Source organism: Streptomyces sp. NPDC059255 (assembly GCF_042752355.1).
GTDB lineage: Bacteria > Actinomycetota > Actinomycetes > Streptomycetales > Streptomycetaceae > Streptomyces.
Genome location: NZ_JBHYZP010000003.1, coordinates 1 through 52,460, shown reverse-complemented (window position 1 = coordinate 52,460; position 52,460 = coordinate 1). Strand labels below are relative to the sequence as shown.

General features: G+C 69.0%; 41 protein-coding genes, 2 tRNA genes and 1 pseudogene. 19 read left to right on the top strand and 25 right to left on the bottom strand.

Annotated features, from left to right (window positions below; genetic code table 11):
• Positions 1-97: 97 nt before the first annotated feature.
• On the bottom strand, positions 98-808 hold the full coding sequence (locus tag ACFXKG_RS05850) for a TetR/AcrR family transcriptional regulator (RefSeq protein WP_384832971.1): 711 nt from the start codon (positions 806-808) through the stop codon (positions 98-100).
• Between the two features lie 130 nt (positions 809-938).
• Here ACFXKG_RS05850 and ACFXKG_RS05845 point away from each other — a divergent pair, with 130 nt between their 5' ends.
• The gene (locus tag ACFXKG_RS05845; RefSeq protein ID WP_384832968.1) at positions 939-1,685 is read left to right on the top strand and encodes a glucose 1-dehydrogenase; all 747 of its coding nucleotides are present in this window, start codon (positions 939-941) and stop codon (positions 1,683-1,685) included.
• A gap of 264 nt (positions 1,686-1,949) precedes the next feature.
• On the opposite strand, the gene ACFXKG_RS05840 is transcribed toward ACFXKG_RS05845, so the two are convergent.
• Positions 1,950-2,546, bottom strand: coding sequence for a TetR/AcrR family transcriptional regulator (locus ACFXKG_RS05840; protein ID WP_384832965.1), 597 nt, complete (start codon positions 2,544-2,546; stop codon positions 1,950-1,952).
• 479 nt (positions 2,547-3,025) lie between these two features.
• On the opposite strand from ACFXKG_RS05840, the gene ACFXKG_RS05835 reads away from it, so the two are divergent.
• The 4 genes from ACFXKG_RS05835 (at position 3,026) to ACFXKG_RS05820 (ending at position 7,324) form a co-directional block, all read left to right on the top strand.
• On the top strand, positions 3,026-4,300 hold the full coding sequence (locus ACFXKG_RS05835; RefSeq protein ID WP_384832962.1) for an FAD-dependent oxidoreductase: 1,275 nt from the start codon (positions 3,026-3,028) through the stop codon (positions 4,298-4,300).
• Positions 4,301-4,311: 11 nt separating this feature from the next.
• Positions 4,312-5,850 (top strand): MFS transporter, encoded by a 1,539-nt coding sequence (locus tag ACFXKG_RS05830; RefSeq protein ID WP_384833693.1) that lies wholly within the window; start codon positions 4,312-4,314, stop codon positions 5,848-5,850.
• A 368-nt stretch (positions 5,851-6,218) separates the two neighbouring features.
• The gene (locus tag ACFXKG_RS05825; RefSeq protein WP_384832959.1) at positions 6,219-7,064 is read left to right on the top strand and encodes an NmrA family NAD(P)-binding protein; all 846 of its coding nucleotides are present in this window, start codon (positions 6,219-6,221) and stop codon (positions 7,062-7,064) included.
• On the top strand, positions 7,052-7,324 hold the full coding sequence (locus tag ACFXKG_RS05820; protein ID WP_384833690.1) for an SDR family oxidoreductase: 273 nt from the start codon (positions 7,052-7,054) through the stop codon (positions 7,322-7,324). The genes ACFXKG_RS05825 and ACFXKG_RS05820 overlap by 13 nt, the downstream gene beginning before the upstream one ends.
• 104 nt (positions 7,325-7,428) lie before the next feature.
• Here ACFXKG_RS05820 and ACFXKG_RS05815 read toward each other — a convergent pair.
• A pseudogene (locus ACFXKG_RS05815) lies at positions 7,429-7,758 on the bottom strand (hypothetical protein); the annotation flags it as partial.
• Between the two features lie 169 nt (positions 7,759-7,927).
• A tRNA-Ala gene (locus ACFXKG_RS05810) sits at positions 7,928-8,000 on the bottom strand.
• A gap of 185 nt (positions 8,001-8,185) precedes the next feature.
• On the opposite strand from ACFXKG_RS05810, the gene ACFXKG_RS05805 reads away from it, so the two are divergent.
• A complete protein-coding gene (locus tag ACFXKG_RS05805) occupies positions 8,186-8,734 on the top strand; it encodes a DNA-binding protein (protein WP_329822797.1) in 549 nt (182 codons plus the stop codon).
• 73 nt (positions 8,735-8,807) lie between these two features.
• On the top strand, positions 8,808-10,211 hold the full coding sequence (locus tag ACFXKG_RS05800; RefSeq protein ID WP_384832956.1) for a serine/threonine-protein kinase: 1,404 nt from the start codon (positions 8,808-8,810) through the stop codon (positions 10,209-10,211).
• Between the two features lie 22 nt (positions 10,212-10,233).
• Here ACFXKG_RS05800 and ACFXKG_RS05795 read toward each other — a convergent pair whose 3' ends face one another.
• The 11 genes from ACFXKG_RS05795 to dnaA form a co-directional block, all read right to left on the bottom strand.
• Entirely contained in the window at positions 10,234-11,559 is a 1,326-nt protein-coding gene (locus ACFXKG_RS05795) for a hypothetical protein (protein WP_384832953.1), read from the bottom strand.
• 215 nt (positions 11,560-11,774) lie between these two features.
• Positions 11,775-11,909 carry a DLW-39 family protein gene (locus ACFXKG_RS05790; protein WP_003958712.1) on the bottom strand — a complete coding sequence of 45 codons (135 nt, stop codon included), beginning with the start codon at positions 11,907-11,909 and terminating at the stop codon, positions 11,775-11,777.
• A gap of 229 nt (positions 11,910-12,138) precedes the next feature.
• Positions 12,139-12,212, bottom strand: a tRNA-Ile gene (locus tag ACFXKG_RS05785).
• 59 nt (positions 12,213-12,271) lie between these two features.
• Entirely contained in the window at positions 12,272-12,949 is a 678-nt protein-coding gene (locus ACFXKG_RS05780) for a DUF3566 domain-containing protein (RefSeq protein WP_384832950.1), read from the bottom strand.
• Positions 12,950-13,035: 86 nt separating this feature from the next.
• Positions 13,036-15,723 carry a DNA gyrase subunit A gene (gene gyrA / locus ACFXKG_RS05775; RefSeq protein WP_384832947.1) on the bottom strand — a complete coding sequence of 896 codons (2,688 nt, stop codon included), beginning with the start codon at positions 15,721-15,723 and terminating at the stop codon, positions 13,036-13,038.
• Between the two features lie 111 nt (positions 15,724-15,834).
• Entirely contained in the window at positions 15,835-17,916 is a 2,082-nt protein-coding gene (gyrB, locus tag ACFXKG_RS05770) for a DNA topoisomerase (ATP-hydrolyzing) subunit B (RefSeq protein ID WP_384832944.1), read from the bottom strand.
• 930 nt (positions 17,917-18,846) lie between these two features.
• Positions 18,847-19,467: a DUF721 domain-containing protein gene (locus ACFXKG_RS05765; protein ID WP_384832941.1), complete on the bottom strand. Its 621-nt coding sequence runs from the start codon at positions 19,465-19,467 to the stop codon at positions 18,847-18,849.
• Positions 19,464-20,648: a DNA replication/repair protein RecF gene (gene recF / locus ACFXKG_RS05760; protein ID WP_384832938.1), complete on the bottom strand. Its 1,185-nt coding sequence runs from the start codon at positions 20,646-20,648 to the stop codon at positions 19,464-19,466. Before recF ends, ACFXKG_RS05765 begins: the two co-directional genes overlap by 4 nt.
• 29 nt (positions 20,649-20,677) lie before the next feature.
• A complete protein-coding gene (gene gnd / locus ACFXKG_RS05755; protein WP_384832935.1) occupies positions 20,678-21,562 on the bottom strand; it encodes a phosphogluconate dehydrogenase (NAD(+)-dependent, decarboxylating) in 885 nt (294 codons plus the stop codon).
• A 77-nt stretch (positions 21,563-21,639) separates the two neighbouring features.
• A complete protein-coding gene (gene dnaN / locus ACFXKG_RS05750) occupies positions 21,640-22,770 on the bottom strand; it encodes a DNA polymerase III subunit beta (RefSeq protein WP_384832932.1) in 1,131 nt (376 codons plus the stop codon).
• Positions 22,771-23,749: 979 nt separating this feature from the next.
• Positions 23,750-25,537 (bottom strand): chromosomal replication initiator protein DnaA, encoded by a 1,788-nt coding sequence (gene dnaA, locus ACFXKG_RS05745; RefSeq protein ID WP_384832929.1) that lies wholly within the window; start codon positions 25,535-25,537, stop codon positions 23,750-23,752.
• Between the two features lie 399 nt (positions 25,538-25,936).
• Here dnaA and rpmH point away from each other — a divergent pair, with 399 nt between their 5' ends.
• From rpmH to ACFXKG_RS05700, 9 genes are all read left to right on the top strand, one after another.
• Complete coding sequence (gene rpmH, locus ACFXKG_RS05740) at positions 25,937-26,074, top strand: 50S ribosomal protein L34 (protein WP_003975051.1); 138 nt, start codon at positions 25,937-25,939, stop codon at positions 26,072-26,074.
• A gap of 22 nt (positions 26,075-26,096) precedes the next feature.
• A complete protein-coding gene (rnpA, locus tag ACFXKG_RS05735; protein ID WP_384832925.1) occupies positions 26,097-26,468 on the top strand; it encodes a ribonuclease P protein component in 372 nt (123 codons plus the stop codon).
• Positions 26,465-26,824, top strand: a complete 360-nt coding sequence (gene yidD, locus ACFXKG_RS05730) for a membrane protein insertion efficiency factor YidD (protein ID WP_382890307.1) — start codon at positions 26,465-26,467, stop codon at positions 26,822-26,824. The genes rnpA and yidD overlap by 4 nt, the downstream gene beginning before the upstream one ends.
• A 3-nt stretch (positions 26,825-26,827) precedes the next feature.
• Entirely contained in the window at positions 26,828-28,111 is a 1,284-nt protein-coding gene (gene yidC / locus ACFXKG_RS05725) for a membrane protein insertase YidC (RefSeq protein WP_384832921.1), read from the top strand.
• A gap of 14 nt (positions 28,112-28,125) precedes the next feature.
• A complete protein-coding gene (locus tag ACFXKG_RS05720; RefSeq protein ID WP_384832918.1) occupies positions 28,126-28,638 on the top strand; it encodes a protein jag in 513 nt (170 codons plus the stop codon).
• A 104-nt stretch (positions 28,639-28,742) separates the two neighbouring features.
• Positions 28,743-29,459, top strand: a complete 717-nt coding sequence (gene rsmG, locus ACFXKG_RS05715) for a 16S rRNA (guanine(527)-N(7))-methyltransferase RsmG (RefSeq protein WP_382890312.1) — start codon at positions 28,743-28,745, stop codon at positions 29,457-29,459.
• 264 nt (positions 29,460-29,723) lie between these two features.
• Positions 29,724-30,800, top strand: a complete 1,077-nt coding sequence (locus tag ACFXKG_RS05710; RefSeq protein ID WP_365807540.1) for a ParA family protein — start codon at positions 29,724-29,726, stop codon at positions 30,798-30,800.
• Positions 30,797-31,894, top strand: a complete 1,098-nt coding sequence (locus tag ACFXKG_RS05705; protein WP_384832914.1) for a ParB/RepB/Spo0J family partition protein — start codon at positions 30,797-30,799, stop codon at positions 31,892-31,894. Before ACFXKG_RS05710 ends, ACFXKG_RS05705 begins: the two co-directional genes overlap by 4 nt.
• 303 nt (positions 31,895-32,197) lie before the next feature.
• Positions 32,198-32,815, top strand: coding sequence for a GNAT family N-acetyltransferase (locus ACFXKG_RS05700; protein ID WP_384832911.1), 618 nt, complete (start codon positions 32,198-32,200; stop codon positions 32,813-32,815).
• A gap of 100 nt (positions 32,816-32,915) precedes the next feature.
• Here the strand turns inward: ACFXKG_RS05700 and trxA are convergent, their stop codons facing one another.
• The 7 genes from trxA to ACFXKG_RS05665 all read right to left on the bottom strand — a co-directional run bounded on the left by trxA (position 32,916) and on the right by ACFXKG_RS05665 (position 42,584).
• Complete coding sequence (gene trxA, locus ACFXKG_RS05695; protein ID WP_384832908.1) at positions 32,916-33,245, bottom strand: thioredoxin; 330 nt, start codon at positions 33,243-33,245, stop codon at positions 32,916-32,918.
• Between the two features lie 47 nt (positions 33,246-33,292).
• Positions 33,293-34,264 carry a thioredoxin-disulfide reductase gene (gene trxB / locus ACFXKG_RS05690; RefSeq protein ID WP_384832905.1) on the bottom strand — a complete coding sequence of 324 codons (972 nt, stop codon included), beginning with the start codon at positions 34,262-34,264 and terminating at the stop codon, positions 33,293-33,295.
• Positions 34,265-34,383: 119 nt separating this feature from the next.
• Positions 34,384-35,361, bottom strand: coding sequence for an anti-sigma factor family protein (locus ACFXKG_RS05685; RefSeq protein ID WP_384832902.1), 978 nt, complete (start codon positions 35,359-35,361; stop codon positions 34,384-34,386).
• Positions 35,358-36,062 carry an RNA polymerase sigma factor SigM gene (gene sigM, locus ACFXKG_RS05680; protein WP_365807531.1) on the bottom strand — a complete coding sequence of 235 codons (705 nt, stop codon included), beginning with the start codon at positions 36,060-36,062 and terminating at the stop codon, positions 35,358-35,360. The genes ACFXKG_RS05685 and sigM overlap by 4 nt, the downstream gene beginning before the upstream one ends.
• Positions 36,063-36,087: 25 nt before the next feature.
• Complete coding sequence (locus ACFXKG_RS05675) at positions 36,088-37,794, bottom strand: protein kinase family protein (protein ID WP_384832898.1); 1,707 nt, start codon at positions 37,792-37,794, stop codon at positions 36,088-36,090.
• Between the two features lie 119 nt (positions 37,795-37,913).
• A complete protein-coding gene (gene murJ, locus ACFXKG_RS05670; RefSeq protein WP_384832895.1) occupies positions 37,914-40,055 on the bottom strand; it encodes a murein biosynthesis integral membrane protein MurJ in 2,142 nt (713 codons plus the stop codon).
• Between the two features lie 45 nt (positions 40,056-40,100).
• Positions 40,101-42,584: a DUF6049 family protein gene (locus ACFXKG_RS05665; RefSeq protein WP_384832891.1), complete on the bottom strand. Its 2,484-nt coding sequence runs from the start codon at positions 42,582-42,584 to the stop codon at positions 40,101-40,103.
• A gap of 209 nt (positions 42,585-42,793) precedes the next feature.
• Between ACFXKG_RS05665 and ACFXKG_RS05660 the strand changes: the two genes are divergently transcribed.
• A complete protein-coding gene (locus ACFXKG_RS05660) occupies positions 42,794-44,260 on the top strand; it encodes a CCA tRNA nucleotidyltransferase (protein WP_384832888.1) in 1,467 nt (488 codons plus the stop codon).
• 61 nt (positions 44,261-44,321) lie between these two features.
• On the opposite strand, the gene ACFXKG_RS05655 is transcribed toward ACFXKG_RS05660, so the two are convergent.
• From ACFXKG_RS05655 to ACFXKG_RS05645, 3 genes are all read right to left on the bottom strand, one after another.
• Entirely contained in the window at positions 44,322-45,584 is a 1,263-nt protein-coding gene (locus ACFXKG_RS05655; protein WP_384832885.1) for an MFS transporter, read from the bottom strand.
• Positions 45,585-45,757: 173 nt separating this feature from the next.
• Positions 45,758-46,840, bottom strand: a complete 1,083-nt coding sequence (locus ACFXKG_RS05650; protein WP_384832882.1) for an inositol-3-phosphate synthase — start codon at positions 46,838-46,840, stop codon at positions 45,758-45,760.
• A 58-nt stretch (positions 46,841-46,898) separates the two neighbouring features.
• Entirely contained in the window at positions 46,899-47,615 is a 717-nt protein-coding gene (locus tag ACFXKG_RS05645) for a helix-turn-helix transcriptional regulator (protein WP_384832879.1), read from the bottom strand.
• Positions 47,616-47,995: 380 nt separating this feature from the next.
• Here ACFXKG_RS05645 and ACFXKG_RS05640 point away from each other — a divergent pair, with 380 nt between their 5' ends.
• Positions 47,996-50,647, top strand: coding sequence for a transglycosylase domain-containing protein (locus ACFXKG_RS05640; RefSeq protein ID WP_384832874.1), 2,652 nt, complete (start codon positions 47,996-47,998; stop codon positions 50,645-50,647).
• Positions 50,648-50,818: 171 nt separating this feature from the next.
• Positions 50,819-52,339, top strand: a complete 1,521-nt coding sequence (locus ACFXKG_RS05635) for a glycosyltransferase family 87 protein (RefSeq protein WP_384832871.1) — start codon at positions 50,819-50,821, stop codon at positions 52,337-52,339.
• Positions 52,340-52,460: the final 121 nt, after the last annotated feature.

Below are 52,460 nucleotides of genomic sequence, written 5' to 3'. Positions count from 1 at the left end.
CATGTTCCCCTCCCGGGCCCCGGCGCAGGAGCTGTTGGTGGGGCGGGCGCCCCGCGGCGGGCCCGACCTTCCGCGTTGTCAGGACGGGGCGCCGACGCTACGAAGGCAGGCCCAGTGATCTGACGAGCTGGACGAGTTCCTCCTGGAACAGCTTGTCCATGGTCTTGGCCCCGTTGCTCAGATGGCCGTGGATCTCCAGGGACACCAGCCCGTGCAACTGGCCCCAGATACGCAGGGCGAGCGCGAGCGCGGCCGGGGGGAGGCCGGGAAGATGGGGACGCAGCCAGTCCACCAGGGCGGGGTCGAAGTCGGACCAATCGAAGCCGCTGTCGGTGTAGAGGTACTGGGCGTGTGGCCAGGCGGCGACCGCCAGTTCGGTCAGACTCCCGCAGAACCGCAGCTCAGCCTCGGGTGCGGCGCCGTCCGGCGGCGGGACGTAGCCGGGTACGGCGTCGCCGTAGATGAGCCGGAAGCCCTCGGTGTTGGAGAAAACCCAGGTGCGGTAGGCATGCCCCCACGCCCGGATCCTGCGGCTGGGTTCGCCTGCAGGGATGGGGGCGATGGCGGCGTCGACGGTGTCCGCGAGCGAGGTGTAGACATCGTTGATCAGAGTGGTGACCAGGTCATCGCGGGTGGCGAAGTAGCCGTAGATCGCGTTGGGCGTCATGCCCATCTCCCGGGCGATGGCTCGCAGCGTGATCGCTCCGGGGCCGCCCGACGCCAAGAGCCGCAGCGCCGTGCTCTTGATCTCGGCTGTCGTCTCGATCCGCAGGCGCTCGCGCCGCGATGTGGTCCCAGTTGCTGCCATACACCCAGTCTACAGTCCCGCAGTTTCGGTTCGCCATATCTTAACTTCACGCTGTACATTCTTTGTACGCGACTCTGAAAGCTGGGGTTGGTCAGCGCATCTGTGCGCTCCGAGATGAGGAGAAACGGCCATGACTGGTCTGCAGGACAAGGTAGTGATCGTGACGGGCGGCGCCCGGGGGATCGGCGCGGCCACGGCCGCCCGCCTGGCGAAGGACGGCGCCAAGGTGGTGATCACCGACCTGCTCGACGAGCAGGGCACCAAGACCGCCGCCGAGCTCGGCGGCCTGTTCCTCCACCACGATGTGACCAGCGAGGACGACTGGCAGCGCGTGGTCGACGCGACTGTCGAGCACTTCGGCCGCCTGGACGGCCTGGTCAACAACGCCGGCATCGCCACCGGAGCGCCGGGCACGCCGATCGAGAACGAGACCGTGGAGTCCTTCGAGCGGTCGCTGAAGGTCAACCTGACCGGCGTGTTCATCGGCCTGAGGACGGTCGTCGGACCGATGAAGGCGGCCGGCGGCGGCTCGATCGTCAACATCGCCTCCGTCACTGGCCTGTCCGGCTTCCCCGGCGTCTCCGGGTACGGCGCGTCCAAGTGGGGCGTCCGCGGCCTCACCAAGATCGCGGCCGCCGAATTCGGCACCCACCGGATCCGGGTCAACGCCGTCAACCCCGGCGCAACCCTCACCCCGATGAACGAAGGCCAGGTACCCGTCGGAGAAGGCAACTTCCCCCCGGCCCCGCTCGCACGCATCGGCGCCCCCGAGGAAATCGCCGAAGCGGTCTCCTTCCTCATCTCCGACGCGGCCTCCTACACCACCGGTGCGGACATCACGGTCGACGGTGGCTGGACAGCCCGACCGGCCGGGTGACTCAGCCTCCGTAAGGCCGGACCGCAACCTTGAACCCTGCCACCGGTCAACACCCGGGCCCCGCTCAACTCGAGTGGGGCCCGGACATGTCTTCCGTATCCACCGGTGCATGGTGTGCGGCTGGGCCGACGCGGATCGAAACGACCTACGGGCGCCCCGTCGATCACAACTGTCGTCGGCAGCTCCGCTGGGGCGGACGCAGGAGTTTCTGCCCTCTCGGCGTCACACAGGCAGGGCTTGGCCGACGGGACCGCGTATCCAGGCTCAGGTGCGCTGATGCATCCGGATGACACCGTCCGTGACAGTGGTCATGACTGCCGTGCAGACCTCGTGCCGGGTCATCTCGCCATCCCGTTCCGCTTCCCAACCCACGTAGATCAGGCCCATCAGGACTCGCCTGACCCAAGAGCGGGACAGATGCGGGTGAAGCTGCTCGGTTGCCCCAACCAGAACGTCATCGAACATCTTTACGTTTTCATACATGTGCTGCATGAGGGGCGGATCATTGAGGATGGCCGGCTCGCTGGCCAGCCACAGCATCACGGGGCCGAACTCGAGGTAAGCCTCAACCACGCGCCGTAGCGCCTCCAAGGGTGTCCCGCCCGAGCCGACCTGCCGACTCGCGGTGGCGGTCTCCTCGATCGCAAGGCGCGCCACGGCCCGGATCACGTCGGCGCGCTCAGGGAAATAGCGGTGCAGCGTACTGCGGCCGACCCGTGCGGCGGCAGCCAGCTCCGTCATGGACGCATTTCGGTTCTCGCTGAACAGTTCGACGGCCGCCGCGAGGATCGCCGCCCGGGTCCGTGAACGCGCCGCGCTTTCGCGTGGCGACCCTGCCGTCGCGCCTGCTTCCCCTGTCATGTCACACAGAATAGACCCCTGGCTCAATCAGGACCACCAGTGAACCTTTGTGGGACACATGTGTTTCAATATGGGTGTGGTTGCAGGTCCTGGTGTCCCGCTCAATCCGACGGTGTTCGCGGTCTGGTGGAGGCCGACGTCGTCCTCCGGCAGATGGCCTCTCATTGGAGGGTTCGCCCGCGTTTGCACCCTTTGCCGTCGGCACGCGCGCCAGATGCCCAGCACTTTCGCTGCGCTCGGACCACGCAGGAGACCCCCTTGAGCAGCAACGAACAGCGAGCTGTACCGAGGACACGTCCAGGCCCTGCGGATCGACGAGGAAACCCCGCGCGTGGCCGACACAGGCTCATGACGGCATGCCGGCGTTCCTGCTCCCAAGCAGCCCACGACGCAGACGTGTTGCTGGGACAGCTTTCACGAACCCCATCGGGCCACACACCGATACAGCGCCCGATACCACAATGACGAAGGGACACATCATGGTGAGCACTGACCGCGTACTGGTCATCGGCGGTGGCGTCGCCGGACTGGCCACGGCCATCGGCCTGGACATGGCCGGCAGGGACAGCGTCGTCTTCGAGGCGGCCTCGCACTCACAGAGCCATTCCGGCGCCAGCCTGTTCCTGGGCCCCGCGGCACTGGGCGTTCTCGAGACGATGAAGCTAAGCGACGAGGTGCACGACAGGAGCATGCCGGGATCGATGCTGATTCCCGCCTCCGGCGCGGAGTTCGAGGACCCCCGGCTGCCGGAGGACTTCGACTTCGGCGCCGTGGGATTCCGCTGCATCGACCGCGCGGCGCTGCAGGAGATCCTGTCCGCCGAGGCTGCGCGCAGGGGGATTGAGATCCACTACGACAAGCGGCTCATCACCCTGAATGAGGGGGCCGCATCGGTCCTGGCGCACTTCCAGGACGGCACGACAGCCGAAGGCAGCCTCCTGGTGGGCGCGGACGGCCGGATGTCGCGCGTACGCTCCCTGCTCTTTCCCGGCACGCGGCTCACCTTCGCCAACAGTTGGTACGTGTACGGAACGTCCACCACCGACGGGCTCGACGAGGAACTGCGGGCGCGCCTGGAGCGCGGCGAGGGCTACCACCACGACGGCCCCGGCACCTTCCTGCTCGCCTACCGCGACGCCCCCGCCCGCCCCAGCAAGATCACGTTCCTGCTGACCGGCCAGTCCGAACGGAAGATCCCCGCCAAGCACTTCGAGCACCGAGACCGCGACGGACTCCGGGCCGAACTGGCGGACCTGGTGGGGACGTGGTCCGAGCCCGGAGCGCGCATCATCGAGCGCGCCACCCACGTCATCCCCACGCAGGTCTACCGTCCCCCGTCCCTGACCTCCTGGTACCACGGACGCACGGTCCTCGCCGGGGACGCCGTGCACGCGACCGACCCGCTGACCGGCCTCGGCTCCGCCTTTGCCTTCGAGGACGCCCTGTACCTCGCCAAGATGCTGCGCGACCACGACTACCGCGACGCCTTCTACTACTTCCAGGAAGACCGCCGCCCGCACACGTCCGTCGTACAGGAGGCGCTCGCCAACGGCGCTTTCGCCCTCAAAGACGGTACTTTCGCCCTCGAAGAGCCCCAGGCCGCCGACGGTGACGGCCCCCTGGAGTGGATCACCCGCACCTTCGACATCGACTGGGACCGGACCGACACCTCTCCTCTGGCTTCCCTGGCCGGCGCGACGACCACCCCGGAGCCGGCCATGCCCCAGGCAACGACGGACAGGGCACCGCAGTGACCGGGACGACACTGCTCAAAGTGAAGGACGCCGCCTCGCTGACCAAGCGGCAGCGGTGGGCGGCCCTGGCGATGCTGGCCGGAAGCCTGCTCGTCGTGATGATGGACATGACCATCCTCATCATGGCGCTCCCCGAGATGGTGGCAGAGCTCTCGCCCACCTCGTCGCAGCAGCTGTGGATCGTGGACATGTACTCCCTGGTGCTGGCCGGGCTGCTCATCCCGATGAGCGCCCTGGCCGACCGGTGGGGACGCAAACGCACCCTGCTGACCGGATTCGCGATCTTCGGCGTCGTCTCCCTGCTCGTGCTCGTCGCCACCAGCACGGGGGCGGTCATCGCGCTGCGCGCCGTCCTCGGCGCCGCCGGGGCCATGATCATGCCCACCACCTTGTCCATGATCCGCAGCATCTTCCACGACCCCGCCGAGCGTGCCCGGGCCCTGGCCGTCTGGTCGGTGATCCTCAGCATCGGCGGGATCATCGGGCCGCTGGTGGGCGGTTCGCTCCTGGAGTTCTTCACCTGGCACTCGGCATTCCTGATCAACGTGCCCTTCGTGGCGGTCGCGCTCGGCTTCGGCATCTTCCTGCTGCCCGAGTCGCGCAATCCCGATCCGCCCCGGTGGGACCTGCCGGCCGCGGCGCTGTCCATGGCGGGGATGGCCGGCCTGGTGTGGGGGATCAAGGAGATCGCCAAGAACGGCTGGGGCGACACGACGGCCTGGGGCGTGACCGCAGCCGCCGTGCTGGTCATGACGGTCTTCGTACGCCGCTGCCTGAACCGCCCGGACCCCCTGCTGGACGTACGCCTCTTCCGCAGCAAACCGTTCACCGCGGGCACCGTCGCGGCGCTGACCGCCAGCATCGCCATGGCCGGGGTCGTGCTCCTGATCGCCCAATGGCTGCAGAACATCGCGGGCTTCAAACCCGTCGTCGCGGGCCTGGCCATGATGCCCATGGCCCTCGGCTCCCTGGTCATGGGGCCTCTCGCCCCGAGACTCGCGGCGCGGATCGGAACCCGCAACGCCCTCGCCGGCGGCCTCGCCCTCACCGGCATCGGCCTGCTGTGGCTGTTCGCGGCCGGCGATCTGCATGCGTACTGGCAGCTGATCGGGCCGCTGGCACTCGTCGGCGCCGGCGTCGGCTCGCTGGCCATCGCCTCGGCGATCATCATGGGCAGCACCCCGCCGGAGAAGGCGGGCAACGCCGCCGCGATCGAGGAAGCGATGTACGACTTCGGCAGCGTCCTGGGCATCGCCGTCCTCGGCAGCATCGCCTCCGCCCTCTACCGAATACACCTCGGCATCCAGGACTTCGCCCCCCGAGGCATCACCGGGCAATTGGCCACACAGGCCGACGAGTCGGTGGTCGGAGCCCTGAACGCCGCACGGGAGACCGGACTTGCGGACCTGGCGGACACAGCGGCGCAAGCGTTCGGCAGCGCACTGTCCCAGACCTCCCTCATCGGCGGCATCGTCATGGTCGGGACAGCCCTCGCCGTACGGGCACTCGTGCCCAAGGAGTTCGACATCGCAGGGCACAACTCCAAGTAGCCGCGCCCGGGCCCTGCGACACCAGGCCCGTGGCCCGGAGCGGTGTGAGTGACGGCCCTGAGCCGGAGTCCACCTTGTCCCGTGCACCGGCCGTCGGGCCGGCCCTTCCGCCCCGGGCGGAGCAACGGAAACGCCACACCGAACAGTTGATGCACAAAGCAGGGAGACCATGCCGTCAACGTGTGCAGGCCAGGCCCAGATGCCCGTGCCCCAGGCTTCGAGGCCGTCCCGCCCCGGTCGGAGAAGTGCGCAGGTCGCAGTCGGCCCGCAGCGCACCAACTTCGAGTAGCGTATCTTTACTGCACATCGTAAAGTTTTATCATGGCGTCCATTTTGCGACGCCGCGACCACTGGAACTGAGGAAAGCCATGTCCACACCACCCCAAACCACCCAGGGCCTCACGCTCGTGACCGGTGGTACCGGCACGACCGGCCGCCGGGTCGTCGAACGGCTCACGAAGTCAGGGACGCCCGTACGTGTGGGTACGCGCAGCGGGCAGCCGCCCTTCTCCTGGGACGAACCCGCCACCTGGGACGCGGTGCTCGACGGCGTTGACCGCGCATACATCGTGCACCCGGTCCTGATGACTCCTGAAGCCGCCGAGCAGATCCGGGCGTTCTCTCACGCCGCCGCCGCGTCGGGCGCCACCCGACTGGTACTGCTCAGTGGATACGGCGCGGACGAGCAGGTCACTCCCGCGGAGGAGGCGGTCAAGACGGCGGGCGCCGCCTGGACGCTGGTGCGCCCGAGCTGGTTCAACCAGAACTTCGATGCCGGGAACGAATCCATGCTGGGCTTTCGGGATGACATCAGGTCCGGTGTCTTCACCCGCCCGGTCGGCCGCGCGCGCTTCGGATTCGTGGACGCCGACGACATCGCCGATGTCGTGGTGGCCGCGCTGACCCAGGACGGGCACGCGGGCAAGTCCTACGACCTGACCGGCCCCCGTCTGCTGAGCTTCGGCGATGTAATGGAGGAGATCTCCGAGGCCACGGGACGAACCATCACGTACGCGCCCATGAGCGCGCAGGAGTACCGCACACAGCTCATCGCCCAAGGCGTGCCCGAGGAGGAGGCCGAGTGGATGGCCGCGGAGCCGGACCACAAAGATGGAGACCTCGCGGACGGCGTACGGCAGGCCCTTGAGCGCACGCCCAAGGACTTCGCCGTCTACGCACGCGAGACCGCGGCAACCGGAATCTGGGACGCCTAGGCAGCCTGCAAGCAGGGCGTCCGCAGCCTCACGGTCACGGAGTTCGACACCCACCGGATCCGGATCAACGCGGTCAACCCCGGCGCGGCCCTCACTCCGATGAACGAGGGCCAGGTACCGGTCAGAGAAGGCAACTTCCCCCTCGGACCTGCTCGGCCGGAATCGGCACCCCTGAGGAGATCTCGGAGGCAGTGTCCTTCCTGATCCCTGACGCCGCCTCGTACATGACCGGCACGGACGTCACCGTGGACGACGGTTGAACAGCCCAGGTGACACAGCACCCGACATCACCAACGAGAACACTGCCTGACCTGGCATCAGGCCAGGCCATGGGCCCCGCTCGCTCAACACGGGCGGGGCCCTGTCATCTGATTCTCTGATGCCCTCTACGACCCCATCGGGGCACGTAAATGGACTGGGCGTCAGAGGCACCCCTCCCGCAGAGGGTGGGCAGGTCGACCAGGAGGCTGTCTTCACGGCGGCCGACCTGCTCGGTCAGGTCTGGGTAGAAGCCGTGCAGCCGAATACATGGCCGGCGGTGCTGGTGGTGTTGTACCGGTGCCGCAGCGGGCGGCGGTCGCTTGACCTCGCCCAGAAATGCGATCTCCTCGCGGGGTGCCTGTGGACGCTCGCCGGCAGCCAGGGCGATGACGTCGACCTCGTACTTGGTACGGGCCTGCGGGTCGGCGACCTGAATGCCACAGCAGCAGGGCCAAGGGGATCAGCCGATGGAGGACCCGATCGAGCAAACCGCCGAAATCATGGACCTCAGCCGCTCCCGAGTGGTCACCGATGTGCCCATCAATGGGCACAAAAAATGCCCCCAAAATCTCCGTTTCCGCAGGTCAGAGGGCATCTAATTGTGGAGCCTAGGGGAGTCGAACCCCTGACATCTGCCATGCAAAGACAGCGCTCTACCAACTGAGCTAAGGCCCCGCGACGAATGGGTACGCCGACCGGCAGAGACCGGCACTCCCATCACCGTGCACCAGAGTACCGGGTGCACCAGGTGATCCCGCAAAACGATTGGGGCTCCCCGTCCGCGACCACGCTCCGTAAGATGCCCCACGAGGTTCGCAGCAGTGAAGCTGCCGCATTGGGGAAGCGATGGGGAGACGCGTATGGATGCCGCACAGCAGGAATCGACTGCCAGAGCCAGAGAACTCCAGAGAAGCTGGTACGGGGAGCCGCTGGGGGCGCTCTTCCGTCGCCTCATCGACGACCTGGGGCTGAACCAGGCGCGGCTCGCGGCCGTGCTGGGGCTGTCCGCTCCGATGCTCTCGCAGTTGATGAGCGGCCAGCGCGCGAAGATCGGCAACCCCGCGGTGGTCCAGCGGGTGCAGGCGCTGCAGGATCTGGCGGGTCAGGTGGCGGACGGCAGCGTCAGCGCCGGGGAGGCCACGGACCGGATGGAGGAGATCAAGAAGTCCCAGGGGGGCTCCGTCCTGACCGGGACCAGCCAGACCACGAACAGCTCGGGCGCGCCCACCGTGCGCCGGGTCGTGCGGGAGATCCAGTCCCTGCTGCGGTCGGTCGCCGCGGCCGGCGACATCATAGACGCGGCGGACTCCCTCGCCCCGACCCAGCCCGAACTGGCAGAGTTCCTCCGGGTCTACGGTGCCGGGCGCACCGCGGACGCGGTCGCCCACTACGAGGCGCACCAGAGCTGACGCGGTACCGGCCACGGGCAAGGGCAAGGGCGGAAGTCCGCCGGACACGACGACGGGGAGCGAGCGCGGCACCATGGGTGAGGTCTTCGCGGGGCGGTACGAGCTGATCGACCCGATCGGCCGCGGCGGTGTGGGCGCGGTCTGGCGTGCCTGGGACCACCGGCGCCGCCGTTACGTGGCCGCGAAGGTCCTCCAGCAGAGCGACGCGCACACCCTGCTGCGGTTCGTCCGCGAGCAGGCGCTCAGGATCGATCATCCGCATGTCCTCGCCCCGGCGAGCTGGGCGGCGGACGACGACAAGGTGCTGTTCACCATGGACCTGGTGACCGGCGGGTCGCTGGCGCATGTCATCGGCGACTACGGCCCGCTGCCGCCGCGCTTCGTCTGCACCCTGCTCGATCAGCTCCTCGCCGGTCTGGCCGCGGTGCACGCGGAGGGGGTCGTGCACCGCGACATCAAACCGGCCAACATCCTGCTCGACGCCACCGGAACGGCGCGGCCGCACCTGCGCCTGTCCGACTTCGGCATCTCCATGCGCAAGGGGGAGCCGCGGCTGACGGAGACCAACTACGTGGTGGGGACACCCGGTTACTTCGCGCCCGAGCAGCTGATGGGCGCGGAGCCCGACTTCCCCGCCGATCTCTTCGCGGTCGGCCTGGTCGCGCTCTACCTGCTGCAGGGTCAGAAACCCGACGCCAAGGCGCTCGTCGAGCACTTCGAGGCACATGGCACCCCGGGCGCGCCGCAAGGCATCCCGGAGCCGCTGTGGCAGGTTCTGGCCGGGCTCGTCCAGCCGGACCCGCACGCCAGGTTCCGTACGGCCACGGGCGCGCGCAAGGCGCTGACGACGGCCGTGGATCTGCTGCCCGAGGCCGGGGAGGACGAGGAGCCGGTCGAGATCTTCGACCAGATCGGTCCGCTGCCGCCCGGGTTCGGTCCCTCCGGCCCCGTGAAGGAGCCGGAACCCGAGCCGCAGCCGCAGCAGCCCCCGCAGCCCGAGCCGACACCGGCGTCGGCGCCTGTTCCGACACCGACACCGGCGCCTGTTCCGGCCCCGCTCGCGACACCGGAACCGCCCGCCGAGCCGTCCGCCGCGTCCCCGCACACGCCCACGCCTCCGCCCCCCACCTCCATGTCGGAGACCGGCAGCTTCCATCTCCCCCCACCGCCGGCCCGCCACCAAGAGCCCCGGCCGCAGCCCCAGGCGGGGCCCCTCCCGCAGCCGTACGCGCAGCCCCAGCCCCAGCCGTACCCCTCGCCGGCCGAGCTGGCCCAGTCGCAGGCACCGACCTCGGCCGTACGGCAGGACCACAGCCTCACGCGCCCGTACACCGCCGAGACCCCGCAGGCGCCCCGTACTGTCGCCCACCACGCGCCCCGCAGGCGCCCGGGACCGCCCCCGAAGGTGACGGTCCCGGTCCTGCTGCTGGCGCTGGCCTGTTTCGCGGTCGGCTTCTGGGCGCTGACCCAGGTCTGACGCGGAAGCCGTCGCGTACGCCTCACGGCGCCGGTGCGGCCCCGCCCCGGCCCCCGTCGCCGCCGCGCCGCGCGAGCAGCGTCCACACGCCGAGGCCGAGCACCAGCACCGTGCCCGTGCCGATGCCGCCCGCCGCGACCAGCGCCATCGTGTCGCTCTTCGCCGCGTCCTCGACGTCCTGCCCGGACGCGGCGGCGGCCCGGTCGTCGTCGGTCACGGCGAACGGGCCCGCGGGCCCGTCGTAACCGGGTCCGGCCTTCGGCGTGCCCTTGACGTCGACCCGCAGCGTCAGCCCGTACGGCTTCCTCCCGTACGCCGCGGCCATCTCCGGGCTGAGGTCCACCCGTAGGTAGTACCAGCCCGCGAACCGCATGTCCTGGTCGCCGGAGCGGCTGCCGAAGCGGTTCTCGTAGGCCACCGGCGGCAGCGGATCGAGGGCCGTCGTCTTCTGCTTGCCGTCGTACGAGACCGCGTTGCTGCCGTCCACGAACCCGCGCGCCGGGTTGTACAGCGACACGGAGAACGCGCCGCCCACGAACTTCTGTCCGTCCGAGCTGCCGAGGTCCGCACTGGCGAAGAGCTGCTGCCCCCAGTCGACGGGTACGCGGTAGAACAGCGACTCCCCCGGCTCGATCCGCGTCGTCCACTCGCCCGTGTCCAGCCCCTTGGCGTCGGCGAAACCGCTGCCGCCGGCCCGCTCGCGCACGGTTCCCGCGACCGGCTCGGGGGAGGCGCTCGGCCACTGGGAAGGAGCCTCGGTCGGTCCGGTCTCCTTGAGCCCGGGTTCGGTGACGTGCCGGATCTCCAGCTCCCACGGCGCGGGGGAGGATTCGCTGTCACTGGTGCGCTCGACGACGACGTAGTACGTCCCCGACTCCTGGCAGGTGGACGCCCCCTCCTCGATCACGCGGTAGGCGTAGGCGGCGATCGGCCGGGCGTACACGCCCTGCGCACCGAAATTCGACCGGTTCGAACCGCAGTCGGTGCCTTCGCGGTTCTGCAGGGAGACCTCGATCTGGTCCCCGTAGGCGACCTTCGTACCGGACTCGGGCACCGCGACCGCCGAGACGTAGTCGCTCGTGTTCTTCGTCAGCTCCAGCCGGTAGAAGCGCTTCTCACCCGGCTCGATCGCGTCACGGTAGACCGCGCCCGTGTCGAGCGTCTTCGCCTCGCTCGTGGTCGTCGCGCCGGCGATCGGCCGCCCGCCGGGCTCGAAGGCGTACGGAGCCGGCCCGCCGGCCGCCCACACCTGCCCCGGCAGCGCCACCACCGCGCCCATGGCCGCTGCCAGGCACATCACCGACGTCGCGGCCGACGCCACCCGGCCCCTGCTGCGCTGCCCGTTCACGCGCTTCTCCCCCTGCCTGTGCCCACGTTCCGCCTGCGAGGTCCCATCCTGCCCCGGCAGCCGTGCCCGTGTCTGCCCGCCGTCCCTCCACGCCCGCGGAGCGGCCCGGAGCGACCGGGACAGGCCCGGAGCGGCCCGTCAGAACGGCGCGGTGCCCGGGCAGCACGAAGCCCCGGCCGCTCGGCGACCGGGGCTCGCATCAGGACTGCTGCGTCTCACACACCCGAACCTGCGGGCACGGAGTCGGTCGCCTCCGTCCACAGATCCTGCTCGGCGCGGTCCGCCTGGATCTGGCGGTACACGAGGAGCCCGCCGATGGCGGCCAGTGCGACCAAGAGAAGCTTCTTCACCGCGCGACCTCGTCTTTCCTTGACGTAGGGGACTTCTGGCGCCCGACTATACACACCGATCGATATCGATCGGTGACCTGTCCACACCCCAACTGCCGCCTTCGTCAGGGACGGACACCGACAGTAAAAGAACGGTCGCTCAGACGGTCGCTCAGCGGGACAGTCCGAAAAAGAACCGCACCATGCAATCGGCCCGTACGGAAATTTCCGTACGGGCCGACATTCGCGGTGGGGCTAACAGGATTTGAACCTGTGGCCTCATCCTTATCAGGGATGCGCTCTAACCAACTGAGCTATAGCCCCGCGCTGCCCCTGAAGATTAGCGCACTTCAGGGCCAGCCCCAAAATCGATGACCCGGACCTCACTCGTCCTCGGCGAGCGTCAGCTCGACGCCGCCCACGAAGCCCGCGGAAAGGTTGTAGATGAAGGCCCCGAGCGTGGCCAGAGCCGTCGCCAGCACCACGTCGATCACGGCGATGACGGACGTGAAGACGAGCACCCGCGGCAGCGACAGGAACGACTGGAGGTCGAACCCGTTGCTCTCGTTGGACCCCGTGGCCTCACTGATCGTCCCGCCGACGGTCGCGAAGACGCCCATCGCGTCCATGACCATCCACAGCACCGCCGCCGCCACGATCGTGCAGATACCGAGCGCGATGGAGAGCAGGAAACTGACCTTCATCACCGACCACGGGTCGGCCTTGGAGACCCGCAGCCGCGCCTTGCGCGTCCGGGGCGTGGTCCGCGCGCCCGTCCTCGGCAGACGCACCGCCGCCGTGGCGGCGGCGGAGCCCGCCGGCGGCGCGGCGGATCCGGTGGCACCGGTGGTCCCGGTGGTCCCGGTGGCGGAAGGGGCAGATGTCACGGAAGCTCCCTGTTGACCCTGGTGTGCCGTCGGCATGGGTCCCTGTCCGGCTTGAGTGGCTCCGCCGCCCGGAGAGGGATACGCCTGCGGCGGGTGGTACGGCTGAGCGGCCGGCTGCGGCTGCCCAGCGCCATAGGTGTCGTACGGGGGTTTGTTCCCCCTGGTATCGGTCACCGCACTCCCTTGGGAGTCCGTGGCAGAGCCACGGGCACCGTTCGCTCCGGAAGCGGCAGATCCGGCGCCCGTGGCTCCGCTCACGCTTACTCCTCGTGCTCCCCGGCCGGAGGCTTGCTGCCCCCGGCGACCTCGGCCGTACCGGACTCTTCGGCCGCCGGGTCATCGCTCCCGTCGACCTCTTCGGCCTCACGGCCAGCCTCGGCGTTGCGCGCGATACCCACGACGGCATCACGCTTGCCCAGGTTGATCAGTTGGACGCCCATGGTGTCACGGCCCGTCTCCCTGACTTCGTTGACTCGCGTGCGAATCACACCACCGCCGAGGGTGATGGCAAGGATCTCATCAGTCTCCTCGACCACCAACGCGCCGACGAGCGACCCGCGGTCCTCCACGATCTTGGCGGCCTTGATGCCGAGGCCGCCACGGCCCTGGACGCGGTACTCGTCGACGGCGGTCCGCTTCGCGTATCCGCCGTCCGTGGCAGTGAAGACGAAAGTACCGGGCCGGACGACATTCATCGAGAGGAGTTCGTCGCCCTCGCGGAAACTCATCCCCTTGACCCCGGACGTGGCACGGCCCATCGGCCGCAGCGCGTCGTCCGTCGCCGTGAACCGGATCGACTGCGCCTTCCTGCTGATGAGCAGCAGATCGTCCTCCGCCGACACCAGCTCGGCGCCGATCAGCTCGTCGTCCGCGCCCGTGTCGGTCTCCCGCAGGTTGATCGCGATGACACCGCCCGACCGCGGAGAGTCGTAATCCTTGAGCGGCGTCTTCTTGACCAGCCCCGCCTTTGTTGCGAGAACGAGATACGGCACGGCCTCGTAGTCCCGGATCGCGAGGATCTCGGCGATCTGCTCGTCCGGCTGGAAGGCGAGCAGATTGGCCACATGCTGACCCCGGGCGTCCCGGCCCACGTCCGGCAGCTCGTACGCCTTCGCCCGGTAGACCCGGCCCTTGTTCGTGAAGAACAGCAGCCAGTGGTGGGTCGTGGAGACGAAGAAGTGGTCGACGATGTCGTCTTCCTTGAGCTTCGTCCCGCGGACGCCCTTGCCGCCGCGCTTCTGCGAGCGGTAGTCGTCCGTCTTCGTACGCTTCACATAGCCGCCCCGCGTGATGGTGACGACGATGTCCTCCTCGGCGATCAAGTCCTCCATGGACATGTCACCGTCGAAGGGAACCAGCTTGGAACGCCGGTCGTCGCCGAACTTGTCGACGAGAACGGCCAGTTCCTCACGGACGATGGCGCGCTGCTTCTCCGGCGACGCCAGGATCCCGTTGTACTCGTTGATCTTCGCCTGGAGCTCGTCGTGCTCCGCGACGATCTTCTGCCGCTCCAGGGCCGCCAGCCGGCGGAGCTGCATCTCCAGGATCGCGTTCGCCTGGATCTCGTCGATCGTGAGCAGCCCCATCAGGCCCGTACGCGCGATCTCCACCGTGTCGCTGCGCCGGATCAGCGCGATGACCTCGTCGATCGCGTCGAGCGCCTTGAGCAGACCGCGCAGGATGTGCGCCCGCTCCTCCGCCTTGCGCAGCCGGAAGCGCGTACGCCGGACGATGACCTCGATCTGGTGCGCCACCCAGTGCCGGATGAACGCGTCCAGCGACAGCGTGCGCGGCACCCCGTCCACCAGCGCCAGCATGTTCGCGCTGAAGTTGGACTGCAGGTCGGTGTGCTTGTAGAGGTTGTTCAGCACGACCTTGGCGACCGCGTCCCGCTTCAGGACGACGACCAGGCGCTGCCCCGTACGGGAGGACGTCTCGTCGCGGACATCCGCGATGCCGCCGATCTTCCCGTCCTTGACCAGGTCGGCGATCTTCTGGGCCAGGTTGTCCGGGTTGGTCTGGTACGGCAGCTCCGTGACCACCAGGCACTGGCGGTTCTGGATCTCCTCGACCTCGACCACCGCGCGCATCGTGATCGAGCCGCGGCCCGTACGGTACGCCTCCTCGATGCCCTTCCGGCCCACCACCAGTGCCCCCGAGGGAAAGTCGGGGCCCTTGATCCGCTCGATCAGCGCGTCCAGCAGTTCCTCGTGCGAGGCGTCCGGGTGCTCCAGCGCCCACATCGCGCCGGCCGCGACCTCCCGCAGGTTGTGCGGCGGGATGTTGGTGGCCATCCCGACGGCGATCCCCGCCGAGCCGTTGATCAGGAGATTCGGGAACCGCGCCGGCAGGACCGTCGGCTCCTGGTTGCGGCCGTCGTAGTTGTCCGTGAAGTCGACGGTCTCCTCGTCGATGTCCCGGAGCATCTCCATCGACAGCGGCATCAGCTTGCACTCGGTGTACCGCATGGCGGCGGCCGGGTCGTTGCCCGGCGAGCCGAAGTTGCCGTTGGAGTCCACCAGCGGCATCCGCATCGACCACGGCTGCGCGAGGCGGACCAGCGCGTCGTAGATCGAGGAGTCGCCGTGCGGGTGGTACGTACCCATCACGTCACCGACGACGCGGGCGCACTTGTAGAAGCCCTTCTCGGGCCGGTACCCGCCGTCGTACATCGCGTACAGCACCCGGCGGTGCACGGGCTTGAGACCGTCCCGTACGTCCGGCAGCGCGCGCGACACGATGACGGACATCGCGTAGTCGAGGTACGAGCGCTGCATCTCCGTTTCGAGCCCGACGGGCTCTACGCGCATCGCCAGCCCCTCGACCGCCACGGCGGCCTCGGCGATCTCCTGAGCCACAGGAGTCCCGGGGGTACCGGGGGTACCGGCGGCGCCGGAGCTCCCGGAGTCGTCCGGAGCGGGGGTTTGGGGGGTGTTCTCGTCGGCCATCGCTGGTCAGTGTTCCTTTCGGCCTTGTCAATGCCTGTCGATGCTTGTCGACGCTTGTCGATGCTTGTCGACGCTCGTCGGCACCTTGTCGAATCCGTCAGCAGTGACCGACTAGATGTCGAGGAAGCGAACGTCCTTGGCATTGCGCTGGATGAAGGACCGCCGCGCCTCGACGTCCTCGCCCATCAGCACCGAGAACAGATCGTCGGCCTGGGCGGCGTCGTCCAGCGTGACCCGGCCGAGCACCCGGTGGTCGATGTCCATCGTGGTGATCCGCAGCTCTTCGGCGTTCATCTCGCCCAGCCCCTTGAAGCGCTGGATCGAGTCCTCCTTGATCCGCTTCCCGTTCTGCTTGCCCAGCTCGACCAGCGCGTCGCGCTCCCGGTCGGAGTAGGCGTACTCGAAGTCGTCCCGGCCCCACTTGATCTTGTAGAGCGGCGGGCGGGAGAGGTAGACGTGCCCGGCCTCGACCAGGGGACGCATGAAGCGGAACAGGAACGTCAGCAGCAGCGTGTTGATGTGCTGCCCGTCGACGTCGGCGTCCGCCATGAGGATGATCTTGTGATAGCGGAGCTTCTCGATGTCGAAGTCCTCGTGCACCCCCGTGCCGAACGCCGAGATCAGCGCCTGCACCTCGGTGTTCTGGAGGATCTTGTCGATCCGCGCCTTCTCGACGTTCAGGATCTTGCCGCGGATCGGCAGGATCGCCTGGTACATCGGGTTACGGCCCGACTTCGCCGAACCGCCGGCGGAGTCACCCTCGACGATGAAGATCTCGCACTTCGACGGGTCGTTCGACTGGCAGTCGCTCAGCTTGCCCGGCAGGGACGCGCTCTCCAGCAGCCCCTTACGACGGGTCAGATCCCGCGCCTTACGGGCCGCGACCCGGGCCGTGGCGGCCTGGATCGACTTGCGGATGATGTCCGCGGCCTCGTTCGGATTGCGGTCGAACCAGTCCGTCAGGTGCTCGTGCACGATCTTCTGGACGAAGGTCTTCGCCTCCGTGTTGCCCAGCTTCGTCTTCGTCTGGCCCTCGAACTGCGGCTCGCCCAGCTTCACCGAGATGATCGCGGTCAGACCCTCGCGGATGTCCTCGCCCGCGAGGTTGTCGTCCTTCTCCCGCAGGAACTTCTTCTCGCGCGCGTAGCGGTTGACCAGCCCGGTCATCGCCGCGCGGAAACCCTCCTCGTGCGTACCGCCCTCATGCGTGTGGATCGTGTTCGCGAACGAGTACACGCCCTCGCTGTACTGCGCGTTCCACTGCATCGCGATCTCGACCGAGAGCAGCCGCTCCTTGTCCTCGGCCTCGATGTCGATGACCGTCGGATGGATCAGCTCGCCCTTGCGCGAGTTGAGGTACTTCACGAAGTCGACGATGCCGCCCTCGTAGTAGTACGTCACCGTACGGGCCGGCGGCTCCTCGTCCTTGCTCTCCACCGCGTCCGTACCCGCGACGTCGGCGCCCACGACGGCCTTCGCCGACTCGCGCTCGTCCGTCAGGGTCAGGGTCAGGCCCTTGTTCAGGAAGGCCATCTCCTGGAAGCGCCGCGACAGCGTCTCGAAGGAGTAGTCCGTCGTCTCGAAGACGTCCGGGTCCGCCCAGAACGTCACCGTCGTACCGGATTCGGACGTCTCCTCGTTACGGGCGAGGGGCGCCGTCGGCACGCCGAGCTTGTAGTCCTGCGTCCAGCGGTAGCCGTCGGTCCTGACCTCGACCGAGACCTTCGTCGAGAGCGCGTTGACGACGGAGACGCCCACGCCGTGCAGACCGCCGGAGACGGCGTACCCGCCGCCGCCGAACTTGCCGCCCGCGTGCAGCACCGTCATGACGACCTCGACGGCCGGCTTGTTCTCGGACGGAACGATGCCCACCGGGATACCACGGCCGTTGTCGATCACCCGGACCCCGCCGTCGGCGAGGATCGTGACGTCGATGGTGTCCGCGTGGCCCGCCATCGCCTCGTCGACGGAGTTGTCGACGACCTCCTGCACGAGGTGGTGGAGCCCGCGCTCACCGGTCGAGCCGATGTACATGCCGGGCCGCTTGCGAACCGCGTCCAGGCCCTCGAGGACGGTGATGGCACTGGCGTCGTACGAGGCGGTCACCTCACCGTTCTCACCGGCAGCGGCGGACGGGATCTTCTCATTGGGGTTGCCGGAATCGGCCACGAAGCGCCCTTTCTGGCACAGCACAGGCCGTTTCTCCGAGCAAGCGGGGTCGGCTGCGTCGTTCGGCTTGTGTCAGCATCTGTTGACGGTTCCCCGCAAGCACGCGGGATTTTCCATCAGTCTACCGGTAGCGCCGACCCGAATGGGGGTTTGCCGGTACCTGAGTCCGCATGTGCCGCCCTGGATGAGCGGCCTCCGACTCCCCATATTCGGGAAGGGGCTCCAAGAGGCTCACACCGGCATTGAGCGCTTCGACCTGTCAACCTCCGGCTACGGTGAGGGACACCTCAATCCCCCCAGGCGCTCTCCCAGGTCACAGCGCCATCAGCGCGGGACGGAACGGGACGAGCCGTCCCGTGAGAAGGACGGCTCGCGAGGCCCTCCCGCGGTCACCCGCGCAGCGCGGAGGAACGTCGGGGGAACGGAGAAACGGACCGGGGGCGGCGGCCGCGGACGGCGCAGCGGGCCGCACGGCCGGAGGGCGCACGCGGGCCGCCGCGCGGGACATGCCCGGTCCTACGCGGGCACGTACCCCGGCGGCTGCGGCAACGGGACCGGTCCTGCACGGGCACCTGCCCGGGTGGCCGCGGGAACGGGCCCGCGCGTACCCGGGCACCTGCCTGGCCGGGGCGCCGCGGAAACGGGCCCGGACGTACGCGGGCACCTACCGGGGCGACTGCGGCAGCGGGCCCTTGCTTACGCGGCCACCGGCCCGGGATGTCAGCGGCAACAGGCCCGGGCGGCGCGGGCCCGAGCGTACGCGGCCACCGGCACGGGGCCGTCAGGGGCAACGGGCTCAGGCGCCTGAGCCCGGGCTCACGCGGCCACCGGCCCGGCCCGGGGCGTCAACGTCAACGTCAACGTCAACGGAGCCGGGTGCATGGCTCCGGGTTCACGCGCAGGCCCGGCTCAACCGTGCGGGCCCGGCCTCGGGCTCAGCCGCGCGGCTCGGGCTCAGCCGTACGTGTCCCCGGGTCCCGAGCTCCCCGGTGCCCGGAGCGGTCCGTACCGCTGCGCCGGGCCGCCCGGCCCCAGCACCTTGATCATCCGCACCGTGCCGTGCCCCAGGTCCTCGTTCAGCCGGGCCACCAGGCGCGGCGCCAGCAGCCGCAGCTGCGTCGCCCACACCGTCGAGTCGCACTGCACGGTCAGCACCCGCGCGTCCTCCGCGTCGTCGTACCGCTGCGGCACACAGTGCTTCGCCAGGTCCTCGCCGACGATCTGCGGCCAGCGGCCCATCACCCCGCCCACGGCGGCCGGCGTCTCCCAGCCCCGCTCCGTGATCAGCCGGTTGATCGCCGCGCCCAGCGGCAGTGGATCGCGCCCGTCGGCCCGGGCCCCCGACCGCAGCCCGCCGCCCCGCCTCGCCTGCTTCCGCTGCTGTACGGCGGTGCCCCGGGCGCGGGCCTGCTCCTTCGCCGCCCGCAGCGCGACCCGCGCCAGATCCACCCCGGACGCCTCCGGCACGGACGCCGACGCAGAAGACGACGCCGCCGACGGACCCGCTCCGGACCAGCCCTCGGACCCAGGTGTTCCCGGGATCCCCGGCATTCCAGGCATTCCAGGCAGACTCATACGCGCTCCACCGCACCCTCGGCCACCGCGAACCGCGCCCCGGCCAGCACACCCGGCACATCGTCGTCCACCGCGGCCGTCACCAGTACCTGCTCCCCCGGAGCCACCAGCTCCGCCAGCCGCTCCCGGCGCCGCGCGTCCAGCTCGGCGAAGACGTCGTCCAGCACCAGCACCGGTTCGTTCCCCTCGGCCCGCAGCAGGTCGTACGAGGCCAGCCGCAGCGCCAGGGCGTACGACCAGGACTCGCCGTGGCTCGCGTACCCCTTCGCCGGGAGCCGGCCCAGCTTCAGCACCAGATCGTCCCGGTGCGGCCCGACCAGCGTCACGCCCCGCTCGATCTCCTGCTTGCGCACCCCCGCCAGCGCCGCCAGCAGATGCGCGTACAGCTCGTCGCGCGAGGACCCGGCGCCCGGCTCACCCGGACCGCCCGTGGCCGGCTCGCCCGGACCGTCGGCCTCGTCACCGCCCGGGCCGCCGGCGGAGGAACGGTACTCCAGCGCCACCGGACCGCCGCCCGGTGCCAGCTGCTCGTACGCCTTGTCCGCCAACGGCTGCAGCGTCCCGATCAGATCGACCCGCTGCGCCAGCAGCTCCGCCCCGGCGCGCGCCAGATGCTGGTCCCACACGTCCAGCGTGGACAGGTCCATGCCACGACCGCCGTGCCGCCGGGCCATCGCCGCGGACTTCAGGAGCGTGTTCCGCTGACGGAGCACCCGGTCGTAGTCCGACCGCACCCCCGCCATCCGCGGCGAGCGCGCGGTGATCAGCTCGTCCAGGAACCGGCGGCGCTCGCCCGGATCGCCCTTCACCAGCGCCAGATCCTCCGGCGCGAACAGCACCGTCCGTACGATCCCGACCACATCACGCGGCTTGACCTGCGACGACCGGTTGATACGGGCCCGATTGGCGCGGCCCGGGTTCAGCTCCAGCTCCACGAGCTGCGAGCGCGCGCCCTGCGTGACCGCCGCCCGGATCACCGCGCGCTCGGCGCCCATCCGGACCAGCGGCGCGTCCGACGACACCCGGTGGCTGCCGAGCGTCGCCAGATAGCCGACCGCCTCGACCAGATTCGTCTTGCCCTGCCCGTTCGCCCCCACGAACGCGGTGACGCCCGGGTCGAGGGGCACCTCGACCCGGGCGTACGACCGGAAATCGGCCAGCGACAGATGCGTCACGTGCATGGCTGTGCGCGGACCTCCCCGGATGTCACTTACTTGTCGTCGGCCGACTCGACGGCATGGCCGCCGAACTGGTTGCGCAGCGCCGCGACCATCTTCATCTGCGGCGAGTCCTCCTGGCGCGACGCGAACCGCGCGAACAGGGACGCGGTGATCGCGGGCAGCGGCACCGCGTGGTTGATGGCCGCCTCGACCGTCCACCGGCCCTCGCCCGAGTCCTCCGCGTACCCACGCAGTTGGTCCAGGTGCTCGTCCTGGTCCAGCGCGTTGACCGCCAGGTCCAGCAGCCAGGAGCGGATGACCGTGCCCTCCTGCCAGGAGCGGAAGACCTCACGGACATCGGTGACGGAGTCGACCTTCTCCAGCAGCTCCCAGCCCTCGGCGTACGCCTGCATCATGGCGTACTCGATGCCGTTGTGGACCATCTTGGCGAAGTGGCCCGCGCCGACCTTGCCGGCGTGGACGGAGCCGAAGTTCCCCTCGGGCTTGAGCGCGTCGAAGATCGGCTCGACCTTCGCCACGTGCTCCGCGTCGCCGCCGTACATCAGCGCGTACCCGTTGTCGAGGCCCCAGACGCCGCCGGAGACACCGCAGTCGAGGAAGCCGATGCCCTTGATGCCCAGCTCGACCGCGTGCTTCTCGTCGTCGGTCCAGCGGGAGTTCCCGCCGTCCACCACGACATCCCCGGGGGACAGCAGCTCGGCCAGCTCGTCGATGGTCGCCTGGGTCGCGCCGCCCGCGGGGACCATCACCCACACGACGCGGGGGCCCTTGAGCTTGTCCACCAGTTCGTTCAGGCTGTGGACGTCCGCGAGGTCCGGATTGCGGTCGTATCCGATGACGGTGTGGCCGGCGCGGCGGATGCGCTCGCGCATGTTGCCGCCCATCTTGCCGAGACCCACAAGACCGAGCTCCATCAGGCGTTCCTTAAGCGTTGAGGCGATTCGTACCCGGGTCCGAGCCTACGCCCGGACCCGAGCACTCACCTGTGGGGTCAGCCGCTCAGGCGTACCGGCATGATCAGGTACTTGTACGCCTCGTCCGCCTCCGCGTCGACGGCCGGGCGGCCGCTGAGCAGCGCCGGCTTCGTGGACGTGGTGAAGGAGAGCTGGGCCACCGGGGAGTCGATCGCGCTCAGACCGTCCAGCAGGAAGGTCGGGTTGAAGGCGATCGAGATGTCGTCGCCCTCCAACTGCGCGTCGACGCGCTCCACAGCCTGTGCGTCGTCGCTGGAACCGGCCTCCAGGATGAGCACACCCTGCTCGAAGCTGAGCCGTACGGGGGTGTTCCGCTCGGCGACCAGGGCCACACGCTTGACGGCCTCGACGAACGGGGCGGTCTCGATCACCGCGACCGAGTTGAACTCGGTGGGGAAGAGCGTGCGGTACTTCGGCAGGTCGCCTTCGAGCAGCCGGGTCGTCGTACGCCGTCCCGCGCCCTCGAAACCGATCAGGCCCTCGCCCGCGCCGGACCCGGAGAGCGCCAGCGTGACCGTGTCGCCGTTCGTGAGCGCCTTGGCGGTGTCCAGCAGCGTCTTGGCGGGCACCAGGGCGACGGCGGAGATGTCGGGTGACTCGGGCTTCCACAGGAACTCACGGACCGCGAAGCGGTAGCGGTCGGTCGAGGCCAGGGTGACCGTGTCGCCCTCGATCTCGATCCGTACGCCGGTGAGCACGGGCAGCGTGTCGTCGCGGCCCGCGGCGATGGCGACCTGGGAGGCGGCGGAGGCGAAGACCTCACCGGGGACGGTGCCGGTGGCCGTCGGCATCTGCGGCAGCGCCGGGTACTCCTCCACAGGGAGTGTGTGGAGCGTGAACCGGGAGGAGCCGCAGACGACGGTCGCCCGTACACCGTCTGTGGAGATCTCCACCGGACGGTTGGGGAGGGCGCGGCAGATGTCGGCGAGCAGCCGGCCGGAGACGAGGACGGTGCCGTCCTCCTCCACCTCCGCGTCCACCGAGACCCGCGCCGACACCTCGTAGTCGAAGCTGGAGAAGCTGAGAGCACCGTCCTCGGCCTTCAGCAGTAGGCCCGCGAGCACCGGTGCCGGCGGACGGGCCGGAAGGCTACGGGCCACCCAGGCCACCGCCTCCGCGAGTACATCGCGCTCCACCCGGATCTTCACCGGAACCGCCTCCTGCTGTTGCTGGCTCGCCCTGCTGGCCTTCGTCGTCGGCTGTGACGCCGGGGACCAGTCTGACGTACGGCACCGACAGTCGGTGCTGTCGCGGGTCAAGTCGGGGCGAGACGTTCCGGGCCGCCGACCGCGAAGTTGTGCACAGGCCCTGCTTCGAAACGGACTCCTAGCTAACTCTCAGGGGTAGTAGTAGTAGGCCCTGTGGAAACCGTGGATAACGCCATATGCGCAGGTCAAGCCCGTTTTTTTATCCACCGGGCTTGTGGGCGGGACCGTGGAGAACTCGGCTCTTCTGTGGATGGCGGAAAGTTCTGCACACCCCATGCACAGGACACCGTGACTTCTCCCCAGCCGCGTCCCCAGCTTTACCCATGTTCCCCACAGCCCAACCGACCTCCTTGGTGTGACGCCTTTCACTCGACTCAGCGATCCCGGGTGTTTCGTTGCCGAACAGTGGACAGGGCTGTGGAGAAGCTGTGGGCGACGGCGGCCTGCCTGTGGGTCGCCGGTGGACAAGATCCGGGACACCCTGTGGACGAATTTTCCGTCCACAGCCTGTGGAGCGGCGTCAACCACAAATCCACACCCCTCTGAGCTGGAGCGATGTTCGGTCGGCCAGTTCCCCTGTGGACACGATCGGGACAACTCCCCGGTCCCCAGGCTGTGGACGGAAGATTCTGCCCGAATCTGTGGAGAAGGCGCCCGCGCCGCCGTGGATTCGAACAGCGAGGGCGGTCGGCGACACGCCGCGGAGGACGTCGCGCGCCCCCGGGGACGGCGCCGCGGGCCTTTCGAGACCGGTCCCGGGGCCTCCGGGACCGGTCTCAGGGGCTCCCCGGGACGGCTCTTCGTGACCTCCGAAGCGGCTCCTCGTGATCTCCGGGACGGCACCTTGAGACTCCAGGAGCGCGAAAAGGCGCCCGGGAACCGTTGCGGACGGGATACCCGGGCGCCCTCGTGAGCGCTGTCAGCCGTTCTTGATGCGGTTGGTGAGTTCGGTCACCTGGTTGTAGATGGAGCGGCGCTCGGCCATCAGCGCACGGATCTTCCGGTCCGCGTGCATGACGGTCGTGTGATCGCGCCCGCCGAACTGCGCGCCGATCTTCGGCAGCGAGAGATCGGTCAGCTCCCGGCAGAGGTACATCGCGATCTGGCGCGCCGTCACGAGCACCCGGCTCCGCGAGGAGCCGCAGAGGTCGTCCACCGTCAGCCCGAAGTAGTCGGCGGTCGCCGCCATGATGTTGGCCGCGGTGATCTCCGGGGCCGCGTCCTCGCTCCCGGGGATGAGGTCCTTCAGCACGATCTCGGTGAGCCCGAGGTCCACCGGCTGCCGGTTGAGCGAGGCGAACGCCGTGACCCGGATGAGGGCGCCCTCCAGCTCGCGGATGTTGCGCGAGATCCGCGAGGCGATGAACTCCAGCACCTCCGGCGGCGCGTTGAGCTGCTCCTGGACCGCCTTCTTGCGCAGGATCGCGATACGGGTCTCCAGCTCGGGCGGCTGGACGTCCGTGGTCAGTCCCCACTCGAAGCGGTTGCGCAGCCGGTCCTCCAGGGTGATCAGCTGCTTGGGCGGCCGGTCCGAGGAGAGCACGATCTGTTTGTTGGCGTTGTGGAGCGTGTTGAACGTGTGGAAGAACTCCTCCTGCGTCGACTCCTTGGACGCCAGGAACTGGATGTCGTCGACGAGGAGGATGTCGACATCGCGGTAGCGCTTGCGGAAGGTGTCGCCCTTGCCGTCCCGGATCGAGTTGATGAACTCGTTGGTGAACTCCTCGGAGCTGACGTACCGCACCCGCGTACCGGGGTAGAGGCTGCGCGCGTAGTGCCCGATGGCGTGGAGCAGGTGGGTCTTGCCGAGCCCGGACTCGCCGTAGATGAAGAGCGGGTTGTACGCCTTGGCCGGTGCCTCGGCGACGGCGACCGCCGCCGCGTGCGCGAAACGGTTGGACGCGCCGATGACGAAGGTGTCGAAGAGGTACTTGGGGTTGAGCCGGGCCTGCGGCTCACCGGGGCCCGGCGCCGGGGCGGGCTGGGCGCCCAGCGGTCCCGGCGCCCCGCCGCGCGCGCGGCCGACGCTCTGGCCGCCGCCGTGTCGGGGCGCCGGCGGCTCCTGGAGGTCGTGCCGGGCGTGCTGGTCGTGCCGGGCGTGCTGGTCGGTGGAGCGCTCGTACGGAGACCGGTCGGGGCCCTGCGGCCCCCGGTAGTCGTGCTGCGGGGGCCGGGTGGTGGCGTACGGGTCCCTTTCCTGGTAGCCGCCGGGGCGGTGCTGCCAGGAAAGGTCCTCCTGGGTGCGCGGCCAGGCACCGGGGTCGGGGCGCTGCTGCTGGTAGTCCGGGTAGGCGGGGCGCACGGACGGCATGCCGTCGTCGGAGGGGCGGTGCCCGTAGCCGTCGTACGCGTCGTCCTGCCGCGGTTCGTCGTGAAGGGGGCCCTGGTAGCGGTGCTGCTGGGGCACGGGCGGGGCCGGCGGGGTGGGCTCGCCGGCCGAGTCGTCGACGGTGATGGCGATCCGGATGGGCCGGCCGCACTCGTGGCTCAGCGTCTCGCTGATGAGGGGGGCCAGACGTCCTTCGAGAACGCGCTTGCCCCATTCGTTGGGGACGGCGAGCAGCGCGGTGTCGGCGACCAGGGCCAGCGGCTGGCAGCGTTCGATCCACTGCTTGTCCTTGGGCTCCACGCCCTGCTGGCCCTCCCTGAGGAGTTGCTCCAGCACTCGTGGCCACACTGCGGCAAGATCGGCAGGTACATCAGCCACAAGGCACGCTCTCTCGCTGGTCCCACGGATGTGTGCTTCCCGGGACGGGGTGGGAAGGCCGGCGGTCAGGGAAAGCCGGGGTGAAGACCGACCGGCATACAGGGGCGGCCTCCGCCAAGGTAGTCAGGCTGACCCGCGCGGTTCAAGTTGTTGTCCACAGCCTGTGCACAATGGGGACCGGCACGGAGCTGGTTTGACCGGATGGCGTAGCCGCGCGTACCGTGACCAGGTCGAGTTGTCGATGGCTGCTGCCGCCTGCCTCCGATGGGCAAAGATCACGATCTGTGGTTGTGAAGCGGTGCACTCGGGCGTGATCGCGAGCTTCTCAAGCTTCTCGTGGGCGCACGGTGACAGCCAGGCGATGTCCCGTCGTCCACACATCATTTTCTGGAGCCTCGAGTGAGCAAGCGCACCTTCCAGCCGAACAACCGCCGTCGCGCCAAGACCCACGGGTTCCGGCTGCGGATGCGTACCCGTGCCGGCCGCGCGATTCTCGCGACGCGTCGCAGCAAGGGTCGCGCCCGTCTGTCCGCCTGATCGCTGACAAACAGGTCATGACGTGCTGCCTACCGAGAATCGGCTGAGGCGGCGCGAGGACTTCGCGACCGCGGTACGGCGAGGACGCCGGGCTGGACGCCCACTCCTTGTCGTCCATCTGAACAGCGGTGCAACGGACCCGCACGCGCCTGGGGAGAGCGCCTCCCCGGTACGTGCGGGTTTCGTCGTAAGCAAATCAGTGGGCGGCGCGGTCGTACGGAACCGCGTGAAGCGGCGCCTGCGCCATCTCATACGCGACCGCTTGTCCGCGCTGCCCCCCGGTAGCCTGGTTGTCGTACGGGCGCTGCCCGGGTCGGGCGACGCCGATCATGCACTACTGGCCCGAGACCTGGACGCCGCCCTCCGGCGGCTGCTGGGAGGGGGCGCGCGATGAAGTACCCGCTGCTGGCTCTGATCAAGCTGTACCAGTGGACGATCAGCCCGCTCCTCGGGCCTGTCTGCCGGTACTACCCGTCGTGTTCGCACTACGGATATACGGCCATCGACCGGCATGGCGCGGTGAAGGGCACGGCTCTGACCGCTTGGCGGATTCTGCGGTGCAACCCGTGGTCGCCGGGAGGTGTGGACCATGTCCCGCCGCGCAAACGGCCTCGATGGCATGAACTGCTGCGCAATGCGTGGCGCGGCGGTAAGGGCGGGCGGCCCGCCGCTGGCGTGCCTTCCGGGGGATCGGCCCCCGACGCCTCCAGTCCGGCCGCAGAGACCTCGCCCAAAGCTCAAGGAGCCTGATTAGTGGACACGATTGCCAGTTTCTTCAGTTTTATCACCACACCTGTTTCCTGGGTCATCGTCCAGTTCCACTCGCTGTACGGGATGATGTTCGGCCCCGACACGGGCTGGGCCTGGGGACTGTCCATCGTGTCCCTGGTGGTACTGATCCGTATCTGTCTGATCCCGCTCTTCGTGAAGCAGATCAAGTCGACGCGGAACATGCAGGTGCTCCAGCCCAAGATGAAGGCGATCCAGGAGCGCTACAAGAACGACAAACAGCGTCAGTCCGAAGAGATGATGAAGCTGTACAAGGAGACGGGTACCAACCCGCTCTCCTCGTGTCTTCCCATCCTGGCGCAGTCCCCGTTCTTCTTCGCGCTGTACCACGTGCTCTCCAGCATCGCGAGCGGCAAGACCATCGGCGTGATCGATCAGGGGCTGCTGGACAGCGCGCGGCAGGCGCACATCTTCGGCGCCCCGCTGGCCGCCAAGTTCCTGGACAGCAGTGAGAAGGTCGCGTCGCTCAACGCCTCGCTGACCGATGTGCGGATCGTCACCGCGATCATGATCATCCTGATGTCGGCGTCGCAGTTCTACACGCAGCGCCAGCTCATGACGAAGAACGTCGACCTGACGGTCAAGACGCCGTACATGCAGCAGCAGAAGATGCTGATGTACATCTTCCCCGTGATCTTCGCCGTCACCGGTGTGAACTTCCCGGTCGGTGTGCTCGTCTACTGGCTGACCACCAACGTGTGGACCATGGGCCAGCAGATGTACGTGATCAACCAGAACCCGACCCCGGGCAGCAAGGCGCAGGACCAGTACCTGCAGCGTCTGCTGAAGGCCATCACCACGCGCGGCGAGGTGCGGTCCCGCCGCAAGCGTTCCGTCGTGCAGGCGATCGTGGCCAAGGGCCCGGACCGCAACGACAACGAGCGCAAGTTCGTCGTGGGCCTGGCCAAGTCGGGTCTGGCGGCGCAGCCCGACGGCACGGTGATCAAGAGCGACACCGCCGCCGCCGAGGCCGAGGCGAGTGCGTCCGCCAAGCGTCAGCAGCCCAAGCGTCAGACCAAGGCACAGCGGCAGGCCGGCGGCGCCCAGACGGCCGGGGCGGACAAGCCGGCGCCGGGTGACTCCGAGCCGGCAGCCCCGCAGGCGAAGACCTCGTTGGAGAAGAAGGACGAGCCGCAGGACACCACGTCCAAGCCGTCGGGCAAGCCCGCCGCCGGTGCCACACGCCAGAAGGCCAAGTCGGGACAGCGCAAGGGCCAGCAGCGGCCCAAGCACCCGTCCAAGAAGTAAGAAGGAGTCCATCCGTGACGGAAGGCACCATCTCCGCCGCTCCTGAGGGGGGCGACACCCTGACCCGCCTGGAGCAGGAAGGGGAGATCGCGGCCGACTACCTTGAGGGCCTGCTCGACATCGCCGATCTCGACGGCGACATCGACATGGACGTCGAGGCAGACCGGGCCGCGGTCTCGATCATCAGCGACGCGGCCGGCGGGGATCTCCAGAAGCTGGTCGGGCGGGACGGTGAGGTCCTGGAGGCGCTCCAGGAGCTGACGCGGCTCGCTGTTCACCGGGAGACCGGGGACCGCAGTCGGCTCATGCTGGACATCGGGGGTTTCCGGGCCAGGAAGCGCACCGAGCTGGCCGAGCTCGGCGCCAAGGCGGCGGACGAGGTGAAGAGCACCGGTGAGCCGGTGAAGCTGAACCCGATGACGCCGTTCGAGCGGAAGGTCGTGCACGACGCGGTCGCCGCCGCGGGTCTGCGCAGCGAGTCCGAGGGCGAGGAGCCCGAGCGCTTCGTCGTGGTGCTCCCTGCCTGAGCGGTTCAACTTCTTCGGCCCCGCCTGTCGCGCAGGCGGGGCCGATCTTTGTCAGCCTGATAGTCAGCCACCGGTCGGTGGTTCGGTATGGAAGGACGGTTCCCGTGACGGAGGCAGCAGAGCTTCCCCCCGCACCGGACGAGGCGCGCACTGTTTTCGGTGAGTTCTTTCCGGAGGCTGTCCGCTACGCGGAGCTGCTGGCGGACGCGGGTGTCAAGCGCGGTCTGATCGGTCCCCGCGAGGTGCCGCGCCTGTGGGAGCGGCACATGTTGAACTGCGCGGTGCTCTCCGAGGTCGTGCCCGAGGGGGTGATGGTCTGCGACGTCGGCTCGGGCGCGGGGCTTCCCGGGATCCCGCTGGCACTGGTCCGGCCGGACCTGAAGATCACGCTGCTGGAGCCGCTGCTGCGCCGGACGAACTTCCTCCAGGAAGTGGTCGAGCTGCTGGGCCTGGATCATGTGACGGTGGTACGCGGCAGGGCCGAGGAGGTCCTCGGCACGCTTCAGCCGGTCCATGTGGTGACGGCGCGGGCGGTGGCGCCGCTGGACCGGCTGGCGGGCTGGGGAGTGCCGCTGCTGCGTCCCTACGGCGAGATGCTGGCCCTGAAGGGCGACACGGCCGAGGAAGAGATCAACGGGGCCCGGGCGGCGCTGAGCAAGCTCGGCGTGGTGGAGGCCTCGGTGCTCCAGGTCGGACAGGGCATCGTCGATCCGCTCGCCACAGTGGTGCGGGTGGAGGTCGGGGAGAGCCCCGGAGGGGTGAGATTCGCGGCGAAGCGGGCCAAGGCCGCGAGGGCCGGCCGTGCGCGCCGCCGCCGTTGAGCCGTACAGTCCTCACTGGCTATCAGTGATGGTCCATACAAGCTGCCATACCTAGCAATGCGGAGTGTCGTGATGGTCTAGCTCTGCGGCGCGTGCATCGTGTTTCACGTGAAACGTCGTTCACTGCTGCAGGGCATCATCACCCGAGGCCGCGCGTCCGCCACACCGCGCGGCCGAAAACCCCTCGTACGGGGGGCGGGGTTGTCCACAGACGCGGATTCATCCACAGATCCACGGGCCTCGCTGGTTCACGACCCCGAAAGCATGGCAGGCTCTGTCCATTGCGAGTCTGAAGTCGAGGAGAGTGAATCCTTGCGGTCCGACGCCAACATCGCGGGACCGATGGCCGATCCGGTCCCCGGTCCCCGTACCGAGTCGCCGGGGGAGGATGTTTCACGTGAAACACCGCCCCCGATGGACGACACCCCCATCGGCCGTGCTGCCCAACTGGCGGTGGAGGCACTGGGCCGGGCCGGCGAGGGTCTGCCCCGCCCCGAGCAGACACGCGTCATCGTCGTCGCCAATCAGAAGGGCGGCGTGGGTAAGACCACCACCACGGTCAACCTCGCCGCGTCGCTCGCGCTCCACGGTGCGCGGGTGCTGGTGGTCGACCTCGATCCGCAGGGCAACGCCTCCACGGCGCTGGGGATCGACCATCATGCCGAAGTTCCCTCGATCTATGACGTCCTGGTGGAGAGTAAGCCGCTCTCCGATGTGGTCCAGCCGGTCCCGGACGTCGAAGGTCTCTTCTGTGCCCCGGCCACCATCGATCTCGCCGGTGCGGAGATCGAATTGGTGTCGCTGGTGGCACGGGAGAGCCGACTGCAACGGGCGATCGAAGCGTATGAGCAGCCGCTGGACTACATCCTCATCGACTGCCCGCCCTCGCTCGGCCTGCTGACCGTCAATGCGATGGTCGCGGGAGCAGAGGTCCTGATCCCCATTCAGTGCGAGTACTACGCGTTGGAAGGGCTGGGCCAGTTGCTGCGGAACGTCGATCTGGTGCGGGGGCATCTCAACCCGACGCTGCATGTCTCGACGATCCTGCTCACCATGTACGACGGCCGGACGCGTCTTGCCTCGCAGGTGGCGGACGAGGTCCGCAGCCACTTCGGCAACGAGGTGCTGCGGACGAGCATTCCCCGGTCCGTCCGTATCTCGGAGGCACCGAGCTATGGCCAGACGGTGCTGACTTATGATCCGGGTTCCAGTGGATCCCTCTCGTATCTCGAAGCCGCCCGTGAGATCGCCCTGCGGGGGGTGGGGGTGCACTATGACGCCCAGCAGGCCCATGTGGGTATCCAGAACAGCCAGCAGAGCATGTCGGAGGGGATCCAGTGAGCGAGCGACGTAGAGGATTGGGGCGTGGGCTCGGTGCACTGATCCCTGCCGCTCCGCAGGAGCAGCAGGTGGCCGCCTCCGGGGCGACCACCGTCTCTCCGGGCACTGCCCCGGTGCTGACGGCGGATCGAGGCGTGGCCGCCGCGAAGGTGACCTCGCTGCCGACGGCCACCGTCTCCCCGGAGTCGGAGGCTGTCGCACCGGAGCCGGAGGCAGCGCCCGCACTCGCGGTGGCGGGGGCCCACTTCGCCGAAGTACCGATCGACTCGATCACGCCGAATCCCCGGCAGCCCCGTGAGGTGTTCGACGAGGACGCACTCGCCGAGCTGATCACTTCCATCAAGGAAGTGGGGCTCCTCCAGCCCGTCGTCGTACGGCAGGTGGGGGCGGAGCGCTACGAGCTCATCATGGGTGAGCGGCGTTGGCGGGCCTGCCGGGAAGCCGGCCTGGAGCGCATCCCGGCGATCGTCCGCGCCACGGACGACGACAAGCTGCTGTTGGACGCTCTGCTGGAGAACCTGCACCGGGCCCAGCTGAACCCGCTGGAAGAGGCCATGGCCTACGACCAGTTGCTCAAGGATTTCAACTGCACACATGACCAGCTCGCAGACCGGATCGGGCGCTCACGTCCGCAGGTGTCCAACACCCTGAGGCTGCTGCGTCTCTCCCCTCCGGTGCAGCGCAGGGTCGCGGCGGGAGTGCTGTCCGCAGGGCACGCCAGGGCGCTGCTGTCGGTGGACGACTCCGAGGAGCAGGACCGGCTTGCGCACCGCATCGTGGCCGAGGGCCTCTCCGTACGGGCCGTCGAGGAGATCGTGACCCTGATGGGGTCGCGTCCTCAGAGCACCGCCAAGTCCAAGGGGCCGAGGGCCGGAGCCCGGCTGTCGCCGGCGCTGACCGATCTGGCGTCGCGGCTCTCCGACCGCTTCGAGACCCGGGTGAAGGTCGACCTGGGACAGAAGAAGGGGAAGATCGTCGTCGAGTTCGCCTCGATAGACGATCTGGACCGGATCCTCGGCACCCTCGCCCCCGGTGAGGGGCGCGTCCTGGACCAGGGACTCACCGAGGACGCAGGGGACGAAGAGGAGAGCTGAGGCTCCACCGCACTCTTGGGGCGGGCCGTGTTCCCTGCTGACGGGAACACGGCCCGCCCTTTGCGATCCCGCGGTGTCCCGGGCATCTCTGGGTGGATACGATGCGTTCTGGTAGGGCGCATCCACCTTGATCCACCTCAGAGGGAGAGCGAGGGCCATGCGATCGGTGAGCCGCGGCCAACTGGTGTCGGCCGGACTGGGACTCGGCGTGCTCGGTGGCTTTGTCGGGGGCCTGCTCCGGGAAAGGACCGCGCTGACAGCCGCCCGTGGCGCGGCAGGGGAAAGAAGTGAGGAACAGCCTCCATGGGGCGTCGGCTCGTACCGCTCACGCTGGACAACGTTTCGGACCTCCCCCGTCGCTGCCGTACGTGTGTCTTCTGGGAACTTGATCCGGTCAGCGGTGAAGCCGCGGTAGCAGCGGGCCGGTCGGGTGCGGAGAAGGAAGCGTGGATCTCGGCCGTTCTCCTGGAGTGGGGATCCTGCGGCCGTATCGTCTACATCGATGATCTGCCGGTCGGCTTCGTCCTGTACGCGCCTCCCGCGTATGTGCCGCGCTCCCTGGCCTTCCCCACCAGTCCGGTCTCCTCGGACGCTGTCCAGTTGATGACCGCCTGGATCATGCCCGGCTATCAAGGGCAAGGACTGGGCCGGGTGATGGCACAGACCGTGGCCAAGGATCTGCTGCGGCGGGACTTCAAGGCCATCGAGGCGTTCGGTGACACCCGCTGGAAAGAGCCGGCCTGTGTGCTGCCTGCCGACCATCTCACCGCGGTGGGCTTCAAGACCGTACGCCCGCACACGCGGTATCCCCGGCTGCGGCTGGAACTGCGCACCACACTCTCCTGGAAGGAAGACGTGGAGCTGGCGCTCGACCGGCTTCTGGGCGCGGTGAAGAAGGAGCCGGCGCTACGACCGCTCTGAGGCGGGCCCTGGGATCAGAACGTGAAACGGGTCCGTCCCCGAGTGGGGGCGGACCCGTTTCACGTGAAACATCGTGCGTCTGACGATGCCTGTCGCTGCGTCAGCTGATGTACTCGTCGAGGTCGCGGACGAGGGCGGCCTTGGGCTTGGCGCCGACGATGGTCTTGACGACCTCTCCACCCTGGTAGACGTTCAGGGTCGGGATGGACATGACTCCGTACTTGGCAGCGGTGCCCGGGTTCTCGTCGATGTTGAGCTTGACGATCTCGATCTTGTCGCCGTGCTCGGCGGCGATGGCTTCCAGCGAGGGGGCGATCTGGCGGCACGGTCCGCACCAGGCGGCCCAGAAGTCCACCAGAACGGGCTTGTCGCTCTTGAGGACATCCTCGTCGAAGGAATCGTCGGTCACATGCTTCAGGTCGCCGGCCACGGCGGCCTCCTTACGGGGTTGAGGGGTGTGGATGGGGGGGGGGCTGGTCAGACGGTGGCGGTCTTTTCCGGCTCGGCGTTCTCGCCGTCGCTCAGCGCGGCAAGGAAGCGCTCGGCGTCGAGGGCGGCGGAGCAGCCGGTGCCCGCGGCGGTGATCGCCTGGCGGTAGGTGTGGTCCACGACATCGCCGGCGCCGAAGACTCCCGAGAGGTTCGTCCGCGTCGACGGAGCGTCCACGGTCAGGTAGCCCTCTCCGTCCAGATCGAGCTGACCCTTGAACAGTTCGGTCCGCGGGTCGTGACCCACCGCGATGAACAGGCCGGTCACCGCGAGCGGGGAGGTCTCGCCGGTCTTCGTGTTGCGCAGGGTCAGGCCGGAGAGCTTCTGCTCGCCGTGGATCTCGGCGACCTCGCTCTCCCAGGCGAACTTGATCTTCGGGTCGGCGAAGGCGCGGTCCTGCATGGCCTTGGAGGCGCGCAGGGTGTCCCGGCGATGGACGATCGTGACGGACTTGGCGAAGCGCGAAAGGAAGGTGGCTTCCTCCATCGCGGTGTCGCCGCCACCGATCACGGCGATGTCCTGGTCCTTGAAGAAGAAGCCGTCACAGGTGGCACACCACGAGACGCCACGTCCGGAGAGAGCGTCCTCGTTGGGCAGGCCGAGCTTGCGGTGCTGGGAGCCCGTCGTGACGATCACGGCCTTGGCCCGGTGCACGGTGCCCGCGGTGTCCGTGACCGTCTTGATGTCGCCGGTGAGGTCGACCGAGACGACATCGTCCGGGACCAGCTCGGCACCGAAGCGCTCGGCCTGGGCCCGCATGTTGTCCATCAGGTCCGGTCCCATGATGCCGTCGCGGAAACCGGGAAAGTTCTCCACGTCGGTGGTGTTCATCAGGGCACCACCGGCGGTGACGGCGCCCTCGAAGACCAGCGGCTTCAGCGATGCGCGCGCGGTGTACAGCGCGGCCGTATAGCCGGCGGGCCCGGAGCCGATGATGATCACATTACGGACGTCGCTCACGGGATTCTTCCTCGTCTCTGCAGACTGCACTACTGGGGCCGGATCAACGACTTTCACCCCATCCAACGGATCCTACGGGTCCCGCATTCCCGCAGTCGCCCGGCTCGACGCGAGGGGCGTCAGCGCCGGAGGTAGGAGTGCGTCAGCAGAACGGTTCCGTCGGTCGTGGGAGCCTTCGTCACACAGGCCGCGTCGACCACATAGGCCTCGACCCGGGTGCTGTCTCCCGAGTCCGGCAGGACGACGAGATACGCGTCGCTTCCCTGGTACGTACCCCGCTCCGCGGCGAGCGCCGAGAGGCTGCTGCCGATGCCCCGCTGGATACAGGCAGGGACGTCGGGTGCGGGCGTGAGCAGGGGGGAGTTCGATGTGCTTCGGTCGCCACCCTCCATGGAGCGTGGCTGTCCCGGGGTGGTCCCGCTCTCCTTCGAGGCCCCCGCGCCTGCGGCCAGCAGGGTGTCCACGCGGTCCTGAAGACGCGTCTCGGAGAACAGCTCGCCGTCACCCACGGCGGAGCTGGCCGGAGCGGAGGCCTGCTTGGAGGCCACGTCGGAGTCCGAGGCTTGGAGTGACGGAAGTAGCAGTGCGCCGATTCCCACGAAAGCCGCTCCGAAGGCGGTACCCAGGACAGCGGTACGGTGACGCCGCCAGCGCGACGGCCCACCGCGGCCGGGCCCGGTCGCGGCCTTCGGACGGCCGGCGGGGCGGTCGGCCCGTACGGCCCCCGCCGCGACGGCTGGTGTGGCCGCAGGGGACGACGGTTCCGGCGCGGGTGATGTTTCACGTGAAACATCGGCGGCAGCTGCCGACTCCTCCGGAGCCGAGGCATCACCGGGTGCGGTCGCGTCGAGGAGAGCTTCCGCGGCGAGCGCGGCGTCGATACGCCCCGCGACATCGGCGGGCATCCGGGGCGGCCCCGGCAGGGTGCCCAGCAGGCTCCTGATCTCCTCAAGGGAGTCATGAACATCGGCACAGAGCTCGCAGCCGTCGAGGTGCTGCCGCAGATCGGTGCTGCGGGCCGGGGACAGCAGTCCCTCGGCGAGGTCGGAGATCTCCGAGACATCCGGGTGCTGAGCGGTGTCGGTCGTAGATGTCACGCGCGCCCACCTCCGCCCTTCACTCCAGCAGGATCGCTCGATCCTGAATCCTTGGGTCCCGATGCCGGTGGGACGGATGCCCGCGGCGTCCGGTTCCTTCCCCGCTCGGAACCGCTGTTATCCCTGGTGTCCCCGCGTAGATGGGTGAGCAGCGGGAGAAGTCTGGCCCGGCCGCGTGCGCAGCGGCTCTTCACCGTGCCGACGGGCACACCCAGTACGGCGGCGGCCTCCGCCACGGGGTAGCCCTGCATGTCGACGAGGATCAGGGCTGCCCGCTGGTCGACGGGGAGCGTGGCGAGAGCTGCCAGCAGCTCCCGGTGCAGATCCTGCCGCTCGGCGGGCGCCTCGGCCGACTCGTGGGGTTCGAGGAGCTGCTCCAGCCGTTCGGTGTCGTCCACGGGGGAGGTCCTGCGGGAGGCCGCTTTGCGCGCCCGGTCGAGGCAGGCGTTGACGGTGATGCGGTGCAGCCAGGTGGTGACGGCCGACTGTCCGCGGAAGGTGTGGGCGGCCCGGAAGGCGGACACCAGGGCGTCCTGCACGGCGTCGGCCGCCTCCTCGCGGTCCCCGAGCGTGCGCAGCGCGACGGCCCAGAGCCGGTCCCGGTGGCGCCGTACCAGCTCACCGAAGGCCCGAGGATGGCCCGCTACATGAGCGCTCAGCAGGTCCTGGTCGCTCGAGTCGCCCAGTGCGGCGTCGTCCAACGGTGGGCCCCTCCCCTGTCTCCGGTCAGCCGGTGATCTGGATCTCCGAGATGCCCCCGCGGAAGCGGTTGGCGGATCCGTCCTGCGGCAGCTCGGTGATGTGGATCAATACGTACCGGGTCCGCACAGGCTTGTCGAGGGTGGTCTTGAGACTGGAGCCCACCGTCTCCAGCTTGGTGAGCCGCTGGGAGAAGTCCGCGAGCGACGTCGGATCCGAGGCCTCCGAGTCGGCGGCCAGCACTTCGGCCTTCTGACCGGACCGGTACATGCGGATGTCGAGACCGGACACGTCCTTCACACTGCCGAGGTCGACGACGATTCCACTGCCCTGCTTGAGGAGGTTGCCGAAATTCGGGTAGTTCCAATACTGCTTGGTGATCCAGGCCGTACCGCTGTCGCCGTCGGTGGCTTTCGCCGCCAGCTCCGGCCTTATCCCTGATCCCTCGGGCATGAACTCCGTCGCGCCGTCGATCTTGAGAGGCTTGGCGGGCTTCACGGCCTTGTCGCTGTCATCGGTGGTGGTCTGCGTGGGGGTCGTCTCGGGTGTGCCGCGGTCATCGAGGAGACGGTCGGCGACCTGCCAGCTCCCCAACCCCAGGGCGGCGATGAGGAGCGCCGCGACGGTCCACTTGAGGGCCTTGCCGGTAGGGCTCTGGAGCGGAGGCGGCGGAGGGGGCACCGGTGTGGGGGCCGTCACGCCGATGCCCGGCTGGGTCCGCCCGTAGGTGCCCTGCTGGTAGGTGGTGCGCTGGTACTCCGGCGGGGCGGTGAACGTGGGCTCCGGCGGCCGGATACGCGGCATCTCCGCGACCGCCGCGGACAGCTCGTCCGGTGTGGTGCACGGGGGGTCCTGCCGGGATGCCGTGGCGCCGTCGTTGACCAGGGCCCGCATGGCGAGTTCCGAGAGACCGCGGTGGATACCGGCGCGTACCTGGTCGGGGGCGATCAGCCCGACACCCTTGGGGAGGCCGGAGAGGCCGTGGGCATCGCTCTCGTAAGGCCAGCGCTGGGTGAGCGCGGCGTACAGGAGCGCGCCGATCGCCTCGGTGTCGGTGCGCTGGGGGCGGTCGGCGCGGATGCCGCGCAGCGCGGCGTTCACGGCGAGGCCGCGGATCCGGTACTGGCCGGTGGATGTCCGCAGTACGGCACCGGGTGTGAGCCGCAGATGGGCCAGGCCCTCGCGGTGCGCGGCGGCCATGGCCTGGGAGACCTGGCTGACGAGCTGGTACGCCTCATGGGCCTCCAGGGGGCCCGCGGCGAGGAGCGTGGTGAGTTCGACGGCGTCCGGCAGCCACTCGTGGACGACGTAGACGAAGTCGCCCTCCTCGACGGCGTCCAGGACCTGGACGAAGCGGGGATCGCCGAGCAGAGCGGCGGAGCGCGCGGCAGCCAGCACGGAACGGGCTCGCGGATGGTCGGCGGGCAGGAGGTGTACCCCGACGGCACGGCGCAGTTTCTCGTCGACCGCACGCCAACTGCTGAAACCGTCCAGACGGGTGACGCACTCCTCCAGACGGTAGCGTCTGGCGAGTCTGTGGCCGCTGTGGAGTTCGGGAGCCGTGCTGCCCGGCTCGGAGTCCCGCCGCTCACTGCCCGTGTCGGCGGCCGACTGCTCCGCCGTGTCCTGGGCTTCCGCCAACCCGTCGGTCGTGGCCTTGTCCGCCTTGGCGGTCAGCGGCTCATCGCCGCTGTTGCCGGCCACGTCGACGGCAGCCGTGCTACGTTCCGCCACCGTCGCTCCTGCCTCCCCATCCATTGCGCCCTGTCCAACAGCCAAACCAATTGTGCCCACAGCCGGACGCTATGCACGACACGCGGCAGCCGACGATGGTTGTACCCGGCCGGGCCGGGTCACCGTCCGAGGCGGCCTCGGACCATGCCGACCATGGCGTTCATCTCCTCGATCCGCATCTTCTTCGCCGCGACGAAGAAGAGCCCCAGCAGGACGATGCCGCCGCCGATCAGCGCGACGACCGAGGCGAGGGCAGTGCTGCCCAGGCCTTCCAGTACGAAGTAGGCGACCGCACCGGCCGCGAGGGCGCCGGGGACGGACGCGAGGCAGAGCCGGGCGTATGTCCGCAGGACGCGTCCGCCGTCCAGATCGCCGCCCAGCCGCTTCTTCAGCCGGCGCCAGGCCACGCCGACACCGACGGCGTAGGCCAGGCCGTACGCCGCCGCCATGCCGACCACGGCCCAGCGCGGGGGCAGCAGGACGTAGGCGACGGCGGAGGCCGCGGCGTTGACCGCGGCGACGATGACCGTGTTGTAGAAGGGCGTCCGGGTGTCCTCGTAGGCGTAGAAGCCGCGCAGAACGACGTACTGCACGGAGTACGGGATGAGACCGAGGGCGAACGCCATCAGGATGAAGCCCATGGAGCGCGCCGATTCCAGGCCGCTGGACGAGAACATCAGGACGGAGAGCGGGACACCGAGGGCGAGGAACCCGAAGGCGATCGGGACGATCGCGACCGCGGAGTTGCGCAGCCCCTGGGAGATGTCGTCGCGGACCGCGCCCGGGTCGTCGTCGCTGGCGGCGCGGGAGATCCGGGGCAGCAGGGCGGCCATGACCGAGACGGTGATGATGGCCTGCGGCATGCCCCAGATGAGCTGGGCGTTGCTGTAGGCGAGGATGCCGGCGCCGTCCGTGCCGGACTCCTTGCCCGCGGCGGTCGCGAGCTGGGTGACGACCAGGACGCCCGCCTGGTTGGCGAGGACGAACAGGACGGTCCACTTGGCGAGCTTGACCGTCTTGCCGAGGCCGTGGCCCTTCCAGTCGAAGCGGGGGCGGAACCGGAACCCGGTCTCCCTGAGGTAGGGGATCATCGCGAGCGCCTGGACGATGAGTCCGAGGAGCGTGCCGATGCCGAGCAGCCGCACGCCGTCCGGCGGGATCGTCTGCACGGTCATGCCGGAGTCGGCCGCTGTGCCGTACACCCAGATGAACAGGCCGAACGTGGTGATCATGACGATGTTGTTGAGGACCGGGGTCCACATCATCGCGCCGAACTTCCCGCGCGCGTTGAGGATCTGCCCCATGACGACGTGCACACCCATGAAGAAGATTGTGGGCAGGCAGTAGCGGGCGAACGTGACGGCGACGTTGTTGGCGGCGGCGTCACTCGCGATCGGGTCCGACATCGCCTGGACCAGCACGGGCGCCGCGAACACCGCCAGCGCGACGATCGCGCCGAGCGCGACCATGACGAGGGTCAGCAGCCGGTTGGCGTAGGCGACGCCACCGTCGTCGTCGTTCTTCATCGCCCGCACGAGCTGCGGTACGAAGACGGAGTTGAGGCCGCCGCCGACGGTGAGGATGTAGATCATCGTCGGCAGGGTGTACGCGACGGTGAACGAGTCGCCGAGGAGGGCCGCACCCAGCGCGGCCGTGATCACCAGGCTCCGTACGAAGCCGGTGAGCCGGGACACCAGGGTGCCGGCGGCCATCAGCGCGCTGGACTTGAGCAGACCGGCGGCCTTGCCGCCCGACTTCTTGGCGGGCGCCGGCGCGGGCGCCGCCTCGGGCTCCGGTGCTGCCACGGCCTGCGCCGTGGCCTGCTGGTCCCGGTAGAGGTGGGCGAAGGCGTCGGGTGCCGGGATCTCGTCACCGGCCCGGGTGACCAGCTCGTCGACGCCGGTGAACTGGGTGGTCCGGGCGTCGTCCCCGTACGGCAGGAGGCGGGAGGGGCCCGAGGGCTCGGGCGGCGGGGTCCCCGCCCAGATCCGCGGATCCGGCGCGGGCTGCTGGGCGCGCGGCTGCCGGTACAGGTCCTGGTGGTCCGGGTAGGTGCCCGGAGGCGGCGGCGGGTGCGAGGCGCGGTCGTACAGCGCCTCGGTCACCGGGTCCTGCGCGGACAGGTCCTGCGCCCAGTAGGGGTCCTGTGCATAGGCGTCCTGGACATACGGGTCCTGGGCGGATGGCGGAGGCGGCGGGACCTGGCCTGCCGGATCGCCGCCCGTGCCCGGCCCACGGTCACCGTCGTACGGCGCGTTCATGGTTACCCCACCTCATCGTCCCCGGCCGACCGGCCACGACATCGCTCAACGGTCCACTTTCTCACCCGCGCCCGACGCGTCCGCGCTTTCCGGACCGGTGTCCGGTGTCGGGTCACTCGGCTGCCCGGGATCTGTGTCCTCGACGGCCTTGGTACCGGCCGTGTTCTTCGTGCCGTGCGTGTCCCCGGTGGCGTCCGGCGCGGCCGGGCCGGACGGCCCGGGAGGAACGGGCCCGGTGGTGTCCCGGCCGGTGGTGCTCCGGTCGTCCCGGCCGTCCTGGTCACCGTCGCCGTTGCCGCCCTGCGGGCCCTCGCCGTCGCCGCCGCTCTCGCCGTCGCCGTCCGCGGGCCCGGCACCCGCCTTGCGCGCCACGGCCCGCTTGCGCTGGCTGTACATCTTCACCCCGGCGAGCACCAGCAGCAGCACACCGCCCGCGATGACGAGCATCACGGTGGGGGTGATCTCGGAGACCTTCACCTGGAAAGTCATCGGACCGCCGTACAGCTTGCCGTCCACCGTGTAGAGCTGGGCGGTCACCTGGACCGGGCCGTTGGCGTTGCCCGCGCCGGTGAACTTCACCGACTGGCTGTGCCCGCCGTCGATCTTGATCGGCCGCTCCGCGACCGCCAGATCGCCGTCGAGCTTCAGCCGGGTCGGGTTGTCCGACTTCAGGCGCAGCACCAGGTTCTGGACGCCTTGGAGCAGCTGGTTCTGGACGGTCACCGGAATCGTCGCGCTGCGTCCGGACAGGGTGAGCACGGACTTGGGGATGAGCCGTACCTCGTCGGTGAGGCTCTGCAGATACGTGTCGACCGTTTCCCGGTACTGCTCGGCGCCGCCCGGGTCGCCGCGCCAGGACGTCGACATCGCCCGGCTGATCGCGTTGCCGAAGGGGGCGGCGACCCGGTCCGGCGCGGTGAGGATGGCCTGGAACTTGTCGAAGCGGTCCTGCGTGTTCTTGATGTCGAGGAACGTGCGGGTCGGGAGTTCCTGGGCACGCAGCTTCTTCGGGTAGCGGGCCGCGCTCGGCACCTTCGTGGTGGCGTCCTCGTCCGGGCCGACCGCCGCCGCCGCGATCAGGTCCGTCGGCTCCGTCCAGCGCTCGGGCTCCAGGGCGCGCAGCGCGCGTGCCATCGACTGAGCCTGGGCCGCCGTCGGTGTCCGCTGCGGGGCGACCACGACGTTGCGCTCGTTCCCGGGCTCCTGGAGCGTCACGGCCAGCGACTGGGCGAGGAACTTCTGGACGGCGAGGGTGGAGCCGCTCGACGCCGACATGTCGCCCTGGAAGGCGGTCGAGAGCCGGTAGTCCGAGACGACGGCCGTCGTGCCGCCGCCGATCGGCCGGGCGGCGTTCGGGGTGTACGAGAGGTTGTCCTGGAGGCTGTCACTGCGGGTGATGACCTTGTCGGCACCCGCCGAGGTCGCCACATCGACGATCGACGGGTCGATCGCGCCGTCCACCGGCCAGGCGAAGTCCACGGACGGCTTGACGTGGAGGATGGTCTCCACGGTGTCGTCGGCCACATCGGTGGCCGGCTGGAGGTGGCTGAGCGCCCCGGAGACGCTCTTGCCGCGGTGCGCGAGCGATGCCAGGTCCGGGTCGGCGAAGGGCAGCGCGACGACCTTGCTGTCCTTGACCGCCTTCTCCAGCGAGTCGAGCCACTTGACCGCCACGGCCTGGTTCCGGCCCGGCACCGTCGTGTCACCGCTTCTGACGCGGTAGTTCCTGGTCATCGCGTCGGCGGTGGCGATCAGATCCGGATCGATCACCCAGGTCACCGGGAGCTGACTACCGAGGGAGACCATCTGCTCCAGCCGGCCACCGGACGCCAGCTCCTCCGCCAGGTCGTCGTTCTCGAAGACAGGGGTCTGCTGATCGTCCCGCCCGGTCTCGGCGGAGAGGTGCGTGGCGGAGATCAGCGGCCACACCGCGGTGAGCTGGGTCTTCTTGTCCGTGCCGTCCGGCTGCCAGGGGAGGAAGGTGCGCTGGATGCCCAGCACATGGTCGTACTGGGCGGACGAGGTCCTTCCCGTCACCGAGACGCCGAGCTGGTAGACACCGTCCTCGTCGAGCCCCAGCTTGCTGACGGGTACGGACAGGGCGAAGTCCTGCGGGATGCCGACCGGGAGCCGGGGGATGACCACCTTGTACGGCCCGCCGATCGGGGCCACGTCCCCCGAGACGCCGGAGCGCGCCGCGGCGTCGTCGATGGCGGTCCGGCCGGCCATCCGCGGCCCGACCCGCAGATCCACCTGCGCACCGGTGACGGGACTCTTGCCTTCGTTGGTCACCGTTCCGGAAATGGTGAGCGTGTCACCCTTCACCGGGGCGCTGGGCGCCAGTGTGTCGAGCGCCACACGGACCGTCCGGCCCCCGGTGGCCTGTGTCGCGGCCTGAGCCGCGGGAGCCGTCGTACCGGCCAGCAGACTCGCCATGAGCGGTACCCCGGCGAGAAGGGAGGCTGTGCGCCGCAGCCATCGACGGGCAGGGGAATGACCCGTCCCCTGGAAGTCTGCCGCCTCGGCCACGCGCTCGCCCGTCCCTCGTCATCGTCTGCTGCCGTCGGTGGTTGTCGGTTCCTGCGTCCACGCATGGTAACGATGTGCGCTGTGGCGAAGTGCTGGGGACTGCTCCACATGATCGGAAGAATCTCATGCGCTGCCGGAAACCCGTGAATCGGAGGGGGTGCCCGAAACGGGGACGACCGGATGAGTCATGGCACGTACCCTTTTCTGTTGTGCCGAAAGCCAATGAAGACAACCCCAGTGCACTCAGCCAGGTGCAGCGCCGCGCGGTCAGCGAACTGCTGCGGGTGTCCCCCGTCGCCGACGATCTCGCGCGCCGCTTCCAGGAAGCCGGATTCGGTCTCGCCCTGGTCGGAGGCTCGGTCAGGGACGCCCTGCTGGGCAGGCTCGGCAACGACCTGGACTTCACGACCGACGCCCGCCCCGAGGACATGCTGAAGATCGTGCGGCCCTGGGCGGACGCGGTGTGGGAGGTCGGGATCGCCTTCGGGACGGTCGGCTGCCAGAAGGATGCCCGCGTCGGAGACGTGGACCAGCGCTTCCAGATCGAGGTCACCACATACCGCTCGGAGGCCTACGACCGTACGTCACGCAAACCCGAGGTGTCCTACGGCGACTCCATCGAGGAGGACCTCGTACGCCGGGACTTCACGGTCAACGCCATGGCCGTGGCTCTCCCCCAGAAGGAGTTCATCGATCCGCACGGCGGGCTGGAGGACCTCGCCGCCCAGGTGCTGCGCACGCCCGGTACGCCACAGGAGTCCTTCTCCGACGATCCGCTGCGCATGCTGCGGGCGGCGCGCTTCGCCGCGCAGCTGGGCTTCGAGGTGGCCCCGGATGTCGTCGCGGCCATGAAGGACATGTCCGGACGTATCGAGATCGTCTCCGCCGAGCGGGTCCGGGACGAGCTGAACAAGCTGATCCTCGCGCCGCGCCCGCGCCAGGGGCTGGCGCTGCTCGTCGAGACGGGGCTCGCCGACCGGATTCTGCCCGAGCTGCCGGCGCTGCGGCTGGAGAGCGACGAGCACCACCGTCACAAGGACGTCTACGAGCACTCGCTGACGGTCCTGGAGCAGGCCATCGACCTGGAGGAGAACGGTCCGGACCTGGTCCTGCGGCTGGCCGCGCTCCTGCACGACATCGGCAAGCCCCGTACCCGCCGCTTCGAGAAGGATGGACGGGTCTCCTTCCACCATCACGAGATGGTGGGCGCGAAGATGACCAAGAAGCGGATGACGGCGCTCAAGTACTCCAACGAGTTGGTGAAGGACGTCTCGCGTCTGGTCGAGCTGCATCTGCGCTTCCACGGCTACGGCACGGGCGAATGGACCGACTCGGCGGTCCGGCGATATGTGCGCGACGCGGGCCCGCTGCTGGACCGGCTCCACAAGCTGACCCGCTCCGACTGCACGACCCGCAACAAGCGCAAGGCGAACGCGCTCTCGCGTGCCTACGACGGGCTGGAGGAGCGCATCGCCCAGCTTCAGGAGCAGGAACAGCTCGACGCGATCAGGCCGGACCTGGACGGCAACCAGATCATGGAGATCCTCGGCGTCGGCCCGGGGCCGGTGATCGGCAGGGCCTACGGCTTCCTGCTGGAGCTGCGGCTGGAGAACGGTCCGATGGAGCAGGACGCCGCCGTCGCCGCCCTCAAGGAGTGGTGGGCGACGCAGAGCTAATGAGGCGCGGGCGATGTTTCACGTGAAACATGACGCGCGCGATCCCTCCGGAGGCGGTGTTTCACGTGAAACACCGCCTCCCGCGTATCAGCCCCACGGCCACGGCCGAGTAGAGAAGGGCGACCATCACCACCAGGGGCGCGGACCGGCCGTCCGGCGGCAGCATCAGCGCCGCCACCGCGGCGGCCCCGACGAAGGCGACGTTGAACAGGACGTCGTAGAGGGAGAAGACCCGGCCACGGAAAGCGTCGTCCACCGCCGTCTGCACCACGGTGTCGGTGGCGATCTTCGCGCCCTGGGTGATCAGGCCGAGGAAGAACGCGGCGATCATCAATGGAATGGGTGCGAAGGGCAGCCCGAGGGCCGGTTCGAGCACCGCCGCCGCGGCCGCGCAGAGAGCCATCCACCCGGTCGCCCCGAGCCGCCCCACCGTCCATGGGGTGACGAGCGCCGCCGCGAAGAACCCGGCTCCGGAGATTGCCAGGGCGAGCCCGAGCAGCGCCAGTCCGTCGGACTCCCGGTCCGTCCAGGCGTAGCGGCAGAGCATCAGCACCATCACCGTCAGCGATCCGTAGCAGAAGCGCATCACTGTCATGGCGGCCAGCGCGACCGCCGCCGGGCGCCGCTCGGAGAGATGGCGCACTCCGTCGGCGAGCCCGCGCGCGGTCGAGGCGAGCGCGGCCCCCAGCCGGGGTGGTACGGCCGCCCGCTCGGGGCCGAGCAGCCCGCGCGCCAGCAGCAGCGAGGTGAGCGCCGAGCAGATGTAGAGGACAGCGCCCAGCAGCATCACCGCGGCATCCGAGTCGGACGCGGTCAGCCGTACGACGAGGGCGAGACCGCCGCCCGCGGTCGCGGCGAGGGTGCCGGCGGTGGGGGAGAGTGAATTCGCCAGGACGAGGCGCTCGTCGTCGACGACCCGGGGCAGGGCGGCCGAGAGCCCGGCGAGCACGAACCGGTTGACGGCGGTCACCGAGAGCGCCGAGGCGTAGAAGAGCCAGTCGGGCACCGACGCCAGGATCAGCAGGGCGGTGCACCCGGCCAGCAGGGCGCGCAGCAGGTTCCCGTACAGGAAGACCTGGCGGCGCTGCCAGCGGTCGAGGAACACCCCGGCGAACGGGCCGACCAGCGAGTAGGGCAGCAGCAGGACGGCCATCGCGGAGGCGATCGCGGCGGGCGAGGTCTGTTTCTCGGGGGAGAAGACGACGTACGCGGCGAGCGCGACCTGGAAGACACCGTCGGCCGCCTGGGAGAGCAGCCGGACGGCGAGCAGCCGGCGGAAGTCCCCGAGACGCAGGAGTACGCGCAGATCCCGTACGACAGGCATGTGGGCCAGCGTCACATACGACCCTGCGGCACATGCGAGAGGGGCACCGGACCCATCGGTCCGGTGCCCCTTCTCGTACGGTCCTCGCGGGGGCCGTACTTGCCGCGGTCGCTCCGCGCGCCGAGACCGGTGCGGGTGTCAGCGCTCGACGACCGGCGTGGGTGGCGCGGTTGTCAGCGCTCCACCTCGCCCGCGATGAACTTCTCGACGTTCACCCGCGCCTCGTCGTCGAAGTACTGCACCGGCGGGGACTTCATGAAGTACGACGAAGCCGAGAGGATCGGGCCGCCGATGCCGCGGTCCTTGGCGATCTTCGCGGCGCGCACCGCGTCGATGATGACGCCCGCGGAGTTCGGGGAGTCCCAGACCTCCAGCTTGTACTCCAGGTTCAGCGGGACGTCGCCGAAGGCGCGGCCTTCGAGACGGACGTAGGCCCACTTGCGGTCGTCGAGCCAGGCCACGTAGTCCGACGGGCCGATGTGCACGTTGTCGGCGCCGAGATCGCGGTCGGGGATCTGAGAGGTGACGGCCTGCGTCTTGGAGATCTTCTTGGACTCCAGGCGCTCACGCTCCAGCATGTTCTTGAAGTCCATGTTGCCGCCGACGTTGAGCTGCATCGTGCGGTCCAGGACGACGCCCCGGTCTTCGAAGAGCTTCGCCATGACGCGGTGCGTGATCGTGGCGCCGACCTGGGACTTGATGTCGTCACCGACGATCGGGACACCGGCCTCGGTGAACTTGTCCGCCCACTCCTTCGTGCCGGCGATGAAGACCGGGAGGGCATTGACGAAGGCGACCTTGGCGTCGATGGCGCACTGCGCGTAGTACTTCGCGGCGGCCTCGGAGCCCACGGGCAGGTAGCAGACCAGGACGTCGACCTGCTGGTCCTTGAGGGTCTGGACGATGTCGGCGGGGGCCTCGGGGGACTCCTCGATCGTCTGGCGGTAGTACTTGCCCAGACCGTCGAGGGTGTGGCCGCGCTGGACCGTGACGCCCGTGGAGGGCACGTCGCAGATCTTGATGGTGTTGTTCTCGCTGGCACCGATGGCGTCCGAGAGGTCGAGGCCGACCTTCTTCGCGTCCACGTCGAACGCGGCCACGAACTCGATGTCCCGTACGTGGTAGTCGCCGAACTGGACGTGCATCAGACCCGGTACCTTGCCCGCCGGGTCGGCGTCCTTGTAGTACTCGACACCCTGCACCAGCGAGGCGGCGCAGTTGCCCACACCGACGATGGCTACGCGAACCGAACCCATTGCGGTTGCTCCCTGTGTGATCAGTGTTCGTGATGAGGTCCTGCGGAGGTGCAGGACCTCACGTGGTGGGGTCCGCGGACGGATCCGGCGGTCCTGGACGTCCCGGGGGCGTGCCCCCGGGAGACGCGGCGTCCCGGTGCCGGGGCAGGCCGTCAGCTTCTCCGGATGTGCCTTCCGGCTCGGCGGGGTCCTCGGGGCCGGACCGCATCTGATCCCGCCCTGCCCGCTCGCTCTCGATCAGCTCGTTCAGCCAGCGCACCTCGCGCTCCACGGACTCCATGCCGTGGCGCTGCAGCTCGAGCGTGTAGTCGTCGAGCCGCTCACGGGTACGGGCCAGAGAGGCGCGCATCTTCTCCAGGCGCTCCTCCAGCCTGCTGCGACGGCCTTCGAGGACCCGCATGCGCACCTCGCGCTCCGTCTGCCCGAAGAAGGCGAACCGAGCAGCGAAGTGCTCGTCCTCCCAGGCGTCGGGACCGGTGTGCGACAGCAGCTCCTCGAAGTGCTCCTTGCCGTCGGCCGTGAGCCGATAGACGATCTTGGCCCGGCGCCCCGCGAGCGAGGCGGCGAGCGCGTCCTCCGGGGCGCTGCCCGGCTCCTCGATCAACCAACCGTTGGCGACCAGCGTCTTGAGGCAGGGATAGAGCGTCCCGTAACTGAAGGCACGGAAGATCCCCAGCGAGGTGTTGAGCCGTTTTCGCAGCTCATAGCCGTGCATGGGGGACTCGCGGAGCAGGCCGAGGACAGCGAACTCAAGGATGCCCGAGCGTCTGCTCACCCTCGCCTCCTCCACGGTCCAGGACATCGTCCCGGACTCTTATGCCGTACCGATGTATCGACTCGATACATCCCGACGATAGAACGGGGAGGCGGTAGGGACAAGGGGGGCCTTAGTGAACGGCGTCACATCGCCGATTCTCATGATGCAACTTGCCTGATTTAGGGTGAACTTCAACTCTCGGAGGGTTTTGACCGTGCGTAGTCTGTGCGGCATGCAGACCACCGGGAACCCAGCGACGCCCCAGAGCGTCCAGACTGACGGCTCACCGGATGCATGTCGGATGAGCCCTATGCCGGGCCGGTCCGTATTCATTTCGGGGGACCGGAACCCAACTGCCGCTTCCAGGCGTATGCGCCTGCCCGAGGAGTAGTCGTTCGATGAGCGAGCACCGTCGCAAACCACCGCAGCCACAAGGTGGCGGCCGTGCTGCGTCCAGGCGTGCGGCCCAGCAGCCGTCCGGTCGCCGTGCAGCCCCGTCACGAGAGACCACGGTCTCCCATGCCGAGCCGTACGAGGAGGAGTCCGCCTACAGCGGCCGCGCCGAGGCCAGACGCGCGGCCCAGCGGGGCGGGCGCCGGCGCGGGGACGACGGGCACGGCCGCGCCGAGCCGTACAAGAAGCGGCTGATCGACTACCCGCGTCACAACAAGTACGGGTGGCGCCGCTGGGTGCCCTCCTGGAAGCAGACCACCGGGCTCACCATCGCCTTCGTTGGTGGCGTCCTGGCCGCCGGGACCGTCGCGTACGCCATGGTCGAGGTTCCCGACGTCAACAAGGCGTCCAAGGCCCAGAAGAACGTCTACTACTGGGACGACGGCACGCAGATGGCCTCCGCCGACGGCGCGGTCAACCGGCAGATCATCAACATCACCGAGATCCCCAAGGCCATGCAGAACGCGGTTGTCTCGGCCGAGAACAAGACCTTCTACGACGACCCCGGGGTCGACTTCAAGGGCATGGGCCGCGCCGTGTTCAACATGGCCATGGGCGGCGACACGCAGGGTGGCTCCACCATCACCCAGCAGTACGTGAAGAACGCCCGGCTGGGCGACCAGAGCCAGACCTTCAGCCGTAAGTTCAAGGAACTCTTCATCGCCATGCGGGTCGGCACCGACATGGACAAAGACGAGATCATGGCGGGGTACCTGAACACGTCGTACTACGGGCGCGGCGCCTGGGGCATCCAGGCCGCAGCCCGTACGTACTACGGCAAGGACGCCAAGGACCTCGACGCGAGCGAGTGCGCCTTCCTCGCCTCGCTGCTCAAGGGCGCGACCCTCTACGACCCGGCCGGCGCCACCGAGCTCAACCCGGCCGCCACCGCCGAGGACAACACGCGGCGCGCCAAGATCCGTTGGGAGTCGATCCTCAACGGGATGGTGAAGGACAAGCGGCTCGACGCGTCCAAGCGGGCCACGTACACCGAGTTCCCGATGCCCGACTCGCCGAAGAAGTCCGACGAACTCGGGGGCCAGGTCGGGTACCTGGTCGACCTCGCCAAGGCGAACTTCATCAACAACAACGACCAGGTCACGGCGGACGACCTCAGCGCGGGTGGCTACGAGATCCACACGACCTTCAACAAGAAGAGGGTCGAAGCGCTGGAGAAGTCGGTCAAGAAGATCTACGACGCCAAGATCGACCCCAAGGAGCGTCCGGAGACCGACACCCACGTCCAGTTCGGCGGCGCCTCCGTCGAACCCGCCACCGGAAAGATCGTCGCGATCTACGGCGGCGAGGACGCGACCAAGCACTTCACCAACAACGCCGACCAGACCGGTGCCCAGGTCGGCTCGACCTTCAAGCCGTTCGTGCTGGCCGCGGCCATGGAAAACGGCGTGCGCGACCCCAAGCTCTCCCCGGACCAGACCCCCGAGCAGCGGACGAAGATCGCGCCCGACAAGGCCATCTACAACGGCGACAACAAGCTGAAGATCAAGAACTACGACGGCTCGATCTGGACCAACGAAGAGGACAAGGAGTGGCTCCAGACCAACGACGGCGGTAAAGACTACGGCGACATGAACCTGCGGGAGGCCATGCAGGAGTCCGCCAACTCGCCCTACGTGCAGCTCGGCATGGACGTCGGCATCCCCCAGGTGCGCCAGGCCGCCATCAACGCCGGTCTGCGCCCGGACTCCCTCAGCAAGTCCAATGTGCCGTCCTTCTCGCTCGGGATCTCCGACCCCAGCGCCATCCGGATGGCCGGCTCCTACGCGACCTTCGCGACCAGCGGCAAGCAGCGCGACCCGTACTCCGTCGACCGGGTGCTGAAGGGTGGCAAGACCATCTACCAGCACAAGGCGACGGCGACCAGTGCCTTCCCCGCCGCGGTCGCGGACAACGTCACGGACGTGCTGAAGTCGGTGGTCGAGAAGGGCACCGGAATCACCGCGAAGCTCCCCGACCGCGACGCCGCCGGCAAGACCGGTACCACGGACGGCAACAAGTCGGCCTGGTTCGTGGGGTACACCCCGCAGCTCTCCACCGCCATCGACATGTACCGGATGGACGACGACGCGACGAACACGAAGCGTCAGTTCGAGAAGATGTTCGGCACGGGTGGCGAGGACAAGATCCACGGTAACTCGTTCCCCGCCCAGATCTGGAAGGACTACATGACGGAGGCCCTCAAGGGGAAGCCCGTCGAGAAGTTCCCCAAGCCTGAGCCCATCGGCGACCCCTACTACGGAGGCGGCGCCGACTCCCCGGAGCCGACCCCGTCCGAGACCACGTCCGAGAGCCCGTCCGCGGACCCGTCCGAGAGCCCGTCCGAGACTCCCTCCGAGGACCCGTCCGAGAGCCCGAGCGGCGACTCCGAGGAGTGCACCAACATCTTCGGATGTGCCGACCAGGGGAACACCAACCAGGGCAACACCAACCAGGGCAACGGCAACCAGGGCAACACGAATCAGGGCAACAGCAACGGCGGAGGAGGCGGAGGCGGCGGCAACCAGGAGAGCCCCTCGGCCTCACCGAGCGACGACGAGTCCGCCGACACCGGCTTCTTCGCAGGCCAGAGAGGCTGATCCGCCCCGGGGCCGGCGAACCCCGGGGCACCACCGCACGGCCGTCACCACAGGCCGGGGACATGTACGCGACACCCGCGAGGGCCGTCGCACCGGACACGTACAGCTCCATGTACGTACGGTGCGACGGCCCTCGCCCCGTCCACAGCGGTATACGGCAGGATGGGCGCCATGCCGAGCACAGAAGAGACAACCGTGCACCAGGACCGGCCGGACGTGGCGCCCACCCGGCGGGACGAGATCGCCACGGCCGGCAGCGAGCTGATCGGCGGACCCGCCGGACGCTGGGCCTGGCCGGGCAGCGGGCGGCTCTCCCCCGTACGCGTCGTCGCACTGGTGGCGATCGGCATGTTCGCACTCGGCATGGTGCAGAAGATGCCCTGCTACAACTGGGCGTGGTTCCGCGGCGCCAGCTCCCAGTACACCCACGCCTGCTACTCGGACATCCCGCACCTCTTCCTCGGACGCGGCTTCGCCGACAACCTCGTGCCGTACTTCGACCGGCTCAGCGGCGACATGCAGTACCTGGAGTACCCCGTCCTGACCGGCCTCTTCATGGAGGTCGCCTCCTGGCTCACCCCGGGCGGCTCCATCCAGTACCGCGAGCAGATGTACTGGATGGTCAACGCGGGCATGCTCATGATCTGCGCCACGGTCATCGCCGTCTGCGTCGCCCGCACCCACCGCCGCCGCCCGTGGGACGCCCTCCTCGTCGCCCTGGCGCCCGCCCTCGCCCTCACGGCCACCATCAACTGGGACCTGCTGGCCGTCGCCCTCACCGCCGCCGCCATGCTCATGTGGTCCCGCGGCCGCGCCCTCGCCTTCGGCATCCTCATCGGACTCGCCACCGCCGCCAAGCTCTACCCCGCACTCCTCCTGGGGCCCCTGCTCGTCCTGTGCTGGCGCGCCGGACGCTACCGCGCGTACGGCACGGCCCTCCTGGGAGCCGCCGGTGCCTGGCTGGCGGTGAACCTGCCGGTGATGCTGCTCGCCCCCGAAGGGTGGAAGAAGTTCTACACCTTCAGCCAGGAACGCCAGATCGACTTCGGCTCCTTCTGGCTGATCATCACGCAGCGCACCGGCAGGTCGATCGAGGTCACCACGGTCAACACGTACGCCATGATCCTCATGGTGCTGGCCTGCGCGGGCATCGGGGCCCTCGCCCTCACCGCGCCCCGCCGGCCGCGCTTCGCCCAGCTCGCCTTCCTCGTCGTCGCCGCGTTCATCCTCACCAACAAGGTCTACTCGCCGCAGTACGTCCTCTGGCTGATCCCGCTCGCCGCGCTGGCCCGCCCCCGCTGGCGCGACTTCCTCATCTGGCAGGCCTGCGAGGTCATGTACTACCTCGGGATCTGGATGTACCTCGCGTACACGACCAGCGGCGACGCCCACAAGGGGCTGCCCGCCGAGGGGTACCAGCTCGCCATCGCCCTGCATCTGCTCGGCACGCTCTACCTCTGCGCCCTGGTCGTACGGGACATCCTCCTGCCCGAACGGGACGGCGTGCGCACCGACGGCTCGGACGACCCCTCCGGCGGCGTCCTGGACGGCGCGGAGGACCGTTTCGTCCTCGGCAGGGCCGCACCGGAGCCCGCCGGGGCGCCCGCCACCCACTTCGGCGGGGTCAGGCTCGAATGGGGGGTCCGCAAGAGCCTGCCGACCGCCCAGGAACGATCCCCCGACTTCGGCTGATCACCTTCGGGAAACGGTGAAGGCGCCACCTCGCGCGAGGGGGGGGCGGGGCCCGTTTCCCGAGGCCCGGCCCCCAGGGGGTTGGGGCCCGGTGGGGAGGGGGGTTATCACAAAAAAGGAC

What these genes read in the sequence shown, in the direction of transcription:
- ACFXKG_RS05850 (WP_384832971.1), bottom strand. Translation starts at nt 808, where the DNA reads ATGGCAGCAACTGGGACCACATCGCGGCGCGAGCGCCTGCGGATCGAG.
- ACFXKG_RS05845 (WP_384832968.1), top strand. Translation starts at nt 939, where the DNA reads ATGACTGGTCTGCAGGACAAGGTAGTGATCGTGACGGGCGGCGCCCGG.
- ACFXKG_RS05840 (WP_384832965.1), bottom strand. Translation starts at nt 2,546, where the DNA reads ATGACAGGGGAAGCAGGCGCGACGGCAGGGTCGCCACGCGAAAGCGCG.
- ACFXKG_RS05835 (WP_384832962.1), top strand. Translation starts at nt 3,026, where the DNA reads ATGGTGAGCACTGACCGCGTACTGGTCATCGGCGGTGGCGTCGCCGGA.
- ACFXKG_RS05825 (WP_384832959.1), top strand. Translation starts at nt 6,219, where the DNA reads ATGTCCACACCACCCCAAACCACCCAGGGCCTCACGCTCGTGACCGGT.
- ACFXKG_RS05805 (WP_329822797.1), top strand. Translation starts at nt 8,186, where the DNA reads ATGGATGCCGCACAGCAGGAATCGACTGCCAGAGCCAGAGAACTCCAG.
- ACFXKG_RS05800 (WP_384832956.1), top strand. Translation starts at nt 8,808, where the DNA reads ATGGGTGAGGTCTTCGCGGGGCGGTACGAGCTGATCGACCCGATCGGC.
- gyrA (WP_384832947.1), bottom strand. Translation starts at nt 15,723, where the DNA reads ATGGCCGACGAGAACACCCCCCAAACCCCCGCTCCGGACGACTCCGGG.
- ACFXKG_RS05765 (WP_384832941.1), bottom strand. Translation starts at nt 19,467, where the DNA reads ATGAGTCTGCCTGGAATGCCTGGAATGCCGGGGATCCCGGGAACACCT.
- recF (WP_384832938.1), bottom strand. Translation starts at nt 20,648, where the DNA reads ATGCACGTGACGCATCTGTCGCTGGCCGATTTCCGGTCGTACGCCCGG.
- gnd (WP_384832935.1), bottom strand. Translation starts at nt 21,562, where the DNA reads ATGGAGCTCGGTCTTGTGGGTCTCGGCAAGATGGGCGGCAACATGCGC.
- yidD (WP_382890307.1), top strand. Translation starts at nt 26,465, where the DNA reads ATGAAGTACCCGCTGCTGGCTCTGATCAAGCTGTACCAGTGGACGATC.
- ACFXKG_RS05710 (WP_365807540.1), top strand. Translation starts at nt 29,724, where the DNA reads ATGGCAGGCTCTGTCCATTGCGAGTCTGAAGTCGAGGAGAGTGAATCC.
- ACFXKG_RS05700 (WP_384832911.1), top strand. Translation starts at nt 32,198, where the DNA reads ATGGGGCGTCGGCTCGTACCGCTCACGCTGGACAACGTTTCGGACCTC.
- murJ (WP_384832895.1), bottom strand. Translation starts at nt 40,055, where the DNA reads ATGAACGCGCCGTACGACGGTGACCGTGGGCCGGGCACGGGCGGCGAT.
- ACFXKG_RS05655 (WP_384832885.1), bottom strand. Translation starts at nt 45,584, where the DNA reads ATGCCTGTCGTACGGGATCTGCGCGTACTCCTGCGTCTCGGGGACTTC.
- ACFXKG_RS05650 (WP_384832882.1), bottom strand. Translation starts at nt 46,840, where the DNA reads ATGGGTTCGGTTCGCGTAGCCATCGTCGGTGTGGGCAACTGCGCCGCC.
- ACFXKG_RS05640 (WP_384832874.1), top strand. Translation starts at nt 47,996, where the DNA reads ATGAGCGAGCACCGTCGCAAACCACCGCAGCCACAAGGTGGCGGCCGT.
- ACFXKG_RS05635 (WP_384832871.1), top strand. Translation starts at nt 50,819, where the DNA reads ATGCCGAGCACAGAAGAGACAACCGTGCACCAGGACCGGCCGGACGTG.